Below are 57,671 nucleotides of genomic sequence, written 5' to 3' on the forward strand. Positions count from 1 at the left end.
TGCTGACTGGCGTAACCTCTTGATGATCAATTTTGAGGCAGATCCTGCCGTATTGCAACCATTGGTACCTCACAATACAGAGCTCGATACCTGGCATAACAGGCTATATGTCAGTCTGGTGGGATTCATGTTCCAGAATACCCGCGTAAAAGGCCTTTTCCTTCCCTTTCACCGCCACTTCGAAGAAGTGAACCTCCGTTTCTATGTGCGTTATAAAGAAGCAGGCATATGGAAAAGAGGCGTTGTGTTTGTGAAAGAGATCGTTCCTAAAAGAATGATCACCTTTGTGGCCAATACTGTCTATAAAGAGAAGTATGCTACCCATCCCATGCGGCATCAATGGCGGCATACACCTGATAATCTGCTGGAAGTCAGCTATGAGTGGAAGGTTGACCAGCACTGGAACTTCCTGAAAGCCACCGCAGAAAAAGAGCCCATTCCTATTATTGCCGGCAGCGAGGCGGAGTTTATTACGGATCATTACTGGGGATATACACAGACGGCGGCAACACGCACAGGTGAATACCAGGTGGCTCATCCACAATGGAGAACACACCGCATTATCGAATATAGTTATCATTGTGATGCTGCTGCACTCTATGGCCCTGCCTTTGTTCCTATGTTACAGCAGGCTCCTGTCTCTGCATTACTGGCGGAAGGTTCCGACATCAGCGTCATGCCAAAAAAATTGCTGTAAATCATCACCATCTGTACTACTAATTTGGAATTTCGATTATATTTTACTTATCTTTTGCCGCTAAAGTTTTTTACAGAGCTATAAAGTCTAAAATTCGTTATGAAATCAGGTACTCGCTTACAGTTGTCCGTTATGATGTTCCTTGAATTCTTTATATGGGGATCATGGTTCGTTACGTTGGGAACATTCCTTGCCAAAAATCTTCAGGCATCCGGTCTGGAGACTGCCAGTGTATTCTCTACACAGTCATACGGAGCCATTATCGCTCCCTTCATCGTAGGGATGATCGCAGACAAATACTTCAATGCAGAAAAGATTCTGGGTATTCTGCATCTGGTTGGCGCGGCGCTCATGTTCCAAATGTATCGCGCTGAAAGCGTGAGCGTATTTTATCCTTATGTATTTGCCTACATGGTACTCTACATGCCCACTCTTGCCCTGGTGAACTCTGTATCTTTCCGCCAGATGAATAATCCTGAAAAGGAATTTTCTACTATCCGTGTATGGGGTACTATTGGCTGGATCGTAGCCGGACTTACCATCAGCTATGCCTTCCACTGGGATTCAGCAGCTGGTACTGATGCAGGTGAGCTGAAAAATACATTTGCTATGGGTGCTGTAGCATCCCTGTTACTGGGCCTGTTCAGTTTCACTCTTCCTAAAACGCCTCCTGTAAAAGACAAGGCTCAAAAAGATAGTATAGCAGAAATATTAGGTCTTGATGCAATTAAACTGCTTAGCAACAAAAACTTTCTGATATTCTTTATATCATCCATCCTGATCTGTATTCCTTTAGCATTCTACTACCAGAATGCACACCACTTCCTCGAGCAGTCAGGCCTGGAAAATCCTACAGGGAAAATGGCCATTGGCCAGGTATCCGAAGCACTGTTCATCCTGCTGATCCCTGTGTTCTTCAGTCGGTTTGGATTCAAAAAGACCATCATGATCGGTATGCTCGCATGGGCAGTACGTTATCTGCTCTTTGCTTATGGCAATGCGGGTCCACTCGCCTTTATGCTTATTACAGGTATAGCGCTGCATGGTATATGCTATGACTTCTTCTTTGTTTCCGGACAGATATATACTGATCAGCAGGCAGGAGAAAAATATAAGAGCGCAGCTCAGGGACTTGTAACTCTGGCTACCTATGGCATCGGAATGCTGATTGGCTTCTGGGTTGCAGGTATCATTTCTGACTATTACACTACACATGCTACCGATAGCTTCTGGCAGAAGGTATGGATGATTCCTTCCATCATTGCTGCTGTGGTATGGTTGCTGTTCATGGCAACATTCCGCGACAGCAAAAGAGAAGTAGTAGCATAATCTTCTGTTACATCACATAACCACTCCGCAGTGAACTACCTATATCAACCTGGTGCTTTACTGCGGAGTTTTCATTTGGCCCGGTTGTTATCACTTAATTCAATCAGATATTTATGCAACGTATTTCCATGTTAGGCTCTGGCTTTATCGGCCGTTTCTATGCAGACTCACTACAGGGTCAGAGAAGCCGGGATAAGATTGTCAGCATTTATTCCCGCAGGGAAGAAAGCGCAAAGAAATTTGCAGAAGACTACCATGTAGACCACTGGACTACCGATATGGAAGCGTCCATTGCACATCCGGATGTGAATGTGGTTTGCATCTCCCTCCCCAACAATTTGCACGAAGCTGCAGTAGCGCTTTGCTGCAAACACAAGAAAGGTGTGATCTGTACCAAACCCCTTGGCCGTAATGCAGAAGAAGCCAAACGCATGCTGGAAATGGTGGAAGCTGCCGGTATCTTCAACGGTTACCTGGAAGACCTGGTATACACACCTAAATTCCTTAAGGCACTGGAAAGTGTTAAGAACGGTGCCCTGGGCCGCATACTCTGGGCCAAATCAAGGGAAACACACCCTGGTCCCCACAGCGAATGGTTCTGGGATAAAGAACAGGCAGGCGGAGGTTGTATCCTTGATCTCGGATGCCATTGCGTTGAGATCGCACGCAGCTTCATCGGCAAAGATATCAAACCGGTAGAAGTAATGTGCTGGGCAGATACACAGGTGAAACCTATTGACGCAGAAGACCATGCTATCGGTCTCGTAAAATATGAGAATGGCGCCATCGGTCAGTTTGAAGTAAGCTGGACATTCCGCGGCGGGCTTGACCTGAGAGATGAGGTAATGGGTACTGAAGGTACTATCTGGCTGAATAGCTTCCTGCGTACGGGTTTTGATATGTTCACCACCGGCAAGGGTGCTGACTACGTAGCAGAAAAAGCAGAAAGCAATAGCGGCTGGTTATTCCCTGTAGGTGACGAATTGAATGAACTGGGTTATAACCACATGTTTGCAGACATGTTCAATGCTATTGAGAACAACAAACCCGCAAGAGAAACCTTCTACGATGGCTATGTAGTAAATGCTGTATTGGATGCTGCTTACCGCAGCGCTGCCAGCAAACAGTGGGAACCTGTAAAACTGGATATCTGGCGTGGACAGACAGGGTTAAGCAAACCTCAGACCCTGGTGGATTATGATGCAGACCACTACCTTGTGAAAGAAGAAATGACCCATTTCGGCGCCAGGAAACTGATCCTGAAAGAGAAGAAGAGCGGTCAGATCGTTGAGCGGGTGATATAAATTTATAAACAAAAAAGGGGCTTCAAATGAAGTCCCTTTTTATTTATTTGTAAAATCAATGTCGATTTAACTGCTGATACTTTAAACCCTGATAATATAAGCCTTCCCCAATGCCTGGGATATCTCCACCTGCACCAATGTCCCTTTTTCGTATTTATAGACGTTTCTTTTCCCCTCAGGTAGCAACAGCTCATAAAGTCCATTTCCCAGAGAATTAAGCGTCAGAAAGATGCCTAATGTCTCAGAAAAGATCTTTGTGACCTGCCGTGGCTCCATAAAGTACATCTCTCCCACGGAATGCACGATCTCTGTGGTATTCAGCACTGACTTTTCGCCATTCTGTACTACGGAATAATTCTTTGCCTCCCGTTGTGTGATAATGGTCTTGTTGTCAGCATCCTTACCCGAGCTTTTTATCACCTTTGACCTGACAAGGATGTTGTTGTCAAAATCGCAGGAGATGTCGAGGTTGAATTTAGCCAGCAGTTTCATGTCCACTTTACTTTGGATAGAGATATTGCGGGAAGCCCCATTCACTTTGCAATGGGCGGTGACGTTGCCGATAACGTGGTTACTGAAACGTATTTCGTAATTATGCGTTTGGGCGTGTAACAATGCACTGTTCAATGTAAACAGGCAGATAAACAGTGAAGACCAGATGGCGCCTTTCATGATAAAGCTTTTGGCTATGTTGTAGTAATCCGTTCGTATATAGCAAACGTGCCGTGGCCTGTTTTGTTATATAGTATTAAATATAATAAAAATCCTGCCCCGAAAGGCAGGATCCTATATAAAATAATCATGAATCGTTTGGGTAATCACTACATCCGCCTGATCCTGCTATAGTTAGCTGACTATGGCGACTGCTGGCTATTACAGCATTTCTTTGATCTTCGTTACCAGTTCTCCTTTAGTGATAGGCACACCCATGATCTTGTTATAACCTACCGCATCAATCAGGAAATGTTCACGGATGATCTTAATGAGCTGACCATTGTTGATCTCAGGGATCAACACTTTGTCATAGCTGTGCAGGATCTCTGCCAGGTTCTTAGGGAACGGACGCAGGTACCTGATGTGTGCATGCGCTACTGCATGTCCCTCTGCCAGCAGTTCCAGTACGGCACTTTTGATAGCGCCATAGGTAGAACCCCAGCCAAGTACCAGCACCTTACCTTTTTCAGGGCCCAGCTCTATCTCCTGAGGAGGAATGTGATCAGCGATCTTGTCGACCTTCTCCTGGCGGATACGCACCATTAACTGGTGGTTTTCCGGATCATAGCTCACGTTACCGGTGATGTTCTGTTTTTCCAGACCACCAATGCGGTGTTCCAGTCCTGGTGTACCAGGTACTGCCCACGGACGTACCAGGTTCTCATCGCGGTGATAAGGCAGGAATTGCTCCTCTCCTTCTTCCAGTCCTTTCTTGAACTTTACAGGAATAGCTGGCAGGTCCTTGCTTTGCGGGAAACGCCAGGGTTCTGCACCGTTTGCAATGTAACCATCGCTCAGGAAGATCACCGGCGTCATATGTGCAACAGAAATGCGGAAAGCTTCAAATACAGCATTGAAACAATCCGATGGAGTTGATGCAGATACGATCGGCATCGGACACTCCCCGTTACGGCCATAATAAGCCTGCAGGAGGTCGGATTGCTCTGTTTTAGTAGGCAGACCAGTGGATGGTCCTCCACGCTGAATATTGATGATCAGCAGCGGGATTTCCAGCATTACGGCCAGCCCCATTGCTTCACCTTTCAGGGCCATACCAGGACCAGAGGTAGTCGTAACACCCATATGTCCACCGTAGGAAGCACCAATAGCAGAGGTAATACCCGCTATCTCGTCTTCTGCCTGGAAGGTACGGATGCCAAAATTCTTATAACGGCTCAGTTCGTGCAGGATATCGGACGCCGGTGTGATGGGGTAAGTCCCCAGGAAAACCGGCAGATTAGCCTTCTGGCTGGCTGCAATCAGACCATAAGCCAGGGCAGTATTACCAGTAATGCTGCGGTAAGTACCAGGCTCCATACGGGCCTTTTCCACATGGAAACGGGTGCTGAAAGCCTCCACCGTATCTGCGAAGTTGTACCCGGCATGTAATGCCTTCAGGTTACTATCCAGGATATCCTGTTTCTTGCCAAATTTCTCATTCAGGAAGTTCTCGGTGCTTTCCAGGTTACGGTCGTATAACCAGTACAGGAAGCCCAGCACGAACATGTTCTTTGCACGGTCTTTCTCCTTCATACCCAGGTTCACGTCCTTCAGCGCTTCACGTGTCATTTTGGTCACGTCCATGGTATGCAGCTGATAGGGTTGCAGGGAACCGTCTTCCAGTGGATTTACCCCATCAGGGTAATTGGCCAGACGCAGGTTCTTTGCATCGAAACCATCGGTATTGGCGATGATGATACCGCCTTTCTTCAGGCTTTTCAGGTTAGCCTTCAGCGCCGCAGCATTCATAGCTACCAGCACATCACAGGCATCACCGGGAGTGAATATGCGGTTGGAGGAAAAATGCAGCTGGAAGCCGCTCACACCTGGCAGGGTTCCCTGCGGGGCGCGTATTTCTGCCGGGAAGTCCGGGAATGTGCTCAAGTCATTGCCAACCAACGCAGTGTTATTGGAGAACTGGGTACCGGTAAGCTGCATCCCGTCTCCACTGTCGCCGGCAAATTTTATCACTACATCTTCTATCTGTTGAACCGAAATATTTGACATTGAATATCTTATTTAACTGTCCTTTGTTTTCAGGCCGTAAATTTAATAATTCGTTAGGTAGTAACCATTGATATATTAAATGTTAGATGCTAAAGCCAGTAATGACAAAAGTACACAAACCTGATAGACTTTTAAGTTCCGGAAGGTATAGCTATATGTTATGGCTCATAACTTTAAGTAATTGCCACGATATGGCTGTGTCCAGTTGCCTGCCTGCATATACGCCTTGCTGATACAACAAAGCTATTTTAAGTTTGTCATCTATTGTTTATGTATTCCGGAATTTGATTGGTAGTGCCGTATAACAACTGATTTTCAGCTATTTGCCCCTTACATTACAACTACCACTAATAAATAGTGATTAATTATGATTGAAATTGTAATTTAGTGTACTAAATTTTTTTATACCATGGCATTATTTCAATCCAATAACCCTGTATTTAATGAAAAGGTACTTCAGAAAGCGGGAAGCTCCCAGGCTGAAGGCACAATGACCATCAAAGGGACAATCAACAAAATGGCCTTCCTGCTAGTACTGGTAATGGCCGCAGCAGTATATGCATGGGGTGCTCCTGCAAGACAACAGGATATTATGCCTTTCCTGTGGGGAGGCGCTCTCGGTGGTTTCGTACTGGCCATCGTCATCACTTTCAAAAAAGAATGGGCACAATATCTGGCGCCGGCCTATGCACTGGCAGAAGGTCTGTTCCTGGGTGTAATCTCTGTATTATATAGTGAGTTATACGACGGTATCGTATTGCAGGCAGTGGGTATCACATTTGCTACTTTCCTGGCCATGCTGGTACTGTACAGAACCCGTATCATTCGTGCTACTGAGAAATTCAAAGCTATTGTATTCACAGCTACAGCTGGTATCGCGCTGTTCTATTTACTGGCATTTGTATTGAGCTTCTTCAACATTCGTATACCTTTCCTTCATGAAGGCAGCACTATAGGTATCATCTTCTCTCTGGTAGTAGTATGTATTGCTGCGCTGAATCTCGTTATCGACTTCGATCTGATCGAGACTGGTGCTGCTCAGGGTGCTCCTAAATATTTCGAGTGGTATGCCTCCTTCGGCCTGCTGGTTACACTGATATGGCTGTACCTGGAAATACTGCGTCTCTTGTCCAAACTCAGCAAAAGATAATATTCTTCTAATAGATAGATAGTATAAAAGCCCGCACAAATGTGCGGGCTTTTTGTTGGCAGGATGCGTCATTTTGTTGTCCCCTTTCTCCATTCTGACATGACCATATTGCACGTCCTGTCAGGCATTTGTTAAGGCCAGGCCCTCTACTGTTAAAGCCTTCGTAAAGGAATGTTAAAAACTGCCACATAGTTTTATTATAACGCCGGTGGCATGGTAATTGATTTTTACTAGTCAGTTCTTTAGATTATATATCTCAAGCAATATGCTTGCACCACAGACCATTATATCACTTTAATAATCTGGTAAAATGAGATCAGTCAGAGTAAGCATATTCGCCCTAGTAGCTGCAGCAATAGCAGTGCTTGCCTTCCGTAATACGGATGGAGGTACGATATCCGGTAAAGTAGCTCCTTTAGATGGTGCCAGCATGGTCTGGGCCGTTAAGGATGCAGATTCACTGAAAACGGATATAGCTGACGGAACATTCAATCTGCAGGGCGCCGAGGAAGGCACTTATACAGTGATCATTAATGCGAAAATGCCTTTTAGGAATGTGACCATTTCTAATGTAAGGGTAGAGGAAGGAAAAGTGACCGACCTGGGCGAGATAAAATTAGAACAATAGATAAAGAAAGCAATAGTTGGTTTTCATAGGGGTTAATCAAAAAGCCGGTTCCATACGTCTGTATGGCCGGCTCTTTTTTTTGTGTCATATTTCACCCTTCTAGGGGTAGTTGTTCCCTCCGCCGTTATAAGATAAAGCCCCTTTGACATATGAAAAAGACCAATAATAGGAAGAGTCTTCTCTATAACAGATGGAAAACGATCGGATGGGAATTACTGCTACTGGCAGTCTTTAATATTATGCTGGCATCTTGTGATAAAGAGAGGTTGTCCGGATCTGGTTATGTGGTCAGTGAAACCCGGGAAACAGGTGTATTCACTGATGTGGAAGTGGATGGTCCTATGCATGTACACCTGCAGCAAGGCTCTCCGGCCCCTGTACAGATCACGGCAGAAGACAACCTGATGCGCGTTATCGATACCTACGTGAGTGGTACTACACTGCATGTGCGTATTAAAAGTGGCGTAAGCCTGCATAACACCAGGGACATTGATATTTATCTTAAATCCGCCACCTACAATTCTGTATTTTTTTCCGGTTCAGGCAGTGTGGAAAGCCTGGATACTATAAGAACAGACAGGTTTGAATATAGATTGGATGGTAGTGGCAATGCCCGGTTTCCGATCATAACCAACAGGCTTGAAACAGAGATCAACGGAAGCGGAGACATCCAGTTGAATGGCAGCGCAAATATCTTCCACAGCAACATCGACGGCAGCGGAGATGTGCGGGGGATGGACTTTTATTGTGAGGATGCCGATATATCTGTTAAAGGCTCCGGCGGACATACACTAAATGTATCCCACTCCCTGGATGTAAGCATACGCGGCAGCGGAGAAGTGAGATACAGAGGTGCAGCCGTTGTCAGAACAGACATTGCAGGGTCAGGAAAAGTCATTAAATTATAATTTCTCGAAAGCGTCACACATGCAGGCTAGCTACATAGCAGCATTTTCAGGTACTGCCAGCAGTTTTGTGAGCAGGAATAAGGACAAAACCTATTTTTGTACTATGCCGGAAAATGCACAACTACAAAAACTTTTACAGGAGAATGAAGAGGCCTTTATGGAAACGCTCTTCAGGACCTATTTTCCCTTTGTCTGTAAGACAATTTACCGCATTGTTCAGGACAATGCCACCGCTGAAGATCTTGCACAGGATGTGTTTATCAAGATCTGGAACCGCCGCTCGGAGCTTCAGCAGGTTTACTTTAAAGCTTATTTGCACAGAGCAGGTATTAATATGGCACTGGATTATATTGATAAGAACAAACGCAGAGGAGTTCATATGCCTATAGAGGACTATATGGAGCCTGTTCAGGCAGCCCCACAGGGCGGCAGTCTGCAGCAAACCACCCGGCATATACAGCAGGCTATTGACAAGCTTCCTGAGAAATGCCGCGAGATTTTTATACTCAGCCGTTATGAAGAACTTTCCTACAAAGAAATCGCGAGCACACTCAATATTTCAGTTAAAACAGTGGAAAACCAGATGATCACCGCTTTAAAAAAACTCAGGGTATCCTTACAGGATTATCTGCAGGTGATGGTGCTATTCCTGGCAAGCGCCGCTATTTATCCTTTACTTTTACAATTTTAAGAGCATGTCGTACACCTTTGACCATATAGAATCGTTGATTGTGCGCTCGCTGGAAGGCGATCTTAGCCCGGCAGAGCAGGAAGAGCTGCAAAGCTGGCTGGAGGAAGATGACGCTAATCGCCGGTATTACGGTGAACTTCAAAGAACCTGGGACCTGACCGCTACTGCGGACGCAGACATAGCACCGGATGTTGAAGCCAACTGGGCCAGCTTTAACAGTAAGCTACAGGCCAGCAGCCAACCAACCGGTATTGTTCGCAGTTTCCGCTGGTACGCCCTCCGTGCTGCCGCCGCTGTTCTCTTACTGGGAGGCGCAGCAACTGCCTGGTACATGTTGAATGCACCCCGGCAGATTACGATACAGACAGCGGCCAATGAAACCAATATTATTGCCCTGCCCGACGGTACCAAAGCATTTATCAATAAGAACAGCAGCCTGCGTTACGCCAGCAACTTCAATAAAGGAGAAAGAGCCATCCACCTTGAAGGGGAAGCATATTTTGATGTAGTGAAAGACGATGCCCATCCCTTTGTAGTCTATACCTCCCGTACAAGAACACAGGTGCTCGGCACTACCTTCGATGTAAAGGCTTATGCGGTACAACCGGTAGAAGTGTTTGTACTCAGCGGAAAGGTGGCCGTATCAGACCAGGAAAAGGATTCAAAAGAAGTGGTACTGACAGAAGGCAGGAAAGTGACGCTGGGTAAAGATCAGCAACTGGCAGAAGATGCCATTTCCAATCACGATTTCATTGCCTGGAAGGACAATATCATGGTCTTTAATGATGAGCCTATCCGTAATGTGATCAGGAAAGCAGAGGCTTTATATGGGGTAAAAATCGTTGCTGATGAGAGTGTAGCTAACTATAATCTTAAGACAAGAATAACGCCTGATGAGCCGCTGGAACAGGTACTGGACGTAATTGCAGCAAGTGCGAATGCCAGCTGGGAGAAAGAGGGAGATGTATATAAGCTGAATAGGAAATAACAGAGGATAAAAGTCACGTAGATCGCTTCATTAGGAAGCTGTGTGTTTGTAGCGGGTGATAACCCTGAGGAAAATAACAAAATAAAAAAAGGTGGTCTGTTTGTCAGACCACCTTTTTTATTATCAGGCTCCTCCCAGTTTGCATTTCTGCAAAACTTCCCAGGATTTGCCATTATGACGGAGGAAGTACAGGTTATTCACCTTGAAGGTAGCTTTATACTCCTGATTTTCGTACTCAGGCCATGCTTTTTCAAACTGCGCATCTTCCAGGTCTTTGAAGGCCACGGTTACATGCGGAGTGAAGCCGGTACGTGCCAGCATAGTACTGAAACCAAATTCCTTACGCAGGAAGTTGATCAGCTGTCTGTGCAGGGCGCTCATTGTTTCGCTCTTTTCCACGTTGATGAACAGAACGCGGTTCTGTTTATTCGGGAAGGTACCGAAACCATTGAGGGAAACCTCAAATGGAGCCTGTGATTTAGCGAATTCTGCCAGTTCATCACAGAAAGCTTTTTCCAGTGCCGGATCTGCTGTGAAAGGTACCTGGAGGGTGATATGCGGCAGTACTTTCAGCGCATATACCGGTCCATATTTTTCAGCAAATTCCTGCTTTATTTTAATGATCTCCTTACCTACTTCAGCAGTAGGGAGTAAGGCGATAAAATAAATCTTGTTATCAGGTTTTGGTGTAAACGGTTTTCTGCCGCCACCAAAGCTTGGACGGCCACCGCCACGGTTTCCACCGCCGCCACCGCCACGGTTGTAGCCGCCACCACCGCCACCGCGATTGTAGCCACCACCGCCGCCGCCACGATTGTAGCCGCCACCACCGCCACCGCGATCGTAACCACCACCGCCGCCGCCACGATTGTAGCCGCCACCACCGCCACCGCGGTCGTAACCACCACCACCGCCGCCGCGATCGTAACCACCACCGCCGCCACCGCGATTGTAGCCGCCACCACCGCCACCGCGATCGTAACCACCACCACCGCCACCACGGTCATAACCACCACCGCCGCCGCGATCGTAACCGCCGCCGCCACCGCGATTGTAACCACCGCCACCGCCTTCACGGTCGCCATAGCCACCTCCACGGTTATAGCCGCCACCACCGCCACCGCGGTCGTAACCACCACCACCATCACGGTCGTAGCCACCGCCACCACCGTATCCTCCATTGTCGCGCGGGCGATATCCACCGCCGCCGCCATCACGATCCCCACGATTATAACCGCCGCCGCCTTCACGGTCAGAGTTAAAAGGTCTGTCATTGTCCCGGTTATAACCACCGGGTCTACCCTCTCTTTCACTATTAAAATCGGGTTTGAAGTAACCGCTTGGTCTCTCCTTATTGGGATCTTGGTCTTTCTCTGTACCAGGAGGAGAGTAGGGCCTGCGGGGGCGTTCGTTTCTCTCAAAAGTCATCTTACTTAATTAAGCGTTTGAATCAATATTAGCTATGATTTCATAAAAATGAAATACGTCTCCATAAGAGTTATATAAGGGCGCCGGTGAAATTCGAATTACTCCGGGTTCCCGCCAGTCGACGATTATACCGGCGTCAGTCATCTTTTGTTGAATTACTCTCCCTTTTTCATGGAAAAGCAAAGATAATTGAGCACCGCGTTCCTTACAATTTTTTGGCGTAATTATTTCAAATTTTATGTTTTCTATATGTTTTAACAGGAATTCAAGATAATTGGTGAGTTTAATGCTCTTATCTCTTAAAGCTGTCATCCCAGCGGACTCAAAAAGTTCCAGTGAGGCTTTTAATGCTACCATGTTAAATACCTGAGCCGTGCTAATTTGCCAGCCTTCTGCACGGCTTTTGGGTTTAAAACCCTTCTCCATTTTAAAACGGGTACTTTCTTCGTTGCCCCACCAGCCACCTAGTCGCTGCCGGTTTGTATCTCGGGCATGTCTTTCATGTATAAATGCTCCACCTACTGCGCCGGGGCCTCCATTTAAATACTTATATGAGCACCAAACGGCAAAATCTACTTCCCAGTCATGTAACTTCAAAGGTACGTTTCCTACTACGTGTGCCAGGTCGAACCCGGCTACAGCCCCAACTCTATGGGCTGCTTTCGTAATGGACTGCATATTAAACAATTGGCCGGTATAATAGTTTATTCCCCCCAATAATATTATTGCTAAGCTACTACTTTCCCGCGCAATAATTTCAAAAATATCTTCCTCTCTTATCAAATACTCACCTGGCCGGGGAGCCACTTCTATTATCGCCGTCTCAGGATCAAATCCATGCAGCCGCACCTGTGTTTCAACAGCATATTGGTCGCTCGGGAAGGCTCCCGCCTCCATCAACACCTTAAACCTTTCTTTTGTCGGACGATAGAAACTCATCAGCAACAGATGCAGGTTCACTGTAAGCGTATTCATTACTGTCAGCTCTTCCTGACTGGCTCCGACAATATTTGTTAACGGTTTACTGCAATATTGCTGATAATAAAGCCAGGGATTCTCCGCATTCCAATATCCTTCTACTGCATGATGCTGCCAATCAGTCAATTCCTGTTCTATGGCTGGTCTTACTTTTTTGGGCTGTAATCCTAAAGAGTTTCCGCAAAAATAAATCGCATCCTTTCCATTTCTCTGGGGAAAATAAAACTGTTCCCTGTGCGTCTTTAATGGGTCCGATTGGTCCTGCTCTTCAGCAAACTGCCTTGATAGTTCAAACATATTTCAAAATTCCAGGTTTCTCTTACCCGATCCCGTTTATTCCTGTACTCTACTTAAAAAAATGAGTACTTTTCCTGCCCTGGGGCAACGCGGAACCGTTATAACGTGCCTACCAATCAGTCTCCATCCAGTAAATTACCTATGCCTCCCAGTATACTGCCTTCCTCCTTGCGTTTTCCTGTACCGTAAGAAACCAGTCTTGCGGCCATTCTGCTGATAGGTAAGGATTGTATCCAGACTTTACCCGGACCTCTTAATGTGGCAAAGAACAAACCTTCGCCGCCGAAAACCATATTTCTGATGCCTCTTACAAATTCAACGTCAAATTGTACCCCTGAAGTATACGCTACCACACATCCGGTATCAATTTTTAATACCTGTCCCGGCAGTAACTGCTTCTCTATCACCATTCCCCCAGCATGCACAAATGCCATACCATCTCCTTCCAGCTTCTCCATAATGAAGCCTTCCCCGCCAAAAATTCCGGTTCCTAATTTTCTCTGCCATTCTATGCCAATACTAACACCTTTCGCTGCACACAGGAACGCATCCTTCTGACAAATCACCCTACCGCCCATCTGCGCCAGATCCATCGGAATGATCTTACCCGGATAAGGAGCTGCAAAACTAACTTTCTGCTTGCCATGGCCCATATTGGTAAATGCAGTCATGAACAGGCTCTCCCCTGTCAGTATCCTTTTACCGGCCGACATTAATTTACCTAGAAGTCCCTGATTAGATTGTGAACCATCCCCGAACATTGTTTGCATCTGAATATCCTGGTCCATCATCATAAAACTGCCGCTTTCAGCAATTGCAGTTTCCTGTGGGTCCAGCTCTATCTCGACAATCTGTATTTCTTCGCCATAGATACGGTAATCTATTTCATGGTTGCGTCGCATAGCGTATTGATATAATTTATCAGGTTAACAATAATGGTTCTCGTACACCAAAAATAAGTAATTGAAGTCGCAGTCAATTGTTAAAATTTGTTAAGGTGAAAAAAAAGAAACCGTCCCGTGGATACGGGACGGTACCTGTTAAACCTACAACTGTTACACTGTATATAGTGTGAACTAAACTCTTTCGTGTATCTTCTTATCCTGATGATGCCTGTGGGCCTGCTTTTCAGCTTCATCATCCCCGTTCGGGAAGAAATGATAAGGCTTAGGCGATACATATCCCGGATCATGCATCTTACGCACCTGTTCCTTCTTCATCGCCAGTTTCAGCCCCAATACCAGGAAAGGCACATATTTCAGCGCACGTGGCATTTTATAATGGTCCAGCACATCAATAGAACGCTTGTTCATGGCATACATCACCGGTACCAGGATCAGGGTCAGGAAAGTGGCAAACACCAACCCATATACCATCGTCCAGGCCAGCGGGCCCCAGAATGCTACGTTATCACCTCCAAAGAAGATATGTGGTTCAAATGAGGAGAATAAGCTGGCAAAGTCAATATTGAAGCCTACCGCGAGTGGTATCAGACCCAGGATCGCCGCAATGGCTGTCAGCAATACCGGCGTCATACGGGTTCTTCCCGCTTCCACTACCGCTTCGTACACCGGCATCTTCTGCTGTACCAGCAGGTCGGTAAACTCTACCAGTACGATACCGTTACGTACCACAATACCCGCCAGCGCCATGATACCTACACCGGTCATTACAATCGAAATGTCCATTCCAAAGATGGCAAAGCCCAGGAACACACCAATGATAGAGAACAATATCTCCATGAAAATAACAAGCGGCCGGCCAATAGAGTTGAACTGTGTCACCATGATCATCAGGATCAGACCAAAAGCGCCCACCATCGCCAGACCAAGGAAGTTGGAAGTTTCCTGCTGGTCTTCCTGCTCACCCGTCATTTTTACTGTGATACCCGGTGATTTAGGGAAGTCATTCAGCGCTGTCTGGATCTGTTGCACTACCTCATTGGTATTATAACCAGTCAGTACGTTGGAATATAATGTTACAACACGTTTCTGATCGATGCGTTTGATACTCGCATAAGTATTGGAGTACCTGATATCTGCTACTGCGGATAATGGCACCTGACGGATCGTTCCCGCCATATTCATATCGCGGTATACAATATTCAGGTTCATCAGGGTATTGATATTGTTACGCTGATCTTCCCGGAATCTAACCATGATCTTGTAATCATCTTCAGGATCACGGAACTTGGATACTTCCTGTCCATACAATGCGGTACGCAATGCCATACCAATAGTAGTAGTAGAAATACCTTCCCTGTTGGCGCGCTCACGATCAATGTTCACCAGGATCTCAGGTTTGTTGCTCTGGAAGTCTGATTTCAACTCTTCCACACCACCTATCTGCAGAGAATCCAGGTAACGTTTGAGCTTGTCAGAAGCTACAGTCAGCTCTTCAAACTCATCACCGGAGATCTCAATATTGATTGGTTTACCTGTTGGCGGACCACCCTGCTCCTGCTCTACCGTAATATCAACTCCCGGAATGCCTCTTACCGCTTTACGGATCTTATCGAGGTATTGTACGGTTGATTCTCCATTACGTTTCCCAAACTCCACAAAGGCGACTGTTACCTTACCCTTGTGCGGCTGCACACTCATATCCATCTGGGAAGGGTCCCCTGCTCCTACCGCCACGTTAGAGATAACAGACTCCACGATCGGGTTCTTCTTCCCTACTACAGCGATGATCTTATTTTCAATAATATGTGTAACAGAGTCTGTATACTTCTGATCTGTACCCATCGGCAGCTCTATATACGTATAGATAAAGTTGGGATCTGCCTGTGGGAAGAACACTACCTTAGGGCTGCGGATCACAGTCAGCATAATACTGAACACCAGCAATCCGAAAGTGCCGACCAATATCCATACCGGGCGCCATCCTACAAGACACCATTTAAGGATATGTTTGTAACGGTCCTGTACACGTGGCCATACATTGGTCTGGAAACGACGGGCTACCCCACCCAGCCAGAAGCGCTCGAGCGCGATCATCAGGTACAGGAATATGGTGAAGTTACCCACGCCGAAATTACCACCCGCATATGCTATAAGTGCGATAAAAGCGAATACGATGGTGAGTATCATGAACTTCCTGGTGAATCGCGGCTTAGGATGATTCTCCCCTTCATGACGATCCATGAAGTCAACCGCAAACACAGGATTTATAATATAAGCTACTATCAGTGAAGCACCCAGTGTAACGATCAACGTTACCGGCAGGAAGAACATGAACTTACCGATAATACCAGGCCAGAAAAGCAGCGGGAAGAACGGCGCCAATACAGTCAGCGTTCCGGAGAACACCGGCAGGAATACCTCACCTGCCGCTACTTTCGCAGCCTTCACAATACCCAGATCCTTTCTTTCATAGAAGATACGATGCACGTTCTCAATCACCACGATCGCATCATCCACCACAATACCCAATGCCAGCAGGAAGGAGAATAGCACCATCATGTTTAGTGTAAAATCCAATGCAGGCATCAGCAGGAACGCAATGAACATGGAGATCGGTACAGACAGTGCCACGAAGATCGCATTCACCGCTCCCATGAAGAACATCAGGATCATGGTTACCAGCAGGAAGCCGATAATGATCGTGTTGATCAGGTCATGCAAGGTAACACGGGTTGAGTTGGACTGGTCCGCCGTGATCGTTACATCTAGTCCGGCTGGCAGATAATCCTTCTTCATTTCTTCGATGATCACATGGATCTTATCAGAAGCATCTATCAGGTTTTTACCGCTTTGTTTGATCACGTTCAGCGTGATTACATTCTTTCCATCCAGACGTGCATAACTCTCCTGCTCTTCAAAACCATCCACTACTTCGGCGATATCTTTCAGATATACCACAGCGCCCGACATACCGCGTATAACGATATCACGGATCTTTGATGCATCTTTATATTCACCTTTCACACTTAATGTACGCTTCTGTCCATCCATAGATACCAGACCACCGGAGATGGTACGGTTCTCCATAGCAACAGCATTCGCCACATCATCAAAGCTGATCTTCGCCGCGTCCATTTTATACTTGTCTACGTTGATCTGGATCTCTCTTTCCAGTGCCCCAACGATGTCCACACGGGTGATCTCATTCAATGCCTCAATACGATCCTGCATTTCGTCTGCATACTTCTTGAGTGACTGCAAATCAAAATCACCTGACAGGTTCACGTTCATGATAGGTATCTGCGATACGTCTATCTTGATGATCTGTGGCTCCTGTGTAAGGTCATTAGGCAGGTCTTTCTTTGCATCATCCACTTTCTCACGCACTTCCTGACGTGCCGTTTCCATATTTTCACTCGCTTCAAATTCAATGGTGATAGCAGAGTAATCCTGCATGGATGTACTCTTGATAGATTTCACACCAGAGATACCTCCGAGTTGTTTTTCGATGGGTTTTGTTACCAGTGTCTCCATATCTTCAGGAGAAGTACCACTATAAATGGTACTGATATAGAACTGGGGGAACACTACCTCCGGAAACTGTTCCTTCGGCAGGCTCTGATAGGACATGATACCCGCGAGGGCCAGGATAAGGGTGGCAACGTAAATGCTCACCTTATTATCTATCGACCAGCTGGTGGGTTTAAATTCTTTATTCAGATTGTCTTGCATAAACCAGTTTTAGAGTATTAAAGCTGGATAAGGTCATTATCATTCAATCCCTGGTAACCGATAGTCACTATCTGTTCACCAGCCTGCAGTCCGTCCTTGATTTCAGCCTTATCATTATAAGTACGTCCCATTTCGATCTCTCTTCTCTTGGCGATTAATTTACCGCCCTGGTTCTGGGCCAGGATCACGTAAGGTTTACCCAGGGAATACTGGATAATGTTCACAGGTATTACTACCGCCTTTGGTGCTACATAATCTACTATCTTCAGACGTGCAATCATATTCGGGCGCAGTGCAGGATCATTCTGTAAAGGTATTTCCACTTTGATGGTACGGCTTACCGGATCAATTACTTTTGAAGCAAAGCCTATTCTTGTACGGATCTGTTTATTAATATCAGGGAAATCCAATATCACCTGATCGCCGGTTTTCACTTTGCTGGCGTAGCCTTCTGCAACATTTGCCACTACACGCAGGTTACTGCCGTTTACCACCCGGAAGGCAGGGCTACCCGGAGCAGCATTGTCACCCAGCTTAATGATCACCGCATCTACAGTACCATTGATAGGAGATATAATCCTTGCCTGTCCCATCTGATCCTGCAGGGTAGCGATTCTTCTTTCAAGTGATTCTTTCTGATTTTTTGCATTCAGGTACTGTACTTCAGAGCCAATCTTCTGATTCCAGAGGTTCTGTTGCTTCTGGAACATAGTGTTGGCCAGGTCCAGCTGCGTACGCAGCTCGGCCATATTGGCTCTCAGTATCTGATCGTCTACCTGTGCCAGTGCCTGTCCTTTGCTTACGGACTGGCCTTCTTTTACATGTATGGCAGTAATGATGCCAGGCACTTTGGAAGACACGTTCACATTCTCTCTTGCATCAATACTTCCCTGTACATCTATATAGTGTTCAAATACGGTATCTTCCACCGGAATTACTACCACTGATTTCTTTTTCTGTTCAGTAGTATCTACTTTCTTCACGCTCTTCTCCAGTGTAGCAATCTGTTGTTTCAGATCAGCTTCCTTTTTTTTCAGTTCCGCCAGTTTGGCCTCAGGCGTAGGCTCGCCACAGGCAACCATAAGAGTGATGATCAACAGAGCGGGACGATATATCTTGGACATATAATAAAGAGTTAATAGTTAGTTGTAGTATTCGCTTACAGTTTTCCGTACGCTTTGAGGTAATCCACTTTCGAGATCGCAGCATTGTACAATGCATTGAAATAATTGTTCTGGGCAGTGAGCAGTTCATTTTCTGCAGTGCTCATTTCCAGACTGGATCCAACCCCTTCACGATATTTGATCTGCGTAGTATTGTACACCTCTTGTGCCAGTTGCATATTGCTTTCCTGTGCTTCCAGTGTCAGGATATTGTTCCTGAGGTTGGAAGTGGATTGCGCCTGCTCCATATCAATACCCAGCTTGGTATTCTCGAGGCTGATCTCCGCTTTCTTTACCGCCAGGAAGGCCTGATCTTCTTTACGCTTACGCTGGAAACCACTGAAAATAGTGAATGACAGGTTAGCGCCATATCCTACATATCCATACCAGGTCTGACGGTCGAAATAGTTGAACACATCACTCGCACGACTCACACCGGCTGTACTGAACAGTGATAGCGTAGGCAGTATCTGCATCTTATAGCGTTTCAGATCATATTCATATGCTTTCCGTTGCGCCTGCAGTAGCTGGTATTCGATACGCTGTGAATAGTCAAAATGCTCCACTGCAACGGCCGTTTTAATTTCTGCGGTTGTCAGCGTATCTGTGAGCGTGATAGGCTGCTGAATAGGCATCCCCATCTGATATTTCAACGCAGCAATACCTACTTCTGTTACATTGCGGAGCTTTGTTTCTTCTGTACGGAGGTTGGTAAGTTGTACTACCAGCCTGTCTACATCCAGTTTTTCAGCAAGACCATTCTTATAGATCTCTTTGGTTTCACCCAGCAGTTTTTCCAGGTTAGAGATGTTGTTGGTAAGGATCTCCAGGGCACGGCGTGCAGAAAGCACATTATAATACGCCTTATACACATTCACCTTTACATCGATCTCAGATTTCTGTACACTTTTGGCAGCCAGCTGTTCCAGTGTCTGGCGGGCCTGCAGGGCTACCAGTACACTTGGATCGAACAACACCTGTTTCAGTGTTATTTCACCGATCACATTGAACTTCAGTCCGAATGAGAAAGGCACCAGTGTACCTTTGGGCACAGTGTCACTGAAGTTGGATGCATCGATCAGTTGTTTCTGTACAATAGGGTTATGCTGGAAAGTTCCTGAACCAGCCAGGTTAGGAAGGGCCAGGCCACTTACTTCTTTGTTCTTGGCCAGCTGGATGAGTTCATCCAGTTTGGCGGTACGCACAGTAGCCTGATTGGCCAGCGCGTAGTCGACTGCCTGTTTTACAGACAGTGGGACATTTTCCTGCAGAGGGGGTTTTGCCTGCTGCTGGGCTATCCCATAGTGAAAGATCATCAGCAGTAGGAGTCCGGTCAAACCCACGTGCTTTTTTTCAAGTTGCATAAAGGTCATTGGTTTATTTCTGTAGTTGTAGTTTGTTCTCTTCTACTCGTTTATAGCCTTCAGGAGATACCAGGCCATACAGGAAATGTTCCAGCACAATGCACTGCACTTTGCTCATATCGTATTTCCCATAAGGAAATGCGTCTGGCTGAAAACATAACAAAGAAGTAGCCATGCGGTATTGTGTCATAATTCCAATGTCGAAGTCTGAGCGATACAATCCTTCACGCACTCCTCTTTCAAGATTAAGCCTTACAGTTTTCTGCATATTGGTGTTCATATATTCCTGGAACACCTGGTAAGCCTTGGTATGAAACTTTTGAAGATCAAACAGGATAATCGGGTTCATGTTACGGAAGCTCTGGTCCATCATTTTCATCACAAGGAACAGTTCGTCAATTGCGTTTGAGGCCTTCTCCTGGTTCTCATAACACTCTTTATCTATCCTGTTGAGGTAACGGCTGATGGCGTGTACTACCAGTTCGTCTTTATCGGCAAAATGTGCATACAGGGTCTTTTTTGACACACCCATGCGCTGGGCAATATCATCCATGGTGATTGAGCGTGTTCCGAATTGACAGAACAGACTGAATGCAGTATCCAGAATACGTTCCTGTATTTCCATTTTGTGATTGTATGTGCGTTCTTGGTTTTTTCTTAAGTCCTTATAAATGGTGGCTATTTACTTCCTCCTGGCTTCATAGTTTCCGGTGGTTCTCCAACTGATTTGCGATGCTGAGACAAAACTATGGAAACTTTTTAAACCGCAAAAGTTTCCAGCGTAATTATTTTTAATATAGTTATCCTGTAGGAGCCCTCCCTATGATAATATATTGTCCTACAAGTTTATACAGATCAACTCTCAGGGATAAAATAAACGATGTAACTTTGACGCCGTCAGATATTCAATTTCCTGGGGGTTCCAGGAGTATTCACGTATTTGCATTTAAACCATATGTCTCCTAAAAAACGTCTTAAGCTTCTGGCGGCCCGCCTGTTACGGTATTTCTTCCAGGGCTTACTGATACTGGCCCCCATTGGCGTTACCGTGCTGACACTGTACTGGGTTTTCATCACTATCGATAATATCATTCCAAGGGATATTGTACCTTTAGAAACACCCCTGAAATACCTTCGTTACAAAGGGGTAGGATTTGTGCTGGTATTGGTACTGGTGGTAGCGGTAGGTTATCTGAGTTCGTCTTTTATTGTCAGCCGCATCTTTGCATTATTTGATCACCTGCTGGAAAGAACACCCTTTATTAAATATATATACACCTCTGTCAAGGATGTTTTTGATGCCTTTGTAGGCGAGAAAAAGAAATTCGACCATCCTGTGTTGGTACAGATCTATGGTGTGGATGTATGGGAAATGGGCTTCATCACTCAGGCAGATGTATCCAGCCTGGGCCTGGAAGGATATACCGCCGTATATGTTCCTCATGCCTATGCTATCACAGGAAAGGTATTTATGGTGCCTGTCAGCAAGGTAAAGCCGCTGACAAACATTTCAGCAGGCGAGGCCATGAAGTTTGCTGTGAGTGGCGGTGTGACGAATATAGATGTACATGGGAAAAAGGAAGCACACGCTTAATATCAACATTTTTATCTAATATTATAACGGAGCCAACAGGCTCCGTTTTTTGTTACCCAAATATTCAAAACAATCATGCACCAAATCTGCTGGACAATCAGTCTGTTGACTATCCTTTCCTTACCCGCTCATGGCTGGGGTTTCTTTGCACATCAGCGTATTAACCGGCTGGCGGTATTTACATTACCCCCGGATATGCTGGTATTCTACAAGCCCAACCTGGAATACCTGGCCACACACGCCACTGATGCAGATAAAAGGAGATATATCATCCCGGAAGAGGGCCCGCGGCATTATATAGACATTGACCATTACGGACAGCCTCCTTTCCCGGAACTGCCCCGCTCCTGGCAGGAGGCAGTACTACGTTTCACCGCGGATACCCTGAACAGGTATGGCATCCTGCCCTGGTATATTGAACAGATGATGTTCAGGCTGACAAAGGCTTTCCGTGATGGTGATGCTGACAGGATCGTTAAGCTCAGCGCCGACATAGGACATTATATAGGCGATGCGCATGTACCCTTGCATGCCTGCTCCAATCATAACGGGCAGCTGACGGGGCAACAGGGTATCCACGGTTTGTGGGAATCCAGGATCCCCGAATTGATGGCAGATAGAACATTCCGGTACTGGACGGGCAAGGCGCATTATGTAAAAGACATCAGCGCCAACACCTGGCAAATTGTGCTTGAAAGCGCCATGGCAGCTGATACAGTGCTGACGCTGGAAAGACTGTTGAGCAGCAGGTATACATCCGGCAGGAAATTTGCGTACGAGAAGCGCAATGGAAAACTGGTCAGAAATTACGCAACAGCTTATGTCAGGAGCTATCATTTTTTGTTAGGGGACATGGTGGAACGTCGTATGAGGCTCGCAATTAATACTACAGCCAGTTATTGGTACACCGCCTGGGTTAACGCAGGTATGCCAGCCTTAGATAAGCTTCAGCACTACAAAGTAGCCGATGAGCCTATTAGCCAACCGCTAAAAGACATGATTGGAAGACAAGAGGATTAAAAAACCTATCCTCAATTAATTTCGATTTTAAAAAAATATAAATTATCTTTGTTAGTACTATCTTTTTAGCCTTATCCTACACGCGTTCAGCATCATAAGTGAAATGCCATACTTTTTTTTCCATTCCTCTGACAAAACCAAACAAAGTGGAACAAGCTAACAATTTATTTAACTTAGAACGACCTATGAAGGTGCACAATTTTAACGCAGGGCCTTCCATATTGCCGAATGAAGTGCTGTACAAGGCCAGTAAAGCTTTGATTGACTTTGAAGGTTCAGGGATGTCAATTTTAGAAATAGGGCATAGAACACCGCTGTTTCAGGCTGTACTGGATGAGGCTAGAGCACTTGTAAAAGAGCTGATGCAACTCGATGACGACTTCGAGGTGCTTTATCTTCACGGAGGTGCGAGTACGCAGTTCATGCAGATACCCATGAACCTCCTTGAAAATGACAGCACAGCTTCTTACATCGATACCGGCGTATGGAGCAATAAGGCGATCAAAGAAGCCAAACTATATGGCTTCGTGGATATAGCTGCCAGTTCCAAAGACAGCAGTTATAATCACATCCCCAAACAGTTTAATATTTCCCCGAAATCTTCGTATCTGCACATTACGACCAACAACACCATTTATGGTACGCAATGGCACAAGATCCCGGAAACAACTGTTCCTCTCATAGCGGATATGAGTAGTGATATCCTGAGCCGTCCCATGGATTTTAATAAGTTCGCGCTCATCTATGCAGGTGCGCAGAAGAACATGGGTGCTGCCGGTACCACGCTCGTTGCTGTTCGTAAAAGCATATTAGGTAAGGTTACCCGTAAGATTCCTACCATTCTGGATTACCGCAACCATATTGAGAACGGTTCAATGTTAAACACCCCTCCGGTATTTGCCATCTATATCTCCATGCTCACTCTCCGCTGGCTGAAAGACCAGGGTGGCGCTGCTGCAATGGAGAAGCAGAACGAAAAGAAAGCAGCATTGCTCTACAGTGAGATCGATCAGAACCCACTGTTCCGCGGTACTGTACAGAAAGAAGACAGGAGCCGTATGAACGTATCGTTCATCATGGATAAACCTGAACTGGAGGATGAGTTCCTGAAATTCTGCAAGAAAGAAGATATCGTAGGCATCAAAGGACACCGCCTCGTAGGTGGATTCCGCGCCTCTCTCTATAATGCACTGCCTTATGAAAGTGTGGAAGTACTGGTGGAAGCCATGAAGTACTTCAGCCTGAAAAAGGCATAGTAATTTAGTCGATAATAATATCATATAAACGAAGGGTCCTGTGCTGAACAGGACCCTTCGCTTTTTCTCCAAGCTAAACGCAGACAAGTACTTAGACGGGAAAAATTAATTAGTTACTTTTGCGGCCTAACAATTTAATATCATGGCAATCATCAGACCGTTCAGAGGACTAAGACCTACTCCGGAACTCGCAGACAAAGTAGCTGCACGCCCTTACGATGTGCTTAGCGCAGCCGAGGCCAAGGCAGAAGCTGCCGGTAACCAGTACTCGTTTTACCACGTTTCCAAATCGGAAATTGACCTTCCGGAAGGTACCGATGTATACAGTCAGGCTGTATATGATAAAGCCGCAGAGAACCTGCAGAAATTTATTAAAGAGGGTACCCTGTTCCAGGATGATGCTCCCTGCTATTATATCTACCGCCTTATCATGCATGGCCGTACGCAGACAGGACTGGTATGCGCATCTTCCGTGTCTGATTATAACATGGGCATTATTAAAAAGCATGAATTTACGCGTCCTGACAAAGAACTGGACCGTATCAACAATATTAAGACAACCCGTGCACAGACAGGAAATGTATTCCTGGCCTATAACGATGTTCCTGAAGTGAACTCCCTCATAGACCACTGGATACATGCTCATGCACCAGCGTACGACTTCACAGCTGCAGACGGTATTCAGCACACTGTTTGGGTAGTAAACGACCCTGCCGCTGTAAATGAGATCACCTCTCTCTTTGCTTCCAAAGTACCTCACACTTATATTGCCGACGGGCATCACCGTGCAGCGTCTGCATCCCTGGTACAGAAAGAATTTGAAGAAAAGCAGCAAATCTCTATGGATGATCCTGCCAATTACTTCCTGACCACTATCTTCCCTGCCAGTCAGCTGGTGATCCTGGATTATAACAGGCTGGTAAAAGACCTCAACGGCCTGTCCAAAGAAGCGCTGCTTTCCCGCCTGGAATATGACTTCACCGTAGAATCTATCGGTCACCTGCCACAACAGCCTACTATGCTGCATGAATTCAGCATGTACCTGGAAGGCACCTGGTATCGCCTGGTAGCCAAAGAAGGTACCTACACGACAGATCCTATCGGTATCCTGGATGTGACCATCCTTTCCAATAATGTCCTCGACAAGATCCTGGGTATAAAAGACCAGCGTACTGACAAGCGTATCGACTTCGTAGGCGGCATCCGCGGACTACAGGAGCTGGTGAAAAGAGTAGATAGCGGCGAAATGAAGGTCGCTTTTGCCCTTTATCCGGTTACTATCCAGCAGTTGTTCGACATTGCTGACAGTGGCAACGTAATGCCTCCGAAAAGCACCTGGTTCGAACCGAAACTGCGCGATGGGCTTATTTCCCAGATGATTTAAGTTTCTTTACTATACGTTATAACGCCTGCCGGGAAGTGTCCATCTTCCTTGCAGGCGTTCCTGTTTTGTACCCTATCATAACCTCCACCGAACCTCTGCTAAACCTCTACCGAACCTCTGGCTGATCCGGGCCTGAATTGTCACAGGTCCACCTCAAAGGCATATCAAAGGCATGTCAGAAGCATACTAAAGGCATCAATGTCTACAGCAAACGTAATTAACAAAACATAATAGGACTCCGGCAGGAGTCCCATTGTTTGTAGCCCGGGGTTTTCAACCCCGGGGAAACCGGAATGGGTTTTCGACCCCGGGAATGATGGAATGATTTTCAACCCCGGGGAAACCGGAATGGGTTTTCAACCCCGGGGAATGATGGAATGATTTTCAACCCCGGGGAAACCGGAATGGGTTTCAACCCCGGGAATGATGGATGATTTTCATCCCCGGGGAAACCGGAATGGGTTTTCAACCCCGGGAATGATGGAATGATTTTCAACCCCGGGGAAACCGGAATGGGTTTTCACCCCCCGGGGAATGATGGAATGATTTTCATCCCCCGAAATAACGGAACGGGGTTTTCAACCTCGGGGATGATGGAACGGGTTTCCCGCCCCGGGGTGACGGAATAGATCCCCCGGGGAAATGTTGTTTATACCCCCATTTCAACCCCAATGACCGGTCCCCCGGGCCAACGCATCCTGATGTTATTTTAACATAATACCCCCACTCGAACAGTGTTCGAACTAGCGTCGAAGAAGCGTCGAACTAGCGTCGAAGAAGCACCGGTGTTAACCTGGTATAAAAAGAAGCCAGCCCTGCCTGAGAGAACAATGAGAGAGCAAGCAGAGAATAAGCAGAGAAGACGCAGAGAAGAAACAAAGCATTCTCCCCTCCCCTTCTGAACGTTTGGCACATTTTTTCTTTACTTTTACAGCAAACGTCTGACAGGCATGAATATGAGGGCATCTTTATTGAAAATGGGCTTGTTTACAGCCATATTATTTTCATCTGTAATAACTGCATCTGCCCAGGATGCGCAGGAATTGTATAGTACAGCAACAGGATTTATACGCGATGGCGACTACTCTAATGCTATCCTGGTATTAAACCAGGCATTACAGCTGGAGCCTGACAACATTGAGTTCAAAAAACAACTCGGCTTTGCCTACTATCTCCAGGGAGATATGAACAAGGCGAAGAATGTAATAGAGCCCTTGCTGAACAAGAAAGAAGCCGACGAACAGACCTTCCAGATAGCCGGGAATATTTATCAATCCAGGCAGGAATGGAAAACAGCCCAGAAGCTGTATGAAAAAGCACTACGTAAATTCCCGGAAAGCGGGGAACTATATAACGATAACGGACAGTTGCTCATGTTCCTGAAAGTATTTGAAGGAGGTATGGGCAGTTACCTGAAGGGCATTGAAAAAGCCCCTAATTTCTCTGGTAACTATTACAATGCCATCAAGGCTTATAATTACATGAACAATCCGGTGTGGGTGATCATTTACGGGGAAATATTTGTGAACCTGGAAAGTTACACTGCCCGTACGGCAGAAGTCAGGACACTTCTGCTGGATGCCTACAAATCGCTGTACAACGATCCTACCCTGCTGTCGAAGGCAATAGAAGACGAAAACGATCAGAAAGGCAGGAAGAAATCAGGCATTGATTTCCTGAACTCTTATAAGGCCTCTATGGGTAAACAGGCCAGCGTTGTAATGTCAGGTATAGATCCGGAAACGCTGATCATGTTGCGTACCCGCTTTCTGCTGGACTGGTACAACTTTGCCGGCATAAAGTTTCCATACGCACTGTTCGATTTTCAACGCAGCCTGTTGAAACAGGGTATGTTTGAAGCTTATAATCAGTGGATCTTCGGCCCGGTAGCCAATCAACCGGCTTACAGAGCCTGGACCACCATGCATAAAGCAGAATATGATACCTTTCTGCAATATCAACGTAATCACCCATTGAAGCTAAGACCGGACGAATATTACAATGACAACAAGTTTTCATTGGCAAGGTGATGGGCCGTTAGCAGGTTAATCAATCCACAAATTCCACATATGTTTAACATCAAGCACCAAAACACAATTGAAAGCGCCGTAAAGGCGAATCATGAACGGGCATTCTATTCTCAGTACCCGGAACACCCCAAAGCCTATGGTGAAAATGCAGCAGAACAGGGCGAAGCCCGCTATAAGGATCTGCTGCAGCAACCTTACAGGCAATTGCTACAAACAGGAGAATCTACCTGGGCAGGAGAAGAAGTATCTCCCTTTACCCAGGAATCCCTGGGCATCACCTATCCCCTATTCACTGCAGACGAGCTGGTGACCAGGGCAATAACTGCCGCTCCGCAATGGCGTAATACGCAGGTGGACGTACGTGCTGATATCCTGGTAGAAACCCTCGAAAGTATCAAGGAACGCTTCTTTGACATCGCTTATGCCACTATGCATACCACCGGTCAGAGTTTCATGATGAGTTTCCAGGCATCCGGCCCGCATGCCAACGACAGGGCACTGGAAGCGATCGCTATGGGATATCATGAAGGCAACCGTTATCCCGCTTCCCTGATGTGGGAAAAACCGATGGGCAAGACCTCCCTGCAACTGAAAAAGAATTTCCGGGCTATTCCCAAAGGCGTAGGACTGGTGATCGGCTGTTCCACCTTCCCGGTGTGGAATTCACTGCCGGGTATTTATGCCGACCTGGTAACCGGCAATCCCGTGATCGTAAAACCTCATCCTAAAGCCATATTGCCGATTGCGATAGTGGTAAGCGCTATCCAGCAGGTGTTGCAGGAAAAGGGCTTTAGTCCCAATCTCTGCCAGCTGGCAGCAGATACTTCTGCAGCCCCTATCACAAAGACGCTGTGTGAACACCCCGGCATCCAGCTGATAGACTACACCGGCGGCAGCCAGTTCGGAAATTATGTGGAATCCCTGTCTCACAAGACCGTTTTCACAGAAAAGGCAGGGGTGAACTCCGTGATACTGGACAGTGTGGCGGATGTTGATGCTGTAATGCAGAACCTGGCATTCTCCGTATCCCTCTATTCGGGGCAAATGTGTACCGCTCCGCAGAACTTTTTCATCCCCGCACAGGGTATTAACACGGCAGGAGGAAAACTTTCCTTTGATGAAGTAGTACAGAAATTCAGGGATGCTGTTGTAAGCCTCGTAAACAACCCTAAAATGGGAGCAGGCACTCTCGGTGCCTTACAGAACGAAAACACGCTGGAAAGGGCTCATAATGCCGGTAAACTGGGTGCAAAAGTGATCCTCGAAGGACAACCACTGGTAAATGAAGAGTTTACCCGTGCACGTGGTTGTACACCTGCAATACTGGAAGTAAACAGTGAAGACAGGCATATCTTCGAACAGGAATTATTTGGCCCGGTTTTATTGCTGATAAAAACGAAAGATACCAATGAATCTATACAGCTGGCCCGGCAAATGGCGCAGCAGCATGGAGCCATTACCTGCGCTGCCTATACCACCAGCCCTGAGGTTAAAGAAAAGATAACTGAGGAGATGAATAACGTATTTACACCGGTATCCTTTAACTTTACCGGATTCATCTGGGTAAACCAACATGCGGCATTTTCTGATTTTCATGTGACAGGAGGTAATCCCGCGGGAAATGCGAGCTTCACCAATCCGGAATTCATACTGAGAAGATTTGTATGGGTAGGGAACCGGGAAGTGGCCGGTAGCTGATCGAATAATTTGTTTATGAAATATATACTTTCTATCATGCTGATCATTTTTGTGGCTGCCTGCGAACAGGCGCCCAAAGCTGATAAAGCAACTATTACAGAAGCTCATCCGGTTAAAGAGAGCGAAGGAAGCCCTTACCTGGTAGATACCGTTAACAGTGAGATACAGTGGATTGGCACCAAACCTACCGGTAAACATATTGGCATTTTCAAGATCCAGGAAGGAAAGCTGTTTGTAAAAGACACCCTTATTACCGGTGGAAATATCATTATAAAAATGAATTCCCTCCAAAATATGGACCTGTCTAAAACAGATACCATCCTGCAACGTAAACTGGAAAATGAGTTGAAAGGTCCGCTGTTTTTCGATGTGGCCAATTTCCCGGTAGCCACCTTCGAGATCACCAGTGTGTCTGATTTTTCGCCTTCTGTAGGGAATGAAGTATTAATGAAAAACGCAAATTATACGATACAGGGTAACCTGACAATCAAGAATATCACTAAAAATATCTCCTTCCCTGCTATCATCCGATTTGAAAAGGGTGAGATAACAGCCCTGGCCAATTTCAATATTGACAGGACCCTCTGGGGAATGACCTACCGGGCCGATAAGTCCATGCAGGATAAACTGATCAATTCTGCTGTGAACATTGAGTTCAGGTTGAAAGCGAAGAGATAAGAAGAAATGATATAAAATAGCAATGCCGCGAAGCTCTTCGCGGCATTGCTATTTTATATCATTTCTTCTTATCTGCTTTGAACCTTCCGTTGGGCTGAACGGACGTCAGTCCCGTTACCTCTCCTTTCTCATTTATATTGAATTCAATCGTAAAGCCTTTCACATCTTTCAGGTTGAATTTATCTTTTTCCACCGGCACCAATGTATAGTCTGTTTGTCCCGGCACATCAAGCATCAGCTGATCGTCTCCTTTCAGATGAACAGTTGCTTCCATACCACCGAATAAATATACACCGATGTACTTCTGCAATGTTGCTTTGGCAAGCGGAATTGGCTTTGCGGTCCGGGAGAATATCACGGGATCTTTTACGTTGAGGTCTGCTTCTGCACTGGTAATATCACCGTTGATATCTGTATTGAATTTAACCTTTGTGCCACCCTCTGTACTATCAATACCCGTTTCTTTATTTACAGTATATGTCTGAAAAACATCGTAGCATACGTGTTTAAGATACTCCTTACTATCCGGCAGTAATACGAATAATGAATCGTTCTGCAGGATCACTTCAAACTTACCAAAAGCGTTACTGGCATAGTTGCCGGTATAATCACTCAGATTGCGGATCACATCTGCACCTTTTATCTTCGCTACGGCGGCGGTATCTTTCTCTTTATCGTCCTTAGCTTTGGCTTTCATCTCATTCAGCTTCTTCATTGCAGTATCATTCCAGGCATAATATTTCACGCCCAACAACCTGTCTGAAAATATATTCCGGAGAAGGTTTGGTACCGGGGAACCGCTTTGATTGCTCAGGATAATAATACCGATGCTGTCAGATGGATAAAAGCAGGTACTGGCCGAGAATCCATCTATATTACCGCCATGTTCCACCTGATAATGCCCGCGATAAGTAGACAACATCCATCCCAGGCCGTAACTACCTCCGTATATATCAGGCATCTCTTTACCGGGCCTGCCACCGCCAATGGGCATTTGTGTACTGGAAGCTTCTGTTACATAAGCCGCAGGCAGTACCTGTTTCCCGTTAAATTTACCACCATTAATCCAGGCAATCACCCATTGCGCCATGTCATTCACACTGCTGTTGATACTGCCGGCAGGACCTATAGCAGTGATATTCTTATAGGGCGTTTTTCTAATCACGCTGTCTTTTACAACCTCATATCCCAGGGCGGCATCTTCCACTTTAAAACCTTCCAGTGAGGTAGAACTGTGATGCATACCAAGACTATCAAAGAAACGTGTTTTGATATTTTCCTCCCAGCTTTTGCCGGTCAGTTTTTCAGCCACTATTCCCTGTGCCATGAACATCAAATTGTTATACTGCCATTTGTATCGTAATGGCTCATTAGGCACCATATACCGGATGCGGTACAAGAGGGAATCCCGGGAGCTGGGACGGAAGAAGTACCAGGACAGGTCATAGCGGGACAATCCTGTACGATGGCTCATCATATCGCGCAGGGTAACATGAGCGTTCAGATCATCATTGTTAAATACCAGTTCCGGGAGATACTGGCGTACCGGAGTTTCGAAATCCAGCTTACCTTCCTGCCTTAATATACCAAGCAGGCCGGAAGTAAAGGCCTTGGTACAGGAGCCGATGGCAAAAACAGTATTGGGCGTAACAGGCAGCTTTTTCTCATAATCCCGGTAACCGAAACCTTTGGAATAGATGATCTTATCTTTCTCAACAACAGCAATAGCCACGCCGGCAGCATGCCAGTCCTGCAATACCTTGTCCACTATCTTATCTATACCGGCAAAACGTTGTTGCTGTTGCTTATCAGTAGATTGTGCGCCGGCGCAAAGGGAGGCCAGCATGAGGCTTAGATACAGGCTAACTTTTTTCATTGTGGTTGTTTAGTAAGCCTAAAATAACGAAAGATTACTTAAATCCGGAGTTCTTCATAACGTGGAAGTTAGTTACTCAGGCGGAGAGAGCCTTGTCATCATAAATCAGATGCGAAAAATCACATAGTTTACCTAACAGATTACATAGTTCTACACCATGTTCGGTCAGTGCGTAGGTCACTTTGGGGGGCATTCCCGGGAACTGCTGGCGTGTAATCAGTCCGCTTTTTTCAAGCGTTTTCAGCCTGTCCGACAAGATATGATCGGTAATATAGGCCAGCTCTTCACGGATACCGGAAAAACGGTTATTACCTTCCTCTATGCAAAAGAGGACATCTGTTGTCCACCGCCTGCTCATTGTGAACAGCAGCTCATTCAGCGGACATTTACTTTCCAGATAACATTGGTTCTGGAAGTTTGATGAATTCGTTTTTCTTTCAGCCATATTCACACATTTTTTTATACGATTCCCTCAATTTACTGCGATTGTTTTAGAAGTCAAAGCGGTTTAGGATGGATGGAAAGACGGCTGGAAAACGCTTCATTCGTATCTTTACGGCAGAGAACATACCTGACAATAAAGCCACGCTGCTACCGTTTTTCCGGAAGGAATGGCAGGCTGACATTATCTGTTCAGAAAAAATTCAATATGATCCGTTTGACATTAATTTTGATAGCATTCCTGGTATCCCTTTTAGCCATCTTCAGAGCACCCACTTATCACTTATGGATGCTGGCAATCGGTGTGGCAGAATTTGCGTGGGTATTTATCACGATCACCTTTGTATTGCTGGTAGCTGGATTCATTTCCCGGAGATATCGCCTGGCAGGCACCCTGCTGGGAATAATTACCCTTTTTATACTGCTTTCCCCCATTTTCAGGGCCTATATCGTGGCAAGTGAACTACCCGCAGCAATGGATACCGCCCTGGGAGAAAAGGATCATAGCAATGACATACAGCCATTCAGCCTCGTTACCATGCTGACGGATTATCCCCAGCAGCCAGTTGTTTCAAAGACCCTCAATTACCGGGCGGACACCCTCCCTTCTTCCACCCTCGATTTTTATCCGGCACAGCAGCCAGGCCTGCGGCCATGTGTAGTGGTGATACATGGCGGCTCCTGGACCAGTGGCGATAGCAAACAATTACCTGAACTAAATAATTACCTGGCGCAGGCTGGCTATCATGTAGCTTCTGTCAATTACAGGCTGGCGCCTACCTATCGTTGTCCCACACCGATAGAAGATGTATATGCCGCCATGGATTACCTCCGCCAGCTTGCAGCCATCCTTCAGATCGATACCAGCAACTTTGTGCTGCTCGGCCGCTCTGCCGGAGCACAGATTGCATTACTGGCAGCGTACCGTCAAAAAGTACCTGGCCTGAAAGGCGTAGTAGATTTCTATGGTCCGGCCGATATGGTGTGGGGATATTCAGCACCTGCCAATCCCCTGGTGATGGATTCCCGTAAAGTACTGGAGAATTACCTGGGCGGTACTTACAGCACTGTTCCGGACAATTATGCCTCCAGTTCTCCAATAGAATTCGCAGACAAGCATGCAATGCCTACGCTCATTATACATGGGGAAAATGATCCCCTGGTTGCATATGAGCACAGTATCAGGCTTAATAAGAAACTGACAGACAATGGTGTTAAACATTATTTCCTTTCTCTCCCCTGGGCAACCCATGGATTTGACTATAACCTGAAAGGTCCCGGAGGGCAACTGTCTACTTATGCGGTGGAGCGGTTTGTAAAGAATGTAACGCGATAATGTTCAGATATTTGGAAAGTCCGGGAGGTAAAATCCCGGACTTTTTTTTATTGCTTTTATGCAATTTGATAGTTTAATGCATCCTATAGCTGCGTAGAACACTGTCCTTTACCATCAAAACTATTTATTATGAAAACACAAACATCAGTTATTCTATCAATACCCCAACCCTGCCATCAATCATGGAATGAAATGACACCTGCGGATAAAGGCAGGTTCTGTCAGAGTTGTCAGAAAACAGTGACCGACTTCTCAACATTGAGTGACTCACAGTTTATTGACTTATTGAAGAATAAACAGACTAGTGCATGTGGACGCTTTACTGCCAGTCAATTAAACAGAGTAATTAGTGACCCGGTTCCAGACAAGCGTCGCAAGCCCTTTGTATCTATTGCGGCTATTGTTGCTGCACTGACCATTACAATACCTGCTGTGCAAGCAGCAGCAGCTCCGAATAAAGTAGAACAGACAACAGATAAAGAAGATAAACCAACAACAGGTAACGTTTCGTTAGAGGATTCAACAAGCTTTATTTCAGGTGTAGTAAAAGAAGGTCGTGATAACTTACCTCTACCGAGTGCAACTGTAAGAATAAAGGATACGAATATTGGAACAGTGACAGATCAATCCGGACAATTCAAACTACGTATCCCGGATGATTTTAAGAAAAAAGTGATGATACTTGAGATTAGATTTGTCGGTTATGAAATAAAGACCGTTAAAGTTGATTTAAAGAAAGCTATCAGGCCAATTAGTATACAGCTCACAGAAGACACGACCATGCTGGGTAAATTTGGTATTCGTTTCATTACGGATGATAAAAAGGAACTTTCCTTATGGGAGAAACTCAGGGGTAGAGTGAAAGAAATTTTCAGTTAATAATTGCAAACAATACTTAAGCGATTTATATGAATAAGCAACCCTTCATGATATCCATCCCTACACCCTGCCACGAGTCATGGCAAAACATGACACCTGCGGACAAAGGTAGGTTCTGTCAGAGTTGCCAGAAGATAGTAACCGATTTTTCAGGCATGAGTGATCAGCAGATTATTTCATATCTAAAGACGAGACAAGGAAATGTTTGCGGCCGTTTTGATACCGAGCAACTGAACAGGGAAATCAGCATGCCTGCTAATACACGGAAGCAGCCCTTTGCTCCAATAGCTGCGATAGTTGCAGCGTTGACGATCGCTATACCCTCAGTACAGGGCAAAAGCAAGGCAGAGAAAATACAGCTGGTACCTGACAGATTAAACGCAACGCTTCAACGGATCGATACCTTACCATATATAAAAGGCATTGTAATAGATATAGATGGTACAGATAAATATAATCTTTATGGAGCAGCCATCAGGCTGAAGGGGCAAGATATATATAGCATTACAGACACTTCAGGAAAGTTCGAGCTAAAGATTCCCGGGAACTACAAAGAAGAAACCCTTACACTGGAAATACATCTTTTCGGTTATCATACAAAGGAATTTGTTGTTTCAAGAAATGAGACAGGATATATAGAGTTTCCAATGCAAATCGATAAAGATGCGCAAAAACGCTCAGCGCTCATGGGAGCAGTTACAATTATAGAGGCCCAGGAGTTAACATCAAAACCTAACGCCTGGCAACGCTTTAAATATAAAGTGGGGCAACTTTCCATTGATGCTCTATTCTCTGCAATTCGTTTCTGGTAACTATGATATCACTCACTTCCCGTCAGGCACAAAATTAAAATCCACTCCCTCCTTAAAAGTCACATACACCCTTCTCCATGGATCATCATCCACCAGCTCCCACTTATGACCAGTACCATAGGTATCCATGGCAATCAGGATATCCCCCGGTCTCAGGGTAAACTGTTCCCCCAGGTAAGTCTCAAACAACAAAGTACCCGATAAGGTAATCACATATTGAGTGGTCGGCGCAGGATGCCAGTCATAGGTAGAACGCGGGGCTGTTTCATTGAACATGATAGAATCCACTTCATTAACGTCCCGGTGTGTTACTGTCCCAACTGTAAAATGAGAATGTCCGTCTTCGCCTGTGTATAGTTTATATGCTCTGATCATGGTCCTTGTATCCTGTTTCAGGCACAAGATAGAACTGTTAAATCTAAAGTTTTGCTAAAAATAGGGAGTATCTTTTCGCTATTACAACTGTCAAAACTGCGCTCCGGCAGGAAGACTATCAGCAGACTCGCATATTAACACATAATTGATTAAGTCAATATTTTATCAGATTAATAATCAAATAATAACAAAGCCGCATGCAGTCCCCGGCAGCGCATAATTGACAAGGTCAAACATGCATTTCTCGCCATTATGACACATTTAAAACGGGTTTAACCCCTATTTTCCACCTGCCCGCAACTATTTATTGCGGTAGCATGTTAATCATAAAGCACATGGTTTTACATTTACTTTGCGTCAGAAAGAGCTATACAACAGACATCTAAACAAACAGCATCCACATGTTAAACTTTGAATTCAGGAACCCAACGAAGATCTTATTTGGCAAAGGACAGATTGCCAATCTCCCAAAGGAAATCCCTGCCGGAGCAAAATTATTAATGCTTTATGGTGGTGGCAGTATTAAACAGAATGGTATTTATGATCAGGTAAAAGATGCCTTACAGGGATTTACCGTACTGGAATTCAGCGGTATTCCCGCCAACCCCGAATACGAGGTATTACTGAAGGCCCTCAAAGTGATCAAAGATGAAAAGATCGACTTTATGCTGGCAGTCGGTGGCGGCTCCGTTATTGACGGTGTAAAATTCCTCTCTTCTGCTGCTCTTTATGAAGGCGACACCCCCTGGGATATCCTCTCCAAAAAGATCGTTACCAAAAAAGGACTGCCATTCGGTACCGTCCTTACACTGCCGGCCACAGCTTCAGAAATGAACTCCGGCGCGGTGATCAGCAGGAAAGAAACACAGGAGAAATTCTCCATGGGCGGCCCCGGACTATTCCCGCAGTTCTCCGTGCTGGACCCAACAGTAGTGGCTTCTATTCCTAAGCGTCAGCTGGCCAATGGCATTACAGATGCGTTCACACATGTACTGGAACAATACATGACCTATCCTGCCGGCGCCCTGCTGCAGGACAGGATTGCAGAAAGTATCATGCAGACACTCATTGAGGTAGCTCCAAGGGTAATAAAAGACCCTTCAGATTACGAAGCTGCCGCTAATTTTATGTGGAGCTGCACCATGGCCCTCAATGGCCTGATACAGAAAGGCGTGCCTACCGATTGGGCGATACATGCCATGGGACATGAACTGACTGCCATGTTCGGAATAGATCATGCCAGAACACTGGCTATTATTGCGCCCTCCCATTACCGCTATAACTTCGACGGTAAAAAAGAGAAACTGGCACAATACGCTGAACGTGTCTGGAATGTAACAGCTATGAGTCTCGAAGAACAGGCTACCGCCGGCATAAAGATGACGGAAGAATTCTTTCATTCCCTGGATATCGACACAAGACTATCTGAGTATACCGGATTGTATGAAGGAACAGCTCAGATCATCTCCCGGAGATTCACAGAAAGAGGCTGGAATGGCCTGGGTGAGAGAAAGTCATTAACACCCGATGACGTTGAGAAGATCGTAGAAATGAGCTACTAGAGAAATAAAAAACTCCGTCTACGCTCCCTTATAAGGATGACTGACGGAGTTTTTATTTATAGTGCCGTGTATCAGACTGCTACCTGCTTATCTTCCATCTTGTCCTGCAACTCTTTCACTGTCATGTTATACAGCACACTGTGACGCCCATTCACACGCTGCACCAGGTGTACATGTGCAATGAAATGCTGTACAATCTGGATCTTATCGCTCGGTGTTACCACCAGCAATTGCAGGTGCAGCTGCTTACAAAGCTCCATCAGGTAAGTTGCTTTTTCCTCATCCTGGTTACTGAAGCTCTCATCCACAGCAATGAACCGCAGGCTGCGTGCATTCTTCCCTTCCCGCGTGATACCAAACTGGTAAGCAATAGCACTACAGAGAATTGTATATGTCAGCTGCGCTTTTTCACCACCCGACAACTGTCCCATCTGCCTGTATATCTTCTTGGATTCATTCGTTTCCCTGAAACGCTCATCCGCCCAGAACTCAAACCAGTTACGGGCATCCAGTACGCGGGCACGATAGGTTTCGCTCTCATCCAATGCTGCAATGAGCGGCATTACCTTTTCCCGGAAATGCTGTGCCTTCTCTTCAAAGCTGCTCTGCTGCCAGTTAGCTGCCTGTGGCAACGCATCCAGCAAACGCCCTTTGAATTCCCTTGCTTCTGAGCCGGAAGCTACCGGTCTTTTCACCAGCTGGATATAAGTATCCGGCAGGCGGTTGAAGTTAATACCGCTCAGTGAGTGGTTCAGCTTCTGTATTGTATTGGAGATATCACGCTCCCACTTCTCCATTTCCTCATTCAGTCCGCCGATCTTGTAAGTGATCGTAACGTTGATATAGCTTTCGAAGTCCTTCTTGAATCCTGGCAGATTATCGTTGGTCAGCTTATTCAGCCATTCGATATACTCCGTAGCATGTACAGCATCATCAGAGAATGCCTGTACATCCGCTATCCAGTCAGGGAACTTCTGTATTACCTCTGCAGAAGGACTCTTCAAACGGTTAATACTTCTGTTCAGCATTACCTCTTCCTTATGACGGGCATCTTCGGCCAGCTTGAGATCCTGCTCCTTGTTCTCGCGGAGAGATTTATAGATGGCAGCAATGTTCTCCAATGTCACATTACCTAACAGGTGACTATGCTGTTGCTGGAAGTTCAGCAGTTCATCCTTATCTGTTTCAGTAATGTGCTGTAACAGGTGTTGCATGGCCTGTTGCTCTTCTTCCATATCGGCGATGTTACGCTGTTCCAGCGCTTCATTCCTGATGAGCATTGCCTGCGCTTCCCCATTATCTTCCTTCTGCCTCTCGATGTCCAGCAATTGTTGTTTCAGTGCATCCAGTTCCTGGTTCTCATCCGTCAGTGAACCTATCTGCTCCTGCGCCTTACGGATACTCTTCTGGATCTTAGCAACATTGATCTCGTCAAATCCTTTATGTTCTTTCAGACGACCTACTGCATAGAATTGTTTCTGTAAACGGGCGGACCTTGACTTACAGGTCTGCAGGATCTCGTTAGATGCAGTAAGCGCTTCATTCAGTTTATTCCTTTTGGAGATCAGCGCATCTTTTTTACGTTCATTGTTCCAACCCATTACATAGCGGGAAGCATCGTTGCTGTGACTCCTGTCATCCTTTTCATGCCTGTCACGGTTCTTGATCAGACCTTCCACAGTAATAGCCATATCGTGACGTTGCAGCGCTTTCTCATCATTCACACACACATAGCTGAACTGCTGGATGACTTGTTGTTGTACCCAGGGACTTAATTTATGATCGGGATGGAAATCAAGTTTATGATATACGGTATCATCTTCAGGATACAGCGTCAATGCTGACTCCTTGATCTGATAATAGATCAGGCGCGTACGCAGGTCGTTATTGTTTACGTAGGAAGTTACCTTCTTGTAATGTTTCTCAGGCACCAGCAGGCGCAGTGAGAACGAGTGTAACAGTTTTTCCAGGGCGGGCTGCCATTCAATTTCCTCTGCTTTCACCTGGATCAGTTCCCCTGCAAACAATATCTCACTCACATCAATCTTCAGGTTATTACAGATCTCTTTACGCAGTGCTACCAGGTGCGAAGGGATGTTGTTGCGTGACTGGTGCAACATCTCTATCTCTTTCTCCAACGTTTCCTTTTCACTCTCTGCACGTTCCTTTACCCTTTTGGCACTGTATTCGTCTTCTTCATTGAGGCGCTGTTCTGTTTCCAGTTTCAGGGAGCTACGATGTACTTCCTTCAGTATCCGCTGATAAGTTGCTTCGTCATTCAGGTTCTCTTCCTTCAGGTGCAAAGTGTCACACCAGGCAGAAAATTCCTTCAGGTTCTCTTCTGTTTCCTCGCGCTTCCGTTCCAGGTCCTGGATCTCTTTTTCCAGTTGTTGTAAACGTTGCCCGGCTTTATTTTGTTCCAGCAGGTTCAGGGTTGTACGTTCCTGTTCCAGCAGGTCAGCCATATTGATCTTCGTCTCTTCTATTTTCTTCCGCAGCGACTGCACTTCCTGCCGGCGTTCAAGCAATGCCTGTGTCAGTAACTGATTCCTCGTAAAGCTGTTCCAGATGGTAGCTGTGTTTAGCTCCTGTTTCAGCTGTGTGATAGTAGTCTGATAGGAAGAAAAGTTCTCATAGTGCTCCCTCACAGGCTCCAGCAGGCGGATCTGCTCTTCTGCCTTTTCTATATTACGCTGGGCATCCAGCAAGGTAGTGAGGTGTTTCTTCAGGTCCTGGAACTGTTCTTCCATATTGCGGGGTTCCAGCATATTGGTACGGATGAAGTCATCCAGGTTCCCCAATACCTTGATACCTACTGTCTGGTTGAACAGCTGTAATGCCTGTATACTTTGCATACCCAGGGCATCTACCATACGCTGTGCATATTTGCTGGCAGCGTCAAACCACTCTACCTGTCTGCGTCCTCCCCTGTTGTATAACTGATCGATACGGCGTTTCCAGTTGCCACCCAGATCAAAGGGACTGAAATCATCAGCGATATGCATAGCACGATGGGCTACACCGAAGATCTTACGCATGTCTCCGTTCACGAAATATCTTACCTGGAAGAGCGTCACTGCCTGGTCAGATTCATTCGCAAAGTTGGCCAGCAGGATGCTGTAAGCGTCTTCCTTACTCTCTCTCAGGTAAAGCGTTTTGGTGATGCCGGTCGCTTCGTTATTGACCATGCCATATCCACCCAATACATAGGAATCTTCTGTTCTGTCGCCCTTCTTTTCACTACCACTACTCTGGTTATAAAAACGGTATTTCTTTTCCGGCACCATCAGCGTCAGCAGGGCATCAATGAAAGTGGTCTTACCACTACCATTGGCGCCTGTCAGCAGGCTGGTGTCGCCATTAGGTTTGATACTATGTATATGTTCATCAAATGTACCCCAGTTGAATACTTCCATGTATTGCAAGCGGAATCCACTCTTATGATTATCAGTACTAAAAACGTCTAACTGCATTGTGCTAATAAAAGGTTTTTACAGGGTATGTTATTCAGCAGGTACAACACCTCCGGCATGTGCCATCAGTTGCTGCTGAAAATTATCCAGTGCTTCACTGTCCACTTTTGCTTTGATGATCTTTCTGATCCTGAATTTCTGCTCGTCTATCATTTCATGGTTTTCCATCTTATGCAGGAAACCGCTTTCTTCGACTTTATCTATTAACCTGTCTATTTCTTTCAGGAATTTGATACGGCTGGCTCCTTCCTTAAAGAAGAGCTCTGCATATTCTTTTATTTCCCGTCGCTTTTTAATGAGTTCACGGGAAGCTGATTCACTGATCTCGAATTCAGCCATCATCTCGCGCAGTAATACCAGCATGATACTTTCTTCGTAGCTGAAAGAACGTCTCTGTGTCCAACTGACATAAGCCTCATCATCTTCGGAAAGTGCATGTTTTACAAAAGCGTAGCCATCCTGTTCATCCAGTACCAGGAGCAATCCCAGTTGCTGCAGGAAACCGGTCAGTTCGACCTTGTATTGCAGCAATTTCTCCCAGGCGCCTTTCTCCACGTATTCCACCGGGCCTTTCAGCAGTTTCACTACTACTGATGCATAAGGTAATATTTTAGATGTACTCATAATAGTCGGCTCTGTTATTTACCAAATAATAAATAGGGAACTTCTACAAATTTTGTTTGTTCCGCATTCAGTGGGATCAGCTCTGTTGTGTTTTTCACGATATATGCACGGCTGGCTTTCTCGCGCAGGAAATCATAATAACTGATGATCTCCGCCAGGCCATTCTCCAGCGGAGAATGTTCCAGTACCTCTTTCAATGTGGCCGTCTGCTTATCTTTCAATGCATGTTCCACTTTCTCCCATAGCTGTTTCCGGTTGATAAAGGAAGTATTCAATATCCTGCTGAACCTTGTGATATCTTCGATCTGCTCTGTAGCATTTGCCGGTTGTTTTACTTCGACAGTCGTTTTCTTTTGTTCCAGCGCCAGTTTCTTTTCCATTACCATCCGGATGCCGACACTATCATCCAAAGTAATGCCACAATCAATATTGTCATCTTCTTCGATCAGGTCGAAGACAAATTCCTTGATATTGTTGATCTGCTTACGCAGACGTCTATGCCTGGCTATTTCTTTTTCAGAGATAATGCGGCTGAGCTTTTCTGCCATTTTATCATTGGCATCGTATACTGTTTTGCCCTGCTGTAACAGCATGGACTTGATATTCTGCAGGAATTGTTCATCGCCACTGATCTTCCTTTCCGTCATGGTATGCAACAGCTGGTCTGTGAGCTGCCGCCATTCTTCTTGTCCTGCGCGGGATATCAGGAAGTCCCAGAACGCATAGAAGCTCTTACCCTGGTTACTATTGCGCAGAGAATCATACGCTTCGAAAGCAAACCCGATAATGGCGCCTTTGCTCTGTTCAGCCTTGGTATGCTGCTCTACGATAGTGCGGTGGATGGCCTTGAAATTGTCTTCCACTTCCCGGAAATCGCTGATCAACTCATAACACAGGCGGGTAAACAGTTCCAGGCGTTCTTCCACCTGGGCATTATTGTACCTGTCTGGCACAATACCCAGTTCCAGGGCTTTGATCTCCTTGTCGATATCTGCCCGTTTATTCTTCAGTATTTCGAGTTTTTTGGCTCTGTCGTCTTCCGTATTCTCTACTATATCCCGTAAGGAATTGAATAACAGCTTAAAACGGCTTTCCGTACCTACGTGCTGGCGTAGTTGTAAGGTTTGCATCCACTGGAATACCTTTTCAGTGTAGGCGCTGAGCTGGTACTGGGTATTCCCCTCTGCATCCGGGAGGTCCTGCAGGAGCCTTTTCTGTACCCAGTTCAGGATATATTTGCGCGCGCGGGTTTCCTCATCCTCTCCAAAGTTGATCTTTGCTTCTTCCAGGTCTTCGGTTCCATCGTCCTGTTGGCCAAGGGTTTCGGCCAGCAGGCGTACCAGCTGTACCTCAGAAATAGAAAATCTGTTCTCCTCTTTAAAAACACCATATAAGAAGGGTAAGATCCAGTGCGTATTACGCAACCGCAACATCTGTATAGCTGGCGAGGTGGATATTAACCAATATAGATCGTCTTTATTCATAAAAATCCCCAAAGGTCTGTAAGTTGGAGAAAAAAAATGGATTTGAGAACGGATGTGGATAATGGGAGCTTATCAGGTGCATGTTATGGCAGGAATAAGACAAACTATGCCAAAAACAATTCCTACTTTACGTTGTTGATACAAATCAAAAAGGCTACGAAGCCATTTCGCGTCACTTAAACCTACATTCACATGAAAGCATTAAAGAAAATCCTGCTGGTCATTGTCGTTCTGATCGCTATTGTGCTGATCCTTGCGGCCTTCACTAAAAAGAAATACGGCGTTGAACGGGAGATAGTGGTCAATAAACCCAAACAGGAAGTTTTTGACTACATCAAACACCTGAAAAATCAGGACAACTACAGTAAATGGGCCATGATGGACCCTGCCATGAAAAAGACCTATACAGGCACTGATGGCACGGTTGGCTTTGTTTCCGCCTGGGATAGTGAAAAGAAAGACGTGGGTAAAGGTGAACAGGAAATCAAAAAAATTGCTGAAGGCGAAAGGGTTGATTTTGAATTACGTTTCTATAAACCCTTTGAATCTACCGAACAGGCGTATATGCAGACTGAAACCGTTTCACCTACATCCACGAAGGTAAAATGGGGCTTTGACGGGCATATGAATTATCCTATGAACCTGATGCTGTTATTCATGGACTTTGAGAAAATGATCGGGGATGACCTGCAGACAGGACTTACCAACCTGAAATCGAACTTAGAGAAATAATCCAACTGGCTGAATATGGTGCTGATGATAGATCTGACTATCCTCAGCGCCTTTTTATTTCAGCATACAGACGAGGCTGTTTTAGCAATGGCTCACAGACTGTTTTCTATGCAAATCTGAATAATATCAATACTTTTACGCCGCTGAACCGGGTAATACCGGGCTTTTTTAATAGTACTCTTCTTTTTCTATGTCTGGCGAAATAAAACAGCTTCCCCTGGTATCAATAGTGATGGCTACCTACAACGGAGCAAAATTCCTGGAAGCACAAATGGATTCGCTGCTTGCGCAAACCTATCCCAATATTGAGATTGTGGCTGTAGATGACTGCAGTAAGGATAACACTTTTGAGATCCTCGAAAGGTATGCCGCTAAGCATAGCCATATCCGTGTATTCCGGAATGCTTCCAATCTCGGTTACACCAGGAACTTTGAAAAAGCGGTAAGCCTCGCAACGGGGGAATACATTTCATTCTCCGACCAGGACGACATATGGAAACCTGAAAAGACCGCATTGTTAATGAATGCCATAGGAGACCATCCTATGATCTATAGCGATTCTCAGCTGGTATCTGAGGATCTTCAGCCGCTCTGGAAACATTCCGACCTTAAGCACCAGACTCCTTTTGACAGCTGCCTGTATTTTGCCACAGACAACTGCGTAGCAGGCCATTCCCTCATCATGAAAAGGGCTATCGCAGTAGCAGCCATGCCTTATCCAACTGAGGCCGCCTATGACCTCTGGCTGCCCTTCTTTGCCACATTACATGGCGAGATCCAATACATCAATACTGCATTTGTACAATGGAGGCAACACACTTCCAATATTACCGGCGGGAAGCTTGATAAAAAGGCAAAACTCAGGGATACGAGAACAATATTCAGCATGTTCCGTGATGCCTGTCCGGCCGCCCTGGATAAAGAAAGAAAGATCTTCCAGGAGCTATACGAGAGCTATGAAAGTTATTCTCTGTCGAACAACTTCAAACGCATGCTACTGTTCTTCAGACACCAGCGTTATTTCCTTGGGATGAAGAAACGAAATGCATTCAGGAAGTTCCTCTTTTGTGTAAAGATGTTCTTCAAAATGAGGCCGCATGCGTAAATGCAGCATATCTGCAAGTAGTACTACTCCAACCATTCGCTTTTTTAATGCTTAATTTCAGCATTGCAAATAAACCAGCGGGCGGCAGCCTGTTGGAGCTCGTTGTAATCCGGATCACTGTCGGCAGCCCAGGCAACAATACCATCAGGGCGTATCAGTGCAGCGTTTATGCCTAATCGCTCTTTTACATTACCTGAAATATATCTGATCCGATCTTTGTATTCACTCGCCAGGGTTTTAAGCGAAGCATTCATACTAAAATCAAGCAGTATCGCCTGACCATCGTGCATCAGTTCACCAATTGTTGTTCCATCTTCAAACTCAAAGTTGGGAACACTGTGGCCTGTGAGAGGGTGAGTGCCACCGAGATTGTAATGTGTATGAATACCCCATACCCTTCCTGCGAAATAAGTGACGCCATCGCGTGTATTCATAAGGTCGCGGATAATTGCGTGCAGAGCGCGGGCATGTGGGTCCGGTTTCATGATGGCTACCTGCGCGCGTGACCAATCCAACACCTGTGCCCCAATTGGATGCCGTTCTGCGTAATAAGTGTCCAGCAAGCCTTCCGGCGCCTTCCCTTTAATGGTAGCAGCAAGCTTCCAACCCAGATTCATGGCATCGCCCAAGCCGAGATTAAGTCCCTGACCACCTAATGGCGAATGAATATGTGCGGCATCACCAGCCAAAAGTACCAGTCCGTTACGATAAGTAGTGGCTTGCCGCGCGCGGTCTGCCCAGGTAGTTGCGACATGCAGCGCACTGATAGTCACGTCGGTATTCGAGACAAGGCGTAGCACCTCCTGCACATGTTCCAGTGTGATGGGTTTACCTGCATTATGAAATGCCCCGCCATCAAAATGCTGGATGATCAGGTAGCCTGGCTGGGATTGGAGATACATACCGGTTGGTGTCATATTGCGGCCCATACCGAGCTTCTCCGGGTCGGTAATGTCAGCCAGAACAGAGTAGCCGGTAAATTCAGGCTCCGTACCAGCGAATTCAAAACCGCCTGTTTTCCGAACCGTGCTACGGCTTCCATCGCAGCCTACGAGCCATTTACCTGTAAAAGACTCATCACCTGACTGAACCATTACTGCATCCCCGGTTTGCTGAAAGCCAGTAACCGCAAATCCTCTCCTGATTACTACGCCCAGGGCTTCTGCACGACGGGAAAGGATGGTTTCAACCTCCTCCAGTTCAGACAACAAATTAGTCTCGGTCGAGCTTTGCAGGCGATACTTCCACTGTGAAGTGTCAATATTGGCGTCATTAAATTGAATGCCGGCGAAGTGTCCTCCCTTCTGAGGTTTTGCAGCTTGTCCGGAAGTAGAAGTCATATGAGGAGCTTTAATGCGTTTATGGACTTCAAGCGCATCCAGCAACCCACGGCGGTAAAGCGCTTCAACAGAAGGCGCTGAGAGTCCACGCATCCCGAAAGGAAGTCGCTTCAATGGAGTGTGAGGATCCGTTGCCTTTTCCAGTATCAGGACCGAACATTTTGCCAGCGCCAGTTCACATGCGAGGAACAAACCTACCGGTCCTGCGCCGGAAATGATTACATCGTAAATAGTGTGATTTTGTGTCGATTGCTTGTTTTCAAGTGTCTCTTTCATAAGAATGATTGAGACACAAAATTCCGGAAAGCTCTCGCCTCAGGCTAGTATAAACGCGACAAAATCGCCGTTTACAGTCTTCTTCGCTTTCTTTGCTTTCCGGGCGAATGCGGCAGGTGTAGTGCCACTATAACGTTTGAAGTCTCTGCTTAAGTGGGATTGGTCTGTATAGCCCAGTTCATGAGCCAGGCCGGCAATGTTCGAATCCGGATACGTCCATAAACGGTTCCGTACCTGCTCAAAGCGTATCAGACCAGACACGTCTTTCACCGTATAGCCGGAAGATTGTTTGAAGTTCCTTTCTAATGTACGAACCGTTGCATGTGCTGCTGCCGCTACCTGGCTTACCGGCAGGGTACCTGCTGCTTTTCTCATGGCAACTCCCGCTTTGAATAGCATACTGTCAGCAGGAATCCGCGAGCGTGCATCCAGGAAATACTGTTTTACCAGGGCCACCGCTTCATCTATCTTACCGGCGAGTATACACTCATTTAACGCGGGTTGAAGCTGAGCAATGGGATGCTCAAATATGCGTACCCCATCTTTACCGGATGACAGTCCGAGTAAATCAAATACGGTCCAGGGAAAACACCTGATACCAATGATCTCTAAACGGTTCTTTGCATAAAAAAGGGCTGGCTGATTGAGCAGCCCAACCATAAACGGTGATGGCAATGGCTCCAGGGCGCCATTGTTAGCAATGCTACAACCGCTTCCAAAGTGGAAAATAATTTCCGCGTAGCCATCAGGTAGCACCTTAAAACCCGATTCCTGCTCTCCGAAGTCTCCCATGTTATACCAAAAGCACTTAATAGTATCGCGTAGTTCTTCAGGAGATTCAAATTCTTGATGCAGCATTTTGAAAGATATGCATGTTCAATTACCAGTTTCCAGGCAAGAAAAAAGCGGCATACAGAACTTAATCTGAGATATGCCGCTCTTGTAGCCTCGACAGGAATCGAACCTGTATCTGGAGCTTCGGAAACTCTTATACTATCCATTGTACTACGAGGCCGGAAGCCATCCTGTTCACCAGGAAAGGAAGGCAAAACTAATGTATTTGGTGATCAATTACAAAAGCCCCTCTACTTATTTTCAATCACAGATTCAGGTTGCTCTTGAAGATCTTCACGGCAATAGCCAGCAGGATCACGCCAAAGAACTTACGTACCACCATCAGTCCCGCTTTACCCAGGATACGTTCTATCCAGCTCAGAGAGCGCAACACGATGTAGATGATCACGAGGTTCAGAAGGATGCCCGCCAGGATATTCGTTTCATCATAGTTGGCTTTGAGCGACATAATGGTGGTCAGGGTACCGGAACCGGCTATCAGCGGGAAGGCAATGGGAATCAGGCTACCCGTTTTAGTATCTTTCTCACTCTTGAAAAACTCTACCCCGAGGATCATTTCCAGACCAATCACAAAGATCACAATGGAACCTGCCACCGCGAAGGAGTGAACATCCACACTCAACAGGTTCAGAAATGGCTCTCCCACCAGCAGGAACAGCACCATCAGAAAACCTGAGGCGATGGTAGCCTTTCCGGAGTCAATATGGCCCAGCTTTTCCTTCAGCGAGATCAGTACTGGAATAGATCCCACAATATCAATAACAGCAAAAAGGGTGAAGGTAATAGCCAGAATCTGGTCAAAACTGAACAAACCGAACATAGGAGTAGCGTCTTTTAAACAAAAATATGATTTAATTGATTATTACATATTGCAATATGTATCTCATAGATACGAATAATTATGGCAATAAAAAAGGCGTCCCGTATGAACAGGACGCCTTTTCTGTTATAAGCAGGTCATCAACCGGGCATACGGGAGATGTATTTGTCCATTTCTTTTATCTGGCTTACTATCTGCGCAGTAGTTGGCTTTTGCGCCTTTGCCCTGCGGAAGTAATCTTTTGCTGTTTTAAAGTCCCTGCGGCTCATGGCAATGGAAGCCAGGGTAAGCAGTGCAGCAGCGGTATTCTCTTTGTCAGGCAGCCCCATTCGTACCGCTTTCTTCAGGTTCTGGTCAGCTTCCTTCATGTCATTTTTCTGGTAAGCGATAGTACCCAGCTGAAAGTATTGCATGCCTTCGTATTCCTTCATCGGGCTACCGGATTTAATACTCTGGCGGATAGTAGCTTCCGCTTTATCCAGGTCTTTATTGTACATCGCCATGTTACTCTGCATGAAGTAATACACAGAGCGGATTGGCTTATACAGCAGTTTAGGGAAAGCGATCTTGTTCATCATTCCCATCGCCTTGTCAATATCACCGGCTTCTACTGCTTCCTGTACCAGCCTCATAGGACCGAACATGAAATGCGTAACCAGACATACCACACCGATCAGCAGCAGAATAGTAGCTTCCCACCAACCTACGGTTATTCCCAGCGCAATACCACCTAACAGGAAGATAATACCCAATGGCAGACGATATAGAACAAAAAAGTTAAATGCTTTCATTTGTGAATCTTGTTTTAAAAATCAGGTGGAACCCCTTACAAAGTTGCACGTTTTATAGCTTATTTCTTATAAGAGGCGCAAAGATAAATAAAAAAAGATGTGAGATATCAGGAGATTACTTACCTTTGAATCATCAGATGATATGATGATGTAGCTTATGACTTCTATTAAGAGAAACAGCCTTGCCGACGAAGTAGCCCAGCGGTTACAGGAACAGATATCCCTCGGTACATATAAGCCGGGAGAGAAGTTACCCACAGAACCTGCCTTAATGCAGGCCTACGGTGTAGGCCGGTCGTCTATTCGGGAAGCGGTGCGTATACTGGCCAACAGCGGTGTGTTACGTGTACAGCAGGGGTTGGGCACCTTTGTGGAAGCCAGTGCCGGTATTGAAGAGCCTTTCCCTCAACGGATAAAACGGGCCGCGGTGGATGATCTGGATGAAGTACGACAGCTGTTGGAAATGAAGATAGCGCAGAAGGCTGCAGTCAACAGAACCGCAGAAGACATTGATAAAATAGAGGTATATCTGAAAAAGAGAAAGGACACTGCTGCCGCAGATGATACAGCCGGCGCCATTGAGGCTGATATCAATTTCCACGTCGCTATTGCGGAGGCGTCGGGCAACAGTATCCTGACCGACCTCTATAAAACGGTAGCGCATCACCTGAAAAATCACTTTATAGCGCAGTTCAAAAATGCTGAGAGTTTTAGAGAAACCCAGCATCTGCATAAGAACCTTTTAAACAGCATCATTGCCCAGGATGCACAAAAGGCCTGGCAATGGGCGCAACGTATTACCCAACATAATAACGACGAGCCAGCAAAGTAAAAAGTCATGGAAAAAACAATACAGGAAACCGCTAAGGCGCAGGCACAGCAAGCCGCGCAGAATACCGTATTTTCTATTCTGATCGCGCTCAGCTTCTCGCACCTGATCAATGACACCATACAGTCACTGATACCCGCCATCTACCCTATCGTAAAAGACTCTCTTAAGCTTTCTTTCAGCCAGATAGGACTGATCACACTCACCTATCAGCTTACGGCCTCCCTGCTGCAGCCACTTGTAGGGTTTTATACAGACAAAAATCCTAAGCCGTATTCTCTTGCCATCGGCATGGGCTTTACCTTACTGGGACTGATCAGTCTTTCCCAGGCGCACCATTTTTACCTGGTACTCTTGTCTGTAGCACTGGTGGGCGTAGGCTCCTCCATCTTCCACCCTGAGGCTTCCCGCCTGGCCTATATGGCTTCCGGTGGCAAACATGGTATGGCGCAATCGCTTTTTCAACTGGGAGGAAATGCAGGCAGCTCACTGGGTCCACTACTCGCCGCGATGATCATTGTACCGAAAGGACAGTCCAGCATCAGCTGGTTCTCACTGGCCGCTTTACTGGCTATCGTGGTGATGATCAACATCGGATCATGGTATAAGAATAATACACATCGTATCCGTAGTAAATCGAAGAGTACGGATGCTGCAACACATACCCAGTTACCAAAGGGAAAAGTCATCTTTGCACTGGGCATATTACTGGTGCTGATCTTTTCGAAGTACTTTTACATGGCCAGTATGACCAGCTACTATACCTTCTATCTCATTGATAAGTTTCATGTGTCTGTAGCAAGCGCTCAGGTATATCTCTTCATCTTCCTGTTTGCCATTGCAGCAGGTACTTTCATCGGAGGTCCGGTAGGCGACCGTATAGGTCGCAAGTATGTGATCTGGATATCTATACTGGGAGTGGCGCCGTTCTCGCTCTTACTGCCACACGCTAACCTGTTATGGACATCTGTGCTTAGTGTATTTATTGGCGTGATCCTGTCATCTGCCTTTTCCGCTATACTCGTTTATGCACAGGAACTGGTACCGGGTAAGGTAGGAATGATCGCCGGATTGTTCTTCGGGCTTGCATTTGGTATGGGTGGTATCGGATCTGCATTACTGGGAAAACTGGCTGACAAGACAAGCATTGCCTATGTATTTGATGTATGTGCGTATCTGCCTTTAATAGGTCTGCTTACGGGCCTGCTTCCTGATGTGGAACGCGCCGGTAAATCGAAATAAAAACCAGCTCACCAGTCCCTGTTGGCAAAAAGGATTTTTTGTCACCTGGGACTGGTGAGTGCATTATTAGATAAAACGCTCTGGGTTTCATCAATTAAATAACCATTAAGACACAATCTTTATATGTATATGCAATGAAGTTTAACCAATATGTTTATATGTGATTCGTGGAATGCCGGGAAAATATTTTGTATCGCGTTATGCAGTCTGTCCATCAGGTCGTTAACCAAAATTATGTCGTGCTGCTGAAATAACATTGCAGTTCCAGGCTGGACAATGTTTTTGCCTCTTTTTTATTGCTCCCCCTCTGCCTACTGGTACTATTCAGGAAAAATCATTACATTTAATCGGGGCTTAAATCTTATACATATGGAACCAAATTCTCAACGCGACCAACAACTTTGGAAAATTGCTCAGGCGAGAGCCAAGTTCAAAACTTCGCTTATTATCTACCTTGTCACAAATGCTTTTTTGTGGGCAGTCTGGCTGGCGACAGGAGCTTATGAACATGGCGGCACACCATGGCCCGTATGGCCTGGAATTGGCTGGGGACTTGCATTGGCGTTCCAGTATTTTAACGCCTGGCATCGGGATCCAACAGGAGATGCAGTAAGAGAATATGAAAAATTACAGGAAGAAAAGCAACGCAAAGGCATATAAAACTTCCACCTCCTTTATAAATTCCATCGCCTTTATAAAAGGTACACCACGTAAGACAGATCTACAATATGGAGCAGCCACGCAGATTATTCGATGTCATTGAGCACCAGCTAAAACATTTCCCCAAGTCAGACATGCTGGTAGGAAAAGAAAACAATGTCTGGAAAAAATATAGTACACAGGATGTAGCCGATCTTACACTGCGTTTTAGCGCAGGGCTGCTGCAACTAGGGATAGGAAAAGGAGATGCAACTCCCGAAGGTTCAGACAAGATTGCTATAGTATCCCCTAACCGTCCAGAATGGATGCTGACCGACCTTGCCTGTCAACAGGCCGGGGCTGTGCTGGCGCCACTGTATCCGACCATCAGCGAGCATGAGATGGAGTTCATCCTGAATGATTCAGGTGCTTCTATCCTGTTCGTGAGCGGACAGGACATGTTTGATAAGATCGCACTTATACGTCATAAATTATCCAATCTGAAAGAGGTCTTCTCTTTTACCAAAATAGCCGGTTGCCGCCATTGGAGCGAGATCCCTGATATGGCTAAACAGGAAGATATTGAAAGGATAAAAACCATCAGGGAGAAAATAGATCCCGAACAACTGGCTACTATTATCTATACTTCAGGTACTACCGGTACGCCTAAAGGAGTAATGCTGAATCACAGGAATATCATGAGCAATGTCACAGCATGTATCCCATATCTGCCGGTAAGCCAGGAAGCGAGAGCGCTTAGCTTCCTGCCACTCAATCACGTTTTCGAACGTATGGTAACCTATGTATATCTTACTGCAGGAGTACCTATTTACTATGCAGAAAGCATGGATACTATCGCCGATAACCTGCGCGAGGTAAAACCGAGCATCTTTACTACCGTACCACGATTGCTTGAAAAAGTATATGAAAAGATCATGGCCAAAGGGCTTGAATTAAAGGGTATCAAACGCGCGCTTTTCTTCTGGTCGGTAGAGCTGGGCAAGAAATATGAGATCAATAAGTCTCTGGGCTGGTGGTATAATTTCCAGTTATCCATCGCCAATAAACTTGTATTCAAGAAATGGCGGGAAGCGCTGGGAGGCAATATCGACGCTGTTGTTGTTGGTTCTGCAGCCTGCCAGGTAAGGTTATTGAAAATATTTACCGCTGCTAATATTCCTATTCTGGAAGGATATGGTCTTACCGAAACATCTCCTGTAATCAGCGTTAACCGGGTAGATGTAAAAGACCGCATGTTTGGTACGGTAGGGCCGCTCATCAGCAATGTAGCAGTCAAAATAGCAGAAGATGGCGAGATCTTGTGCAAAGGACCCAATATCACACTCGGATACTATAAACGCCCTGACCTGACAGCAGACGCTATTATTAACGGCTGGTTCCATACCGGCGATATTGGCGTGCTTGTCAACAATCAGTTCCTGAAGATTACAGACCGTAAAAAAGAGCTCTTTAAGACCTCTGGCGGCAAGTTCGTGGCTCCGCAGCCTATAGAGAATAAGTTCAAGGAATCCCCCTTTATTGAGCAGATCATGGTGGTAGGTGAGGGCCGTAAATTTACCGGCGCCCTGATCGTTCCTTCTTTCCCACAACTGGAGAGCTGGGCAGCTAAAAAAGGACTTCACACTTCTTCTCACGAAGAATTGCTGCAAAACAATGATATTCAGCAACTTTACCAACAGGTTGTTGAGAAATACAACCAGTATTTCAGCCATATAGAGCAGATCAAAAAGTTTGAACTATTACCCAGGGAATGGACGATCGCCAACGGAGAACTCTCCCCTACGCTTAAAGTAAAGCGGAAAGTGATCACTCAGAAATACGAGCAACAGATTGAGAAAATTTATAATAGCAGCATGAGTGGGCAAATTTTGAGCTGAGTGCTCGATATATGTAAAAAACGTTTACTTTTGCACTCCACTTTAGGGTTCGTGCCCTATGGCCCGGTAGTTCAATGGATAGAATAGAAGTTTCCTAAACTTTAGATACAAGTTCGATTCTTGTCCGGGCTACGATTTAACAAACCCGCTCTGAGAGCGGGTTTGTTCGTTTTTATACATTCTGAAAGGGTATTCAACACCTCCTTTTTATAGCATCGTCCTTACATCGGCTTCCCGGGTCAGGGAACGCAACCTGGATCAGTTTGAATTCGCATTCCTGCACTGAACCGTTGTGACAATCCGGAAGTACCACGCACATCAAGTAGACTACACGAGCTAGATAATCTTTCTGCAGCGTTCGGATAGCTACCTGTCGGCCTGCTGTCGGTTTACCATCGGCCTGGAATCGGCTTACCATTAGGATACTAAAATGACATCAAGAGGCTATTTAAAGGGTACCTATATATCAAAGGGATATTGAAGTGACCTCTAAATACTATTGTGATACCCAGTTGCATAACTATTTGTATAGTAGTCGCACTAAGACAGCAAGCTTTTGTATTGATAACCTCAAAACCATTTTATGGCCATTGTTAAAGACAATATTCTCATGCAGCTTGTACTGGGGGGCCCCTCGATAAGCATTTCATCATCTACGAACGGAATGGGCAGATTAGTTTCCAACCTGATCCCAATTTTCGGCATCTTACAGGCTGGCTGTGTTATCAGCTGTAATGTGTATTCCTAAAGAGCCGGATCTTAATATGACTTAACTTTGACCTCATCATGAGTACACAGTCATTCAAACTAGAAATATCTTCCGCTATAGGCGCCGTTTCTGCCAAATACATCGCTCCAGCCAGGCCTGCATGTATCTTCACACTTGCACATGGAGCAGGAGCCGGTATGGACCACGTGTTTATGGAAACACTGGCCAGCGCCCTTTCTCAGGTAGGTATTGCCACCTTAAGATTTAACTTCCCCTTTGCTGAAGGTAAAAAAGGCCGCCCTGACTCACCAGCTGTTGCTCATGCTACCCTAGCCGCTGCTATTAAAAAAGCCCGGGAATTAGCTCCTAAGCTACCGCTATTTGCCTCTGGCAAATCTTTCGGTGGAAGAATGAGCTCACAGTATCTCGCTGCCAATCCGGATAGTAAAGTTGAGGGTATCGTCTTCTACGGTTTTCCGCTCCATCCGGCCGGCAAGCCATCCATTGAGCGCGCTGATCATCTGAAAGAGATAAAAGTCCCCATGCTCTTCCTGCAGGGTTCAAAAGACGCACTGGCTACCTGGGACCTGATTGAAAACGTATGCGGCTCTCTGAAAAAGGCGACGTTGGTAAAACTCGAGGGAGCAGATCATTCTTTTAAAGCGGGTAAAAAAGATATAATGTCATTGCTGGTAGAAGAAACAAAGCAATGGGTAGAGAAAAGGCTGTAAATATACTATCAGCTATAAAGCCCGTTCTTAAATCGCTTCGCCAGCAATCCTGTTGCCAGTGAAGGATCAATATCAGCTACAATTACACCCGTCCTTCCATATGTTTCGTGTTTGATACAAGTGCCATCAGGCGCTACTACTGAAGATGCAGCATCAGGATATTGAGACGCATAATTGGAGCTTGCCATATAGATGGTATTCTCCATTGCTCTCAGCATAATAGCTTTTTCATAGTAAGGGTTCTCTTTACTACCCCATTCTTTAGGCAGCACACCCTCGGTATTGCTCCCTCCAAAATGAGGGAAAAATACAATCTTAGCGTCCCGCTGCGCAGACCATCTGACGGATTCGGGATAACGGAATCCTTCATGGCAGATAGTAATACCAAACTTCACTCCATTGATCTCAAAGAGCTGCCGCTCTGTACCCGCTTCCCACAGATTGTCTTCCGTAGGATCTAACTGATTCTTTGTCTGGAAGCCTAACACTTCCCCACTTGCAGAAACTACAAAAGCTACATTCAGTAATTTTCCTTCATGATGCCAGTCCATGGGGACAATAATAGCGATAGCATTATCGGCAGCAATAGTGCATACCTTATCCAACGCTGCCTGTAACTTTTCGGGAGAGCGGTCATCCACTTCGTATCCCATGCCGGGATAACCAGGAAGATATGATTCAGGAAAACAGATAATTGCTGCCTGTTCCGCAGCTGCATCTTTTACTAATTTTTCTAACCAGTATAATCCGTCATTGATGGATTTAGGAAAGGGAGGAGAAGCCAGTGCAATTTTCATATGCAAGTCTTTGTAAGGTGCAAAGTTAATATTATAATGGCTTCCCCATCCTTCATTTTTATTGTGCCAAAAGCTCCTTATAAACGCCCCTGTCAATCGTTATATTCAACCGCTTCAACATCCCCGGCATATCAAATCCATCTTTCTTATACTCCTCCTGCACTGCTTCCTTTGCCTGTTCAAATGCTGCCTTATTCGCCCATACAGCCACTGTTACAAAAACCAATTTACCATCATTATCGGCATAAGAGTAAGCCGCATCTCTGATAAAACCAGGCAATGTTTTGATAAGATTACGGTTGACCTTCACTCTTTCAAGGAACTCATTTACAGCATTAGCGGGAACAGTGAACCTGTCAATGAAAATGACATTATCCGGGTTACCATTGATGTCGCGGGGTAATACCCCCAGTTCCTGTAAAAAGCCTAAGCGATCGGTTAGTGTTTCACTATGAATGACCTTGCCGTCTTTCAATTCATATGCCACTACACCATTACTTGCTACTCTTCTTCCGGTAGCCGGGATATGCTGGAATGTACCACGGTGTGTGCCCTGAAACTGCTGAAATACCACCACCTTATTGCCTTCTGCGACTATATCCTTCACTTTCCAGTGTGCGTCCGGAAAAGCGTCTGTCAATCCGCTAACCACCTGTTTAAAATCGGGACCATCATAAGCGGCAGATATCAGCTCGGGTATTAAAGCTGTATTTCTCTTGTTCATTGCCTCCTCATAGAGTTTCCTGATTACTTCTTTGTTTTGCATATTAACCTCCTTTTTGTCTGTAACCTGGGCGATGACTATCTGGGATAATAACATCGTTGATACCAGGTATAGTAAGCTTTTCATTGATTTTTTGTTTTTACAAAGTTACCGGTGGCTGGTGGGCCGGAATTGTAAAAAATCATTGATTATGCAACCCTGAACCAATAAAAAAAGGGGCCTGAGATATAGCCCCTTTTAAAAATCTGTTAATGCTACTACAACGTCATATCCAACATTTTCCTGCGGAATAAGTACGCGCATTCCCCGCTATCAGTACACGTTCTCCCATATCCGTACAATAAAGCGTTCCTAACCTTTCGGACAACTGCCGGGCCGTTAATTCTTTCTTCTGTAAACGTTCACTCCAATAGGGTATAAGCGAGCAATGAGCCGATCCGGTGACAGGGTCTTCCAGTATAGATGCCTGGGGCGTAAAAAAGCGGGAAACGAAATCAGAGTCACTTCCCTGTGCAGTAACAATTACGCCTCCCGGGTCCAGGTTGATCTGGTCCAGGACCTGCCTGTCGACCCGAATATCCCGTATGTCACTTTCCGCTCCATAGACCAGTACATAATCCCTTGCCTTTAATACAACCAGCGGTTGCCTGTCCAAAGCCTTACTGATAATGTCAGGCAGGACCGTCTCTACAGGTTTCCGGGAAGGAAAGTCCAGTACATACAGGTCATCCTTAAAACTGACTTCCAGTGGTCCGCTGGCGGAGCTAAATGATATCTTATCCTTCTTATAACCCAGGATTGTTTTAATTACATGTGCCGTTGCCAGTGTGGCATGCCCGCAGAGGTCCATTTCTATATCCGGGGTGAACCATCGTAAAGAGAAGCCGTCCCCTTTCGGAATGAAAAAAGCCGTTTCTGTTACCGCATTTTCCCTGGCCAGCAGTAATAACTGCTCATCAGGCAGCCAGGTCTCTAATGGCACCACACAAGCCGGATTCCCGCCAAAAACATGGTTCGTAAAAGCATCTACCTGGTATAAGTTAAGTTCCGTCATCTCTAAGCATTGGATTTAAACAGAGAAAGCCAGCATATGCTGACTTTCTCTAATAATTTTAACTGATCAGTTATTCTTCATCTTCTTCATCAAACTCATCCTCTTCCAGCCATTCGAGATAGGAATAATACCATTCCTCCAGCTGGTCGAGCAGTTCTTCTTTCTTACCGGGTGCATTCTTGAAGAACTCGTCCACATTATCAACCTCTGCCACAATATCAATATAAGCCTTATCTTCATCTTCTTCTACCCGTTTAGCGAAGAAACGTGGTTGCTCGGTATGAAAGATATATTCATTGTCAGGATCCGTAACTGGATCGTCTG

The 57,671-nt window shown here is 45.7% G+C and carries 49 protein-coding genes and 2 tRNA genes (2 of these 51 cut by a window edge); 27 read left to right on the plus strand and 24 right to left on the minus strand.

Annotated features, from left to right (window positions below):
- From BLR32_RS18990 to BLR32_RS19000, 3 genes are all read left to right on the plus strand, one after another.
- On the plus strand, positions 1-697 hold the 3' portion of the coding sequence (locus BLR32_RS18990) for a YqjF family protein (protein ID WP_089834427.1). It extends 20 nt beyond the left edge of the window; 697 of the gene's 717 nt are visible here — the last part of the coding sequence; the start codon falls outside the window, past its left edge; it ends in the stop codon at positions 695-697.
- A gap of 99 nt (positions 698-796) precedes the next feature.
- Entirely contained in the window at positions 797-2,026 is a 1,230-nt protein-coding gene (locus BLR32_RS18995) for a nucleoside permease (RefSeq protein ID WP_089834428.1), read from the plus strand.
- Between the two features lie 113 nt (positions 2,027-2,139).
- Entirely contained in the window at positions 2,140-3,330 is a 1,191-nt protein-coding gene (locus BLR32_RS19000) for a Gfo/Idh/MocA family protein (protein ID WP_089834429.1), read from the plus strand.
- 81 nt (positions 3,331-3,411) lie between these two features.
- On the opposite strand, the gene BLR32_RS19005 is transcribed toward BLR32_RS19000, so the two are convergent.
- Positions 3,412-4,002 carry a DUF6134 family protein gene (locus BLR32_RS19005; protein ID WP_089834430.1) on the minus strand — a complete coding sequence of 197 codons (591 nt, stop codon included), beginning with the start codon at positions 4,000-4,002 and terminating at the stop codon, positions 3,412-3,414.
- Between the two features lie 201 nt (positions 4,003-4,203).
- Complete coding sequence (locus BLR32_RS19010; RefSeq protein WP_089834431.1) at positions 4,204-6,051, minus strand: 2-oxoacid:acceptor oxidoreductase subunit alpha; 1,848 nt, start codon at positions 6,049-6,051, stop codon at positions 4,204-4,206.
- Positions 6,052-6,460: 409 nt separating this feature from the next.
- Here BLR32_RS19010 and BLR32_RS19015 point away from each other — a divergent pair, with 409 nt between their 5' ends.
- The 5 genes from BLR32_RS19015 to BLR32_RS19035 all read left to right on the plus strand — a co-directional run bounded on the left by BLR32_RS19015 (position 6,461) and on the right by BLR32_RS19035 (position 10,416).
- The gene (locus BLR32_RS19015; RefSeq protein WP_089834432.1) at positions 6,461-7,201 is read left to right on the plus strand and encodes a Bax inhibitor-1/YccA family protein; all 741 of its coding nucleotides are present in this window, start codon (positions 6,461-6,463) and stop codon (positions 7,199-7,201) included.
- Positions 7,202-7,511: 310 nt separating this feature from the next.
- On the plus strand, positions 7,512-7,829 hold the full coding sequence (locus BLR32_RS19020; RefSeq protein ID WP_089834433.1) for a carboxypeptidase-like regulatory domain-containing protein: 318 nt from the start codon (positions 7,512-7,514) through the stop codon (positions 7,827-7,829).
- 149 nt (positions 7,830-7,978) lie between these two features.
- Complete coding sequence (locus BLR32_RS19025; RefSeq protein WP_089834434.1) at positions 7,979-8,737, plus strand: head GIN domain-containing protein; 759 nt, start codon at positions 7,979-7,981, stop codon at positions 8,735-8,737.
- Between the two features lie 19 nt (positions 8,738-8,756).
- Positions 8,757-9,428, plus strand: a complete 672-nt coding sequence (locus BLR32_RS19030; protein WP_089834435.1) for an RNA polymerase sigma factor — start codon at positions 8,757-8,759, stop codon at positions 9,426-9,428.
- Between the two features lie 4 nt (positions 9,429-9,432).
- The gene (locus BLR32_RS19035; RefSeq protein WP_089834436.1) at positions 9,433-10,416 is read left to right on the plus strand and encodes a FecR family protein; all 984 of its coding nucleotides are present in this window, start codon (positions 9,433-9,435) and stop codon (positions 10,414-10,416) included.
- A gap of 123 nt (positions 10,417-10,539) precedes the next feature.
- Here the strand turns inward: BLR32_RS19035 and BLR32_RS34385 are convergent, their stop codons facing one another.
- The 7 genes from BLR32_RS34385 to BLR32_RS19075 all read right to left on the minus strand — a co-directional run bounded on the left by BLR32_RS34385 (position 10,540) and on the right by BLR32_RS19075 (position 20,908).
- On the minus strand, positions 10,540-11,844 hold the full coding sequence (locus BLR32_RS34385; protein WP_245705464.1) for a 2'-5' RNA ligase family protein: 1,305 nt from the start codon (positions 11,842-11,844) through the stop codon (positions 10,540-10,542).
- Between the two features lie 9 nt (positions 11,845-11,853).
- A complete protein-coding gene (gene kynU, locus BLR32_RS19050; protein WP_089834437.1) occupies positions 11,854-13,119 on the minus strand; it encodes a kynureninase in 1,266 nt (421 codons plus the stop codon).
- A 116-nt stretch (positions 13,120-13,235) separates the two neighbouring features.
- Complete coding sequence (locus BLR32_RS19055; RefSeq protein WP_089834438.1) at positions 13,236-14,021, minus strand: TIGR00266 family protein; 786 nt, start codon at positions 14,019-14,021, stop codon at positions 13,236-13,238.
- A gap of 174 nt (positions 14,022-14,195) precedes the next feature.
- Positions 14,196-17,756, minus strand: coding sequence for an efflux RND transporter permease subunit (locus tag BLR32_RS19060; protein ID WP_089834439.1), 3,561 nt, complete (start codon positions 17,754-17,756; stop codon positions 14,196-14,198).
- A 17-nt stretch (positions 17,757-17,773) separates the two neighbouring features.
- Positions 17,774-18,880: an efflux RND transporter periplasmic adaptor subunit gene (locus BLR32_RS19065; RefSeq protein WP_089834440.1), complete on the minus strand. Its 1,107-nt coding sequence runs from the start codon at positions 18,878-18,880 to the stop codon at positions 17,774-17,776.
- Positions 18,881-18,915: 35 nt separating this feature from the next.
- Positions 18,916-20,283 (minus strand): TolC family protein, encoded by a 1,368-nt coding sequence (locus BLR32_RS19070; RefSeq protein ID WP_176842341.1) that lies wholly within the window; start codon positions 20,281-20,283, stop codon positions 18,916-18,918.
- A 13-nt stretch (positions 20,284-20,296) separates the two neighbouring features.
- A complete protein-coding gene (locus BLR32_RS19075; protein ID WP_089834442.1) occupies positions 20,297-20,908 on the minus strand; it encodes a TetR/AcrR family transcriptional regulator in 612 nt (203 codons plus the stop codon).
- Positions 20,909-21,238: 330 nt separating this feature from the next.
- Between BLR32_RS19075 and BLR32_RS19080 the strand changes: the two genes are divergently transcribed.
- The 7 genes from BLR32_RS19080 to BLR32_RS19110 all read left to right on the plus strand — a co-directional run bounded on the left by BLR32_RS19080 (position 21,239) and on the right by BLR32_RS19110 (position 29,943).
- The gene (locus BLR32_RS19080; protein WP_089834443.1) at positions 21,239-21,877 is read left to right on the plus strand and encodes a DUF502 domain-containing protein; all 639 of its coding nucleotides are present in this window, start codon (positions 21,239-21,241) and stop codon (positions 21,875-21,877) included.
- A 75-nt stretch (positions 21,878-21,952) separates the two neighbouring features.
- Positions 21,953-22,897, plus strand: coding sequence for a zinc dependent phospholipase C family protein (locus BLR32_RS19085; RefSeq protein WP_143011522.1), 945 nt, complete (start codon positions 21,953-21,955; stop codon positions 22,895-22,897).
- 185 nt (positions 22,898-23,082) lie between these two features.
- Positions 23,083-24,153: a 3-phosphoserine/phosphohydroxythreonine transaminase gene (gene serC / locus BLR32_RS19090; protein WP_089834444.1), complete on the plus strand. Its 1,071-nt coding sequence runs from the start codon at positions 23,083-23,085 to the stop codon at positions 24,151-24,153.
- Between the two features lie 142 nt (positions 24,154-24,295).
- Entirely contained in the window at positions 24,296-25,537 is a 1,242-nt protein-coding gene (locus BLR32_RS19095; RefSeq protein ID WP_089834445.1) for a DUF1015 domain-containing protein, read from the plus strand.
- A 950-nt stretch (positions 25,538-26,487) separates the two neighbouring features.
- The gene (locus BLR32_RS19100) at positions 26,488-27,567 is read left to right on the plus strand and encodes a tetratricopeptide repeat protein (protein WP_089834446.1); all 1,080 of its coding nucleotides are present in this window, start codon (positions 26,488-26,490) and stop codon (positions 27,565-27,567) included.
- Between the two features lie 39 nt (positions 27,568-27,606).
- Complete coding sequence (gene paaN / locus BLR32_RS19105) at positions 27,607-29,265, plus strand: phenylacetic acid degradation protein PaaN (RefSeq protein WP_089834447.1); 1,659 nt, start codon at positions 27,607-27,609, stop codon at positions 29,263-29,265.
- Between the two features lie 15 nt (positions 29,266-29,280).
- Positions 29,281-29,943, plus strand: coding sequence for a YceI family protein (locus tag BLR32_RS19110; protein WP_089834448.1), 663 nt, complete (start codon positions 29,281-29,283; stop codon positions 29,941-29,943).
- A gap of 58 nt (positions 29,944-30,001) precedes the next feature.
- Here BLR32_RS19110 and BLR32_RS19115 read toward each other — a convergent pair whose 3' ends face one another.
- Entirely contained in the window at positions 30,002-31,819 is a 1,818-nt protein-coding gene (locus tag BLR32_RS19115; protein WP_089834449.1) for a serine hydrolase, read from the minus strand.
- A gap of 76 nt (positions 31,820-31,895) precedes the next feature.
- Positions 31,896-32,264, minus strand: coding sequence for a winged helix-turn-helix transcriptional regulator (locus BLR32_RS19120; protein ID WP_089834450.1), 369 nt, complete (start codon positions 32,262-32,264; stop codon positions 31,896-31,898).
- Positions 32,265-32,468: 204 nt separating this feature from the next.
- Here BLR32_RS19120 and BLR32_RS19125 point away from each other — a divergent pair, with 204 nt between their 5' ends.
- From BLR32_RS19125 to BLR32_RS19135, 3 genes are all read left to right on the plus strand, one after another.
- Complete coding sequence (locus BLR32_RS19125) at positions 32,469-33,596, plus strand: alpha/beta hydrolase (protein ID WP_089834663.1); 1,128 nt, start codon at positions 32,469-32,471, stop codon at positions 33,594-33,596.
- Between the two features lie 129 nt (positions 33,597-33,725).
- A complete protein-coding gene (locus BLR32_RS19130; RefSeq protein ID WP_089834451.1) occupies positions 33,726-34,475 on the plus strand; it encodes a carboxypeptidase-like regulatory domain-containing protein in 750 nt (249 codons plus the stop codon).
- 29 nt (positions 34,476-34,504) lie between these two features.
- Entirely contained in the window at positions 34,505-35,287 is a 783-nt protein-coding gene (locus tag BLR32_RS19135; RefSeq protein ID WP_089834452.1) for a carboxypeptidase-like regulatory domain-containing protein, read from the plus strand.
- Between the two features lie 12 nt (positions 35,288-35,299).
- On the opposite strand, the gene BLR32_RS19140 is transcribed toward BLR32_RS19135, so the two are convergent.
- On the minus strand, positions 35,300-35,662 hold the full coding sequence (locus tag BLR32_RS19140) for a cupin domain-containing protein (protein WP_089834664.1): 363 nt from the start codon (positions 35,660-35,662) through the stop codon (positions 35,300-35,302).
- 401 nt (positions 35,663-36,063) lie between these two features.
- On the opposite strand from BLR32_RS19140, the gene BLR32_RS19145 reads away from it, so the two are divergent.
- Positions 36,064-37,224 carry an iron-containing alcohol dehydrogenase gene (locus BLR32_RS19145; protein WP_089834453.1) on the plus strand — a complete coding sequence of 387 codons (1,161 nt, stop codon included), beginning with the start codon at positions 36,064-36,066 and terminating at the stop codon, positions 37,222-37,224.
- A 71-nt stretch (positions 37,225-37,295) separates the two neighbouring features.
- Here the strand turns inward: BLR32_RS19145 and BLR32_RS19150 are convergent, their stop codons facing one another.
- Genes BLR32_RS19150 through BLR32_RS19160 form a run of 3 tightly spaced genes read right to left on the minus strand, consistent with a single transcriptional unit; the run spans position 37,296 to position 42,805 of the window.
- On the minus strand, positions 37,296-40,697 hold the full coding sequence (locus BLR32_RS19150; protein ID WP_089834454.1) for an ATP-binding protein: 3,402 nt from the start codon (positions 40,695-40,697) through the stop codon (positions 37,296-37,298).
- A 30-nt stretch (positions 40,698-40,727) separates the two neighbouring features.
- Positions 40,728-41,321: a DUF4194 domain-containing protein gene (locus BLR32_RS19155; RefSeq protein WP_089834455.1), complete on the minus strand. Its 594-nt coding sequence runs from the start codon at positions 41,319-41,321 to the stop codon at positions 40,728-40,730.
- A 14-nt stretch (positions 41,322-41,335) separates the two neighbouring features.
- Positions 41,336-42,805 carry a DUF3375 domain-containing protein gene (locus BLR32_RS19160; protein ID WP_089834456.1) on the minus strand — a complete coding sequence of 490 codons (1,470 nt, stop codon included), beginning with the start codon at positions 42,803-42,805 and terminating at the stop codon, positions 41,336-41,338.
- 192 nt (positions 42,806-42,997) lie between these two features.
- On the opposite strand from BLR32_RS19160, the gene BLR32_RS19165 reads away from it, so the two are divergent.
- Both BLR32_RS19165 and BLR32_RS19170 read left to right on the plus strand, forming a co-directional pair.
- Positions 42,998-43,537 (plus strand): SRPBCC family protein, encoded by a 540-nt coding sequence (locus tag BLR32_RS19165; protein WP_089834457.1) that lies wholly within the window; start codon positions 42,998-43,000, stop codon positions 43,535-43,537.
- A gap of 190 nt (positions 43,538-43,727) precedes the next feature.
- The gene (locus BLR32_RS19170; protein ID WP_089834458.1) at positions 43,728-44,642 is read left to right on the plus strand and encodes a glycosyltransferase family 2 protein; all 915 of its coding nucleotides are present in this window, start codon (positions 43,728-43,730) and stop codon (positions 44,640-44,642) included.
- 44 nt (positions 44,643-44,686) lie between these two features.
- Here the strand turns inward: BLR32_RS19170 and BLR32_RS19175 are convergent, their stop codons facing one another.
- From BLR32_RS19175 to BLR32_RS19195, 5 genes are all read right to left on the minus strand, one after another.
- The gene (locus BLR32_RS19175) at positions 44,687-46,258 is read right to left on the minus strand and encodes an FAD-dependent monooxygenase (RefSeq protein ID WP_089834459.1); all 1,572 of its coding nucleotides are present in this window, start codon (positions 46,256-46,258) and stop codon (positions 44,687-44,689) included.
- Positions 46,259-46,297: 39 nt separating this feature from the next.
- The gene (locus BLR32_RS19180; protein WP_089834460.1) at positions 46,298-47,116 is read right to left on the minus strand and encodes an AraC family transcriptional regulator; all 819 of its coding nucleotides are present in this window, start codon (positions 47,114-47,116) and stop codon (positions 46,298-46,300) included.
- 85 nt (positions 47,117-47,201) lie between these two features.
- A tRNA-Arg gene (locus tag BLR32_RS19185) sits at positions 47,202-47,273 on the minus strand.
- A gap of 84 nt (positions 47,274-47,357) precedes the next feature.
- Positions 47,358-47,933, minus strand: a complete 576-nt coding sequence (locus tag BLR32_RS19190) for a MarC family protein (RefSeq protein ID WP_176842342.1) — start codon at positions 47,931-47,933, stop codon at positions 47,358-47,360.
- A 140-nt stretch (positions 47,934-48,073) separates the two neighbouring features.
- The gene (locus BLR32_RS19195) at positions 48,074-48,724 is read right to left on the minus strand and encodes a tetratricopeptide repeat protein (protein WP_089834461.1); all 651 of its coding nucleotides are present in this window, start codon (positions 48,722-48,724) and stop codon (positions 48,074-48,076) included.
- 157 nt (positions 48,725-48,881) lie between these two features.
- Between BLR32_RS19195 and BLR32_RS19200 the strand changes: the two genes are divergently transcribed.
- From BLR32_RS19200 to BLR32_RS19230, 6 genes are all read left to right on the plus strand, one after another.
- The gene (locus BLR32_RS19200) at positions 48,882-49,556 is read left to right on the plus strand and encodes a FadR/GntR family transcriptional regulator (protein WP_089834462.1); all 675 of its coding nucleotides are present in this window, start codon (positions 48,882-48,884) and stop codon (positions 49,554-49,556) included.
- A gap of 6 nt (positions 49,557-49,562) precedes the next feature.
- Entirely contained in the window at positions 49,563-50,795 is a 1,233-nt protein-coding gene (locus tag BLR32_RS19205) for an MFS transporter (protein WP_089834463.1), read from the plus strand.
- A 369-nt stretch (positions 50,796-51,164) separates the two neighbouring features.
- Positions 51,165-51,455 carry a 2TM domain-containing protein gene (locus BLR32_RS19210; protein ID WP_176842343.1) on the plus strand — a complete coding sequence of 97 codons (291 nt, stop codon included), beginning with the start codon at positions 51,165-51,167 and terminating at the stop codon, positions 51,453-51,455.
- A gap of 68 nt (positions 51,456-51,523) precedes the next feature.
- Positions 51,524-53,332, plus strand: coding sequence for an AMP-dependent synthetase/ligase (locus BLR32_RS19215; RefSeq protein ID WP_176842344.1), 1,809 nt, complete (start codon positions 51,524-51,526; stop codon positions 53,330-53,332).
- A 60-nt stretch (positions 53,333-53,392) separates the two neighbouring features.
- A tRNA-Arg gene (locus BLR32_RS19220) sits at positions 53,393-53,464 on the plus strand.
- A gap of 654 nt (positions 53,465-54,118) precedes the next feature.
- Entirely contained in the window at positions 54,119-54,772 is a 654-nt protein-coding gene (locus tag BLR32_RS19230) for an alpha/beta hydrolase family protein (RefSeq protein WP_089834467.1), read from the plus strand.
- Between the two features lie 8 nt (positions 54,773-54,780).
- On the opposite strand, the gene BLR32_RS19235 is transcribed toward BLR32_RS19230, so the two are convergent.
- The 4 genes from BLR32_RS19235 to BLR32_RS19250 all read right to left on the minus strand — a co-directional run.
- Positions 54,781-55,569 carry a carbon-nitrogen hydrolase family protein gene (locus BLR32_RS19235; RefSeq protein WP_089834468.1) on the minus strand — a complete coding sequence of 263 codons (789 nt, stop codon included), beginning with the start codon at positions 55,567-55,569 and terminating at the stop codon, positions 54,781-54,783.
- Positions 55,570-55,627: 58 nt separating this feature from the next.
- Positions 55,628-56,419: an ester cyclase gene (locus tag BLR32_RS19240; protein WP_089834469.1), complete on the minus strand. Its 792-nt coding sequence runs from the start codon at positions 56,417-56,419 to the stop codon at positions 55,628-55,630.
- A 139-nt stretch (positions 56,420-56,558) separates the two neighbouring features.
- Positions 56,559-57,347 (minus strand): PhzF family phenazine biosynthesis protein, encoded by a 789-nt coding sequence (locus tag BLR32_RS19245; RefSeq protein WP_089834470.1) that lies wholly within the window; start codon positions 57,345-57,347, stop codon positions 56,559-56,561.
- Positions 57,348-57,417: 70 nt separating this feature from the next.
- A protein-coding gene (locus BLR32_RS19250) for a hypothetical protein (RefSeq protein ID WP_089834471.1) crosses the window boundary here: on the minus strand, positions 57,418-57,671 show its 3' portion. 28 nt of this gene lie beyond the right edge of the window; 254 of the gene's 282 nt are visible here — the last part of the coding sequence; its start codon lies beyond the right edge, outside the window — the gene reads right to left on this strand; it ends in the stop codon at positions 57,418-57,420.

The organism is Chitinophaga filiformis (assembly GCF_900102545.1).
Taxonomy (GTDB): Bacteria; Bacteroidota; Bacteroidia; order Chitinophagales; family Chitinophagaceae; genus Chitinophaga; species Chitinophaga filiformis.

Coding starts and splice junctions, on each gene's coding strand:
- BLR32_RS19120 (WP_089834450.1), bottom strand. CDS start 32,264: ATGGCTGAAAGAAAAACGAATTCATCAAACTTCCAGAACCAATGTTAT.
- BLR32_RS19190 (WP_176842342.1), bottom strand. CDS start 47,933: ATGTTCGGTTTGTTCAGTTTTGACCAGATTCTGGCTATTACCTTCACC.
- BLR32_RS19175 (WP_089834459.1), bottom strand. CDS start 46,258: ATGAAAGAGACACTTGAAAACAAGCAATCGACACAAAATCACACTATT.
- paaN (WP_089834447.1), top strand. CDS start 27,607: ATGTTTAACATCAAGCACCAAAACACAATTGAAAGCGCCGTAAAGGCG.
- BLR32_RS18995 (WP_089834428.1), top strand. CDS start 797: ATGAAATCAGGTACTCGCTTACAGTTGTCCGTTATGATGTTCCTTGAA.
- BLR32_RS19155 (WP_089834455.1), bottom strand. CDS start 41,321: ATGAGTACATCTAAAATATTACCTTATGCATCAGTAGTAGTGAAACTG.
- BLR32_RS19115 (WP_089834449.1), bottom strand. CDS start 31,819: ATGAAAAAAGTTAGCCTGTATCTAAGCCTCATGCTGGCCTCCCTTTGC.
- BLR32_RS19200 (WP_089834462.1), top strand. CDS start 48,882: ATGACTTCTATTAAGAGAAACAGCCTTGCCGACGAAGTAGCCCAGCGG.
- BLR32_RS19010 (WP_089834431.1), bottom strand. CDS start 6,051: ATGTCAAATATTTCGGTTCAACAGATAGAAGATGTAGTGATAAAATTT.
- BLR32_RS19180 (WP_089834460.1), bottom strand. CDS start 47,116: ATGCTGCATCAAGAATTTGAATCTCCTGAAGAACTACGCGATACTATT.
- BLR32_RS19150 (WP_089834454.1), bottom strand. CDS start 40,697: ATGCAGTTAGACGTTTTTAGTACTGATAATCATAAGAGTGGATTCCGC.
- kynU (WP_089834437.1), bottom strand. CDS start 13,119: ATGTTTGAACTATCAAGGCAGTTTGCTGAAGAGCAGGACCAATCGGAC.
- BLR32_RS19030 (WP_089834435.1), top strand. CDS start 8,757: ATGCAGGCTAGCTACATAGCAGCATTTTCAGGTACTGCCAGCAGTTTT.
- BLR32_RS19165 (WP_089834457.1), top strand. CDS start 42,998: ATGAAAGCATTAAAGAAAATCCTGCTGGTCATTGTCGTTCTGATCGCT.
- BLR32_RS19075 (WP_089834442.1), bottom strand. CDS start 20,908: ATGGAAATACAGGAACGTATTCTGGATACTGCATTCAGTCTGTTCTGT.
- BLR32_RS19000 (WP_089834429.1), top strand. CDS start 2,140: ATGCAACGTATTTCCATGTTAGGCTCTGGCTTTATCGGCCGTTTCTAT.
- BLR32_RS19065 (WP_089834440.1), bottom strand. CDS start 18,880: ATGTCCAAGATATATCGTCCCGCTCTGTTGATCATCACTCTTATGGTT.
- BLR32_RS19035 (WP_089834436.1), top strand. CDS start 9,433: ATGTCGTACACCTTTGACCATATAGAATCGTTGATTGTGCGCTCGCTG.
- BLR32_RS19245 (WP_089834470.1), bottom strand. CDS start 57,347: ATGACGGAACTTAACTTATACCAGGTAGATGCTTTTACGAACCATGTT.
- BLR32_RS19125 (WP_089834663.1), top strand. CDS start 32,469: ATGATCCGTTTGACATTAATTTTGATAGCATTCCTGGTATCCCTTTTA.
- BLR32_RS19015 (WP_089834432.1), top strand. CDS start 6,461: ATGGCATTATTTCAATCCAATAACCCTGTATTTAATGAAAAGGTACTT.
- BLR32_RS19070 (WP_176842341.1), bottom strand. CDS start 20,283: ATGCAACTTGAAAAAAAGCACGTGGGTTTGACCGGACTCCTACTGCTG.
- BLR32_RS19130 (WP_089834451.1), top strand. CDS start 33,726: ATGAAAACACAAACATCAGTTATTCTATCAATACCCCAACCCTGCCAT.
- BLR32_RS19110 (WP_089834448.1), top strand. CDS start 29,281: ATGAAATATATACTTTCTATCATGCTGATCATTTTTGTGGCTGCCTGC.
- BLR32_RS19170 (WP_089834458.1), top strand. CDS start 43,728: ATGTCTGGCGAAATAAAACAGCTTCCCCTGGTATCAATAGTGATGGCT.
- BLR32_RS19160 (WP_089834456.1), bottom strand. CDS start 42,805: ATGAATAAAGACGATCTATATTGGTTAATATCCACCTCGCCAGCTATA.
- BLR32_RS19060 (WP_089834439.1), bottom strand. CDS start 17,756: ATGCAAGACAATCTGAATAAAGAATTTAAACCCACCAGCTGGTCGATA.
- BLR32_RS19205 (WP_089834463.1), top strand. CDS start 49,563: ATGGAAAAAACAATACAGGAAACCGCTAAGGCGCAGGCACAGCAAGCC.
- serC (WP_089834444.1), top strand. CDS start 23,083: ATGAAGGTGCACAATTTTAACGCAGGGCCTTCCATATTGCCGAATGAA.
- BLR32_RS19230 (WP_089834467.1), top strand. CDS start 54,119: ATGAGTACACAGTCATTCAAACTAGAAATATCTTCCGCTATAGGCGCC.
- BLR32_RS19145 (WP_089834453.1), top strand. CDS start 36,064: ATGTTAAACTTTGAATTCAGGAACCCAACGAAGATCTTATTTGGCAAA.
- BLR32_RS19080 (WP_089834443.1), top strand. CDS start 21,239: ATGTCTCCTAAAAAACGTCTTAAGCTTCTGGCGGCCCGCCTGTTACGG.
- BLR32_RS19135 (WP_089834452.1), top strand. CDS start 34,505: ATGAATAAGCAACCCTTCATGATATCCATCCCTACACCCTGCCACGAG.
- BLR32_RS19215 (WP_176842344.1), top strand. CDS start 51,524: ATGGAGCAGCCACGCAGATTATTCGATGTCATTGAGCACCAGCTAAAA.
- BLR32_RS19240 (WP_089834469.1), bottom strand. CDS start 56,419: ATGAAAAGCTTACTATACCTGGTATCAACGATGTTATTATCCCAGATA.
- BLR32_RS19095 (WP_089834445.1), top strand. CDS start 24,296: ATGGCAATCATCAGACCGTTCAGAGGACTAAGACCTACTCCGGAACTC.
- BLR32_RS34385 (WP_245705464.1), bottom strand. CDS start 11,844: ATGACTTTTGAGAGAAACGAACGCCCCCGCAGGCCCTACTCTCCTCCT.
- BLR32_RS19020 (WP_089834433.1), top strand. CDS start 7,512: ATGAGATCAGTCAGAGTAAGCATATTCGCCCTAGTAGCTGCAGCAATA.
- BLR32_RS19140 (WP_089834664.1), bottom strand. CDS start 35,662: ATGATCAGAGCATATAAACTATACACAGGCGAAGACGGACATTCTCAT.
- BLR32_RS19195 (WP_089834461.1), bottom strand. CDS start 48,724: ATGAAAGCATTTAACTTTTTTGTTCTATATCGTCTGCCATTGGGTATT.
- BLR32_RS19210 (WP_176842343.1), top strand. CDS start 51,165: ATGGAACCAAATTCTCAACGCGACCAACAACTTTGGAAAATTGCTCAG.
- BLR32_RS19005 (WP_089834430.1), bottom strand. CDS start 4,002: ATGAAAGGCGCCATCTGGTCTTCACTGTTTATCTGCCTGTTTACATTG.
- BLR32_RS19025 (WP_089834434.1), top strand. CDS start 7,979: ATGAAAAAGACCAATAATAGGAAGAGTCTTCTCTATAACAGATGGAAA.
- BLR32_RS19055 (WP_089834438.1), bottom strand. CDS start 14,021: ATGCGACGCAACCATGAAATAGATTACCGTATCTATGGCGAAGAAATA.
- BLR32_RS19085 (WP_143011522.1), top strand. CDS start 21,953: ATGCACCAAATCTGCTGGACAATCAGTCTGTTGACTATCCTTTCCTTA.
- BLR32_RS19100 (WP_089834446.1), top strand. CDS start 26,488: ATGAATATGAGGGCATCTTTATTGAAAATGGGCTTGTTTACAGCCATA.
- BLR32_RS19235 (WP_089834468.1), bottom strand. CDS start 55,569: ATGAAAATTGCACTGGCTTCTCCTCCCTTTCCTAAATCCATCAATGAC.